Source organism: Sessilibacter sp. MAH3 (assembly GCF_054658275.1).
Genome location: NZ_BAAGIE010000015.1, coordinates 57,672 through 114,733, shown reverse-complemented (window position 1 = coordinate 114,733; position 57,062 = coordinate 57,672). Strand labels below are relative to the sequence as shown.

47 protein-coding genes (1 of these 47 only partly in view) are annotated in these 57,062 nt (G+C 45.1%); 24 read left to right on the top strand and 23 right to left on the bottom strand.

From position 1 onward, the window contains the following. The 3 genes from ACYQ2C_RS11110 to ACYQ2C_RS11100 form a co-directional block, all read left to right on the top strand. On the top strand, window positions 1-73 hold a 73-nt coding region (locus ACYQ2C_RS11110; RefSeq protein WP_202814033.1), incomplete at its 5' end, for an EF-Tu C-terminal domain-related protein. Between the two features lie 493 nt (window positions 74-566). Continuing rightward, the gene (locus ACYQ2C_RS11105; protein ID WP_460102435.1) at window positions 567-1,166 is read left to right on the top strand and encodes a hypothetical protein; all 600 of its coding nucleotides are present in this window, start codon (window positions 567-569) and stop codon (window positions 1,164-1,166) included. A 233-nt stretch (window positions 1,167-1,399) separates the two neighbouring features. After that, a complete protein-coding gene (locus tag ACYQ2C_RS11100; RefSeq protein ID WP_460102437.1) occupies window positions 1,400-2,170 on the top strand; it encodes a hypothetical protein in 771 nt (256 codons plus the stop codon). Here the strand turns inward: ACYQ2C_RS11100 and ACYQ2C_RS11095 are convergent. The 8 genes from ACYQ2C_RS11095 to ACYQ2C_RS11060 all read right to left on the bottom strand — a co-directional run bounded on the left by ACYQ2C_RS11095 (window position 2,151) and on the right by ACYQ2C_RS11060 (window position 15,133). Then, on the bottom strand, window positions 2,151-3,284 hold the full coding sequence (locus ACYQ2C_RS11095; RefSeq protein ID WP_460102440.1) for a tryptophan 7-halogenase: 1,134 nt from the start codon (window positions 3,282-3,284) through the stop codon (window positions 2,151-2,153). The genes ACYQ2C_RS11100 and ACYQ2C_RS11095 overlap by 20 nt on opposite strands. Before the next feature lie 91 nt (window positions 3,285-3,375). Next, entirely contained in the window at window positions 3,376-5,634 is a 2,259-nt protein-coding gene (locus ACYQ2C_RS11090; RefSeq protein ID WP_460102441.1) for a LodA/GoxA family CTQ-dependent oxidase, read from the bottom strand. A 45-nt stretch (window positions 5,635-5,679) separates the two neighbouring features. After that, the gene (locus tag ACYQ2C_RS11085) at window positions 5,680-7,050 is read right to left on the bottom strand and encodes a hypothetical protein (protein WP_460102442.1); all 1,371 of its coding nucleotides are present in this window, start codon (window positions 7,048-7,050) and stop codon (window positions 5,680-5,682) included. A gap of 1,190 nt (window positions 7,051-8,240) precedes the next feature. Continuing rightward, the gene (fusA, locus tag ACYQ2C_RS11080) at window positions 8,241-10,328 is read right to left on the bottom strand and encodes an elongation factor G (protein ID WP_460049513.1); all 2,088 of its coding nucleotides are present in this window, start codon (window positions 10,326-10,328) and stop codon (window positions 8,241-8,243) included. A gap of 342 nt (window positions 10,329-10,670) precedes the next feature. Further along, entirely contained in the window at window positions 10,671-11,984 is a 1,314-nt protein-coding gene (locus tag ACYQ2C_RS11075; protein WP_460102443.1) for a hypothetical protein, read from the bottom strand. Window positions 11,985-12,061: 77 nt separating this feature from the next. Further along, entirely contained in the window at window positions 12,062-12,856 is a 795-nt protein-coding gene (locus tag ACYQ2C_RS11070; protein WP_460049515.1) for a P-loop NTPase family protein, read from the bottom strand. A gap of 9 nt (window positions 12,857-12,865) precedes the next feature. After that, a complete protein-coding gene (locus ACYQ2C_RS11065; RefSeq protein WP_460049516.1) occupies window positions 12,866-14,398 on the bottom strand; it encodes a hypothetical protein in 1,533 nt (510 codons plus the stop codon). A 75-nt stretch (window positions 14,399-14,473) separates the two neighbouring features. Further along, window positions 14,474-15,133, bottom strand: a complete 660-nt coding sequence (locus tag ACYQ2C_RS11060; protein ID WP_460049517.1) for an XrtA/PEP-CTERM system exopolysaccharide export protein — start codon at window positions 15,131-15,133, stop codon at window positions 14,474-14,476. Window positions 15,134-16,179: 1,046 nt separating this feature from the next. On the opposite strand from ACYQ2C_RS11060, the gene ACYQ2C_RS11055 reads away from it, so the two are divergent. The 10 genes from ACYQ2C_RS11055 (at window position 16,180) to ACYQ2C_RS11010 (ending at window position 25,716) form a co-directional block, all read left to right on the top strand. After that, window positions 16,180-16,692: a serine O-acetyltransferase gene (locus ACYQ2C_RS11055; protein ID WP_460049518.1), complete on the top strand. Its 513-nt coding sequence runs from the start codon at window positions 16,180-16,182 to the stop codon at window positions 16,690-16,692. A gap of 224 nt (window positions 16,693-16,916) precedes the next feature. Further along, the gene (locus ACYQ2C_RS11050; protein WP_460102446.1) at window positions 16,917-17,936 is read left to right on the top strand and encodes a Gfo/Idh/MocA family protein; all 1,020 of its coding nucleotides are present in this window, start codon (window positions 16,917-16,919) and stop codon (window positions 17,934-17,936) included. A 56-nt stretch (window positions 17,937-17,992) separates the two neighbouring features. Further along, complete coding sequence (locus ACYQ2C_RS11045; protein ID WP_460049520.1) at window positions 17,993-18,805, top strand: hypothetical protein; 813 nt, start codon at window positions 17,993-17,995, stop codon at window positions 18,803-18,805. 2 nt (window positions 18,806-18,807) lie between these two features. Beyond that, entirely contained in the window at window positions 18,808-19,284 is a 477-nt protein-coding gene (locus ACYQ2C_RS11040; protein ID WP_460049521.1) for a hypothetical protein, read from the top strand. Further along, window positions 19,281-19,754, top strand: coding sequence for a glycosyltransferase (locus ACYQ2C_RS11035; RefSeq protein ID WP_460049522.1), 474 nt, complete (start codon window positions 19,281-19,283; stop codon window positions 19,752-19,754). The genes ACYQ2C_RS11040 and ACYQ2C_RS11035 overlap by 4 nt, the downstream gene beginning before the upstream one ends. 114 nt (window positions 19,755-19,868) lie before the next feature. After that, entirely contained in the window at window positions 19,869-20,879 is a 1,011-nt protein-coding gene (locus ACYQ2C_RS11030) for a glycosyltransferase family 2 protein (RefSeq protein ID WP_460049523.1), read from the top strand. Window positions 20,880-20,989: 110 nt separating this feature from the next. Further along, window positions 20,990-22,345 carry an oligosaccharide flippase family protein gene (locus ACYQ2C_RS11025; protein WP_460049524.1) on the top strand — a complete coding sequence of 452 codons (1,356 nt, stop codon included), beginning with the start codon at window positions 20,990-20,992 and terminating at the stop codon, window positions 22,343-22,345. A 31-nt stretch (window positions 22,346-22,376) separates the two neighbouring features. Next, window positions 22,377-22,586 (top strand): hypothetical protein, encoded by a 210-nt coding sequence (locus ACYQ2C_RS11020; protein ID WP_460049525.1) that lies wholly within the window; start codon window positions 22,377-22,379, stop codon window positions 22,584-22,586. Then, entirely contained in the window at window positions 22,576-24,051 is a 1,476-nt protein-coding gene (locus ACYQ2C_RS11015) for a GMC oxidoreductase (protein WP_460049526.1), read from the top strand. The genes ACYQ2C_RS11020 and ACYQ2C_RS11015 overlap by 11 nt, the downstream gene beginning before the upstream one ends. Before the next feature lie 195 nt (window positions 24,052-24,246). Beyond that, complete coding sequence (locus ACYQ2C_RS11010) at window positions 24,247-25,716, top strand: O-antigen ligase family protein (protein ID WP_460102447.1); 1,470 nt, start codon at window positions 24,247-24,249, stop codon at window positions 25,714-25,716. Between the two features lie 152 nt (window positions 25,717-25,868). Here the strand turns inward: ACYQ2C_RS11010 and ACYQ2C_RS11005 are convergent, their stop codons facing one another. Further along, window positions 25,869-26,174 (bottom strand): antibiotic biosynthesis monooxygenase family protein, encoded by a 306-nt coding sequence (locus ACYQ2C_RS11005; protein WP_460049528.1) that lies wholly within the window; start codon window positions 26,172-26,174, stop codon window positions 25,869-25,871. Between the two features lie 448 nt (window positions 26,175-26,622). Between ACYQ2C_RS11005 and ACYQ2C_RS11000 the strand changes: the two genes are divergently transcribed. The 4 genes from ACYQ2C_RS11000 (at window position 26,623) to ACYQ2C_RS10985 (ending at window position 31,816) form a co-directional block, all read left to right on the top strand. Further along, on the top strand, window positions 26,623-27,774 hold the full coding sequence (locus ACYQ2C_RS11000; RefSeq protein ID WP_460102449.1) for a D-alanine--D-alanine ligase: 1,152 nt from the start codon (window positions 26,623-26,625) through the stop codon (window positions 27,772-27,774). A gap of 239 nt (window positions 27,775-28,013) precedes the next feature. After that, window positions 28,014-29,789: a lysophospholipid acyltransferase family protein gene (locus ACYQ2C_RS10995; protein ID WP_460049530.1), complete on the top strand. Its 1,776-nt coding sequence runs from the start codon at window positions 28,014-28,016 to the stop codon at window positions 29,787-29,789. Next, window positions 29,773-30,282, top strand: coding sequence for a DinB family protein (locus ACYQ2C_RS10990; protein ID WP_460049531.1), 510 nt, complete (start codon window positions 29,773-29,775; stop codon window positions 30,280-30,282). Before ACYQ2C_RS10995 ends, ACYQ2C_RS10990 begins: the two co-directional genes overlap by 17 nt. A 334-nt stretch (window positions 30,283-30,616) precedes the next feature. After that, the gene (locus ACYQ2C_RS10985) at window positions 30,617-31,816 is read left to right on the top strand and encodes a pyridoxal-phosphate-dependent aminotransferase family protein (RefSeq protein WP_460049532.1); all 1,200 of its coding nucleotides are present in this window, start codon (window positions 30,617-30,619) and stop codon (window positions 31,814-31,816) included. A gap of 176 nt (window positions 31,817-31,992) precedes the next feature. Here ACYQ2C_RS10985 and ACYQ2C_RS10980 read toward each other — a convergent pair whose 3' ends face one another. Beyond that, window positions 31,993-32,904 (bottom strand): LysR family transcriptional regulator, encoded by a 912-nt coding sequence (locus tag ACYQ2C_RS10980; protein ID WP_460102453.1) that lies wholly within the window; start codon window positions 32,902-32,904, stop codon window positions 31,993-31,995. Between the two features lie 122 nt (window positions 32,905-33,026). Between ACYQ2C_RS10980 and ACYQ2C_RS10975 the strand changes: the two genes are divergently transcribed. The 5 genes from ACYQ2C_RS10975 to ACYQ2C_RS10955 all read left to right on the top strand — a co-directional run bounded on the left by ACYQ2C_RS10975 (window position 33,027) and on the right by ACYQ2C_RS10955 (window position 39,718). Beyond that, entirely contained in the window at window positions 33,027-34,349 is a 1,323-nt protein-coding gene (locus ACYQ2C_RS10975; RefSeq protein ID WP_460102455.1) for an SGNH/GDSL hydrolase family protein, read from the top strand. Between the two features lie 3 nt (window positions 34,350-34,352). Next, entirely contained in the window at window positions 34,353-35,492 is a 1,140-nt protein-coding gene (locus ACYQ2C_RS10970) for an alkene reductase (RefSeq protein WP_460102457.1), read from the top strand. Window positions 35,493-35,747: 255 nt separating this feature from the next. Beyond that, window positions 35,748-37,367, top strand: coding sequence for a S41 family peptidase (locus tag ACYQ2C_RS10965; RefSeq protein ID WP_460102459.1), 1,620 nt, complete (start codon window positions 35,748-35,750; stop codon window positions 37,365-37,367). Window positions 37,368-37,762: 395 nt separating this feature from the next. Continuing rightward, on the top strand, window positions 37,763-38,530 hold the full coding sequence (locus ACYQ2C_RS10960) for an MbnP family copper-binding protein (RefSeq protein WP_460049537.1): 768 nt from the start codon (window positions 37,763-37,765) through the stop codon (window positions 38,528-38,530). Window positions 38,531-38,536: 6 nt separating this feature from the next. Then, entirely contained in the window at window positions 38,537-39,718 is a 1,182-nt protein-coding gene (locus tag ACYQ2C_RS10955) for an MbnH family di-heme enzyme (protein ID WP_460102463.1), read from the top strand. Window positions 39,719-39,831: 113 nt separating this feature from the next. On the opposite strand, the gene ACYQ2C_RS10950 is transcribed toward ACYQ2C_RS10955, so the two are convergent. Both ACYQ2C_RS10950 and crp read right to left on the bottom strand, forming a co-directional pair. Continuing rightward, entirely contained in the window at window positions 39,832-40,539 is a 708-nt protein-coding gene (locus ACYQ2C_RS10950) for a response regulator transcription factor (protein WP_460102465.1), read from the bottom strand. 420 nt (window positions 40,540-40,959) lie between these two features. Next, window positions 40,960-41,595: a cAMP-activated global transcriptional regulator CRP gene (crp, locus tag ACYQ2C_RS10945; protein ID WP_460049540.1), complete on the bottom strand. Its 636-nt coding sequence runs from the start codon at window positions 41,593-41,595 to the stop codon at window positions 40,960-40,962. 312 nt (window positions 41,596-41,907) lie between these two features. On the opposite strand from crp, the gene ACYQ2C_RS10940 reads away from it, so the two are divergent. Next, window positions 41,908-42,327: an OsmC family protein gene (locus ACYQ2C_RS10940; RefSeq protein WP_460049541.1), complete on the top strand. Its 420-nt coding sequence runs from the start codon at window positions 41,908-41,910 to the stop codon at window positions 42,325-42,327. Between the two features lie 124 nt (window positions 42,328-42,451). Here the strand turns inward: ACYQ2C_RS10940 and coq7 are convergent, their stop codons facing one another. Beyond that, the gene (coq7, locus tag ACYQ2C_RS10935; RefSeq protein ID WP_460102469.1) at window positions 42,452-43,096 is read right to left on the bottom strand and encodes a 2-polyprenyl-3-methyl-6-methoxy-1,4-benzoquinone monooxygenase; all 645 of its coding nucleotides are present in this window, start codon (window positions 43,094-43,096) and stop codon (window positions 42,452-42,454) included. 267 nt (window positions 43,097-43,363) lie between these two features. Between coq7 and ACYQ2C_RS10930 the strand changes: the two genes are divergently transcribed. Continuing rightward, window positions 43,364-44,827 carry an AAA family ATPase gene (locus tag ACYQ2C_RS10930; RefSeq protein WP_460102471.1) on the top strand — a complete coding sequence of 488 codons (1,464 nt, stop codon included), beginning with the start codon at window positions 43,364-43,366 and terminating at the stop codon, window positions 44,825-44,827. A gap of 225 nt (window positions 44,828-45,052) precedes the next feature. On the opposite strand, the gene purD is transcribed toward ACYQ2C_RS10930, so the two are convergent. From purD to ACYQ2C_RS10880, 10 genes are all read right to left on the bottom strand, one after another. Further along, on the bottom strand, window positions 45,053-46,345 hold the full coding sequence (gene purD / locus ACYQ2C_RS10925; RefSeq protein ID WP_460102474.1) for a phosphoribosylamine--glycine ligase: 1,293 nt from the start codon (window positions 46,343-46,345) through the stop codon (window positions 45,053-45,055). Between the two features lie 71 nt (window positions 46,346-46,416). After that, on the bottom strand, window positions 46,417-47,994 hold the full coding sequence (gene purH / locus ACYQ2C_RS10920) for a bifunctional phosphoribosylaminoimidazolecarboxamide formyltransferase/IMP cyclohydrolase (RefSeq protein ID WP_460102476.1): 1,578 nt from the start codon (window positions 47,992-47,994) through the stop codon (window positions 46,417-46,419). Between the two features lie 215 nt (window positions 47,995-48,209). After that, window positions 48,210-48,545, bottom strand: coding sequence for a DNA-binding transcriptional regulator Fis (gene fis, locus ACYQ2C_RS10915; RefSeq protein WP_460049546.1), 336 nt, complete (start codon window positions 48,543-48,545; stop codon window positions 48,210-48,212). Further along, on the bottom strand, window positions 48,542-49,534 hold the full coding sequence (gene dusB, locus ACYQ2C_RS10910; protein ID WP_460102478.1) for a tRNA dihydrouridine synthase DusB: 993 nt from the start codon (window positions 49,532-49,534) through the stop codon (window positions 48,542-48,544). Before dusB ends, fis begins: the two co-directional genes overlap by 4 nt. Window positions 49,535-50,029: 495 nt before the next feature. Continuing rightward, window positions 50,030-51,538, bottom strand: a complete 1,509-nt coding sequence (locus ACYQ2C_RS10905) for a zinc-ribbon and DUF3426 domain-containing protein (protein WP_460102480.1) — start codon at window positions 51,536-51,538, stop codon at window positions 50,030-50,032. Between the two features lie 219 nt (window positions 51,539-51,757). Then, complete coding sequence (prmA, locus tag ACYQ2C_RS10900) at window positions 51,758-52,642, bottom strand: 50S ribosomal protein L11 methyltransferase (RefSeq protein WP_460049549.1); 885 nt, start codon at window positions 52,640-52,642, stop codon at window positions 51,758-51,760. 136 nt (window positions 52,643-52,778) lie between these two features. Beyond that, entirely contained in the window at window positions 52,779-54,119 is a 1,341-nt protein-coding gene (accC, locus tag ACYQ2C_RS10895; RefSeq protein ID WP_460102483.1) for an acetyl-CoA carboxylase biotin carboxylase subunit, read from the bottom strand. Between the two features lie 48 nt (window positions 54,120-54,167). After that, window positions 54,168-54,638: an acetyl-CoA carboxylase biotin carboxyl carrier protein gene (gene accB, locus ACYQ2C_RS10890; RefSeq protein WP_460102485.1), complete on the bottom strand. Its 471-nt coding sequence runs from the start codon at window positions 54,636-54,638 to the stop codon at window positions 54,168-54,170. Between the two features lie 72 nt (window positions 54,639-54,710). Further along, window positions 54,711-55,166 carry a type II 3-dehydroquinate dehydratase gene (gene aroQ, locus ACYQ2C_RS10885; protein ID WP_460049552.1) on the bottom strand — a complete coding sequence of 152 codons (456 nt, stop codon included), beginning with the start codon at window positions 55,164-55,166 and terminating at the stop codon, window positions 54,711-54,713. Between the two features lie 336 nt (window positions 55,167-55,502). Then, window positions 55,503-57,062, bottom strand: the 3' portion of a protein-coding gene (locus tag ACYQ2C_RS10880) for a protein-disulfide reductase DsbD family protein (RefSeq protein ID WP_460102489.1). It continues 252 nt past the right edge of the window; the window shows 1,560 of its 1,812 coding nt (coding positions 253-1,812); the start codon falls outside the window, past its right edge — the gene reads right to left on this strand; it ends in the stop codon at window positions 55,503-55,505.

Genomic DNA, 57,062 nt, shown 5'->3' with positions numbered 1-57,062 from the left:
AGGTCTACGCTTCGCAATCCGCGAAGGTGGCCGTACCGTTGGTGCCGGTGTTGTTGCTAAAATTATCGAGTAATTTGACTGGATCAAATTAGAGCAGCCGGAGGCTGACCCCGAAGGGGTGAAGGGCAGGATGCCCGAAATTGTAATCGATAAAGCTGCTACAGTGTCATTAGTGCGGCCATCTGAGCGGATTGCTCTCCGTGACAAAATTGCAGGAGCAATTTTGAACACCCGTAAGGGTGCCCAAAGGGCGGAGGGCATGGATGCCCGGAGTTAACGTGTCCGTACCGACAGGTTTTTGCTTCTGGCAAAACCTGTACTTCCACCATTCATGGTGGTCGTTAATGCCGGTGTTGTTGCTAAAATTATCGAGTAATAGTTACACCTCCAATGATTCAAAAAGCCCGCATATGCGGGCTTTTTTGCTCTGATTATAAACCTTTTGTCAATTTACTCAGGTTTCCGCTCTCGGTTTATGCATCGATCTTAATAACACTTCTCTGTTAAGCTTATCCACAATCTAATAAACGAAAGCTTCGATTAAAGGCGGTTTAAGAGTTGTGGTTATGTTGAAAAAGATTGTTAGAAAGCTTGCGTTTAAAACCGGAAAACTCCGTTCTTGGTATTTAAAGCTCTGTAAACCCGATAGCTTAGAGTACGCTGAGTTTCTAAAAAAATGGGGTGGTTTTTATCATATTGGTGAAAATTGCTCGATTCCTACCTATGCCAATGTTTCTGACCCTGCCTATGTGAGTATGGGGAATAATGTGCGTTTATCGAATTGTTGTGTATTCGGTCACGATGGTTCGGTCAATATGATTAATCGCGCCTTTGGTTTAAAGCTTGATAAAGTGGGTAAGGTTGAGTTTAAAGATAATGTGTTTGTCGGTCACGGCGCTATTATTTTACCGGGGGTTACCATTGGGCCAAATGCGATTATTGCTGCCGGTGCAGTGGTTTCCAGAGATGTTCCGCCCGATACGATAGTCGCTGGCTCGCCTGCAAAATCTGTTGCTAAACTTTCTGACTATGTAGAGAAATTAAAAGAGAAAAATTCCGAATACCCTTGGCATTATTTAATTGAACAGCGTCAGTCGGATTTTGATCCGGAGATGGAAAAAGAGCTTGTTAAACTTAGAGTAAAATATTTTTACTCTGGCAGGTAATGCTAAATCTTTAAGTAAAGAGCGATAAATAAAGAGTTTTAATTAAAGGAAACTCTGATTAACCCAGAGTTTCCAGCGGCACATGGATGTGTTGCCAATTTCAAGAATGGTAAGTGATTGAAATTGTGAAGAAATTGGAAATCGCATTTTCAATTTCTTCCGTCTGATTAAATCATGGATGAGTTAATCAAGGATTCCTAAAGTATTTCTCCAATTTAATCGAAAGGATATCGATGAAATCATTTCTAAATTTTTGGCTAAAACCTCGATATTTGCCTTTACCTTCCTTTGCGACAATGTTGTTGTCGCTTATCGTACTTACAGTAATTTGTTTTCTTATCGGCAAAAATCTCGCAATATTTTTAAGTCCTAATGATTTAAAAGACGCGCGTATAGCCGTTGTCGAAGGTTGGCTCCAGCCCGCCATGCTAAGCAAGGTTACCGCTGATATTAAGCGAAAAAATTATGAGCTAATTGTCACTACCGGAGGTGGCATAGAAGAAAGCTTTTATAATATCGATGAAAAGTCATTTGCCGAGCGTACTAAGCAGTATTTGATTGCATCCGGAATTGACGCGAAACATGTTGTAGCGCTGCCAGCACCTTATGCGAAGGTTGATCGTACTTATTATTCAGCGGTTTTAGTGCGAGACTGGCTAGTTAGAAATAATTACGATTTTTCCGCAGTTAATGTGTATTCTGGCTACGCTCATGGATATCGAACGCGGTATTTATATCAAACAGCATTTAAATACGCGTCAAATCATACAGGAAAAAATACACAGTTTGGCGTCTATTCGGCACTTGGTGTGCAAAGTAAATTAGAGGGTTGGTGGCAGGAAAGCCAATCGGCGAAGATCGTTGTAGGAGAATTAGCAGGTTTATTAAAAGCGTGGTTATGGTTTGATCCTGAAAAAATAGAAAATAATAAGAGCTTTGAGTTTAATTATTATCGTCACATAAATTCAGATTTTTATAGTAATTCTAACTTGCCAGCTGGTTAGAAAGTTGAGTGTGAATTCGTTCTCTGTTTAACCAAAATGGACTGCTTAACCAGCGCTGTTCGCTACGATATAAGTTCTTACGTAGTTCTATAAAGTTATCAAATGCAACATTCAACGTTGATTCGTAGTGAGAGAAATCGCTGGTTTCGTCGTTAATATTTTTAGTGATTGCCTTCGCTGCTAAACTGCCCGACAACAAACCTTTCGTGATACCTTGCGATGTGATGGTGTCGAAGGTCATCGCCGCGTCGCCAATCGCAAGCCAATTATTGCCCGATATTTTCGCGAGTTTAAAAGACGGTGTGGCGTAAGCTTGTAAAGATTTTAAATCGAACTCAAAGTGTTTTAATTGCTGTGATAAATGTTTGGTTTGATTGAGTTGTTTTATCCAGGTATCTGGATTTTTAAAGTCAGACAGTTTGAGTGTTTCTGCATCGGTTGTCACTGAAGCGATTATTGAGTTATCTGGTAATTTAGCAGCATACCACCAACCTTGAGGTTGCGATTCTAAGAGTGTTAAATGTGAAAATTGACTATTGTTTATAGGTTGAAATCTTCCGGCGATGGTAACTAATCGATCAACATAGTGGGATTTAATGTTGAAGGTTTTGGCTAAGAGTGACCTTTTACCGGAAGCATCAATTGCATAGCGAGTGTTAATCGTCTTTAACTCACCATTTGTGTTTTTGTATTTAATAACAAGGTAATTTTTTTCTTGATAAGCATTGATAAACTGGCTGTCAAGTAAGCACCGAGCGCCTATTTTTTGGGCCTCATTTAACATAAAAGAGTCAAAACGATTTCTATCTAGATGCCAGCCAGTGCCAGAGATGTTAAAAAAGCCATCGTTAAACCCTAGCTGATCACTTCCCCAAGCAGAGCAGTTACCCAAACAGGGTGAGTGATGTTCTTGCAAAAAGTTATTTAAAATTCCCAGCTTTTCAAACACTATTTTAGCTTCAGCCGGTAAGCTTTCGCCCATGCGAATCGTGCCGTAGTTTGTCGATTCTAAGAGTAAAACGTTTTCAACACCCAGCTGTTTTAACTTTATTGCCGCGCTAGTACCTGCCGGTCCGCCGCCAATAATAACAACATCTAATGTTTTATTTTTCATAATAAATAATTTAATGGTGTGCGGTGTTTTAATGTAGGTGCTGTAATTACAGCACCTAAAAAGTTGATCAATTAAAAGCAAAGAGAAAAAATCAATCTTTATCGCTAATAACTTGTACTTGATCAGTGAGTTGCTGCGGCCAAGTTGCGACCTTATTACCGGAGTTATCCAATTGGCTCGCAACTTCTAAGAAAATATCTTTCGGTTTGTCAGATTCATAACCGTTGATATTTTTAGATTGCACAACGGTACCTATTTCTGGCCATTTGCGCACAATATTAACTCTTTCTTGATAACGACCAACGCTTTGTACTGGAGAAATTGATCCATCGGGACCGGCAATGGCTTGTGTACCTTCACCTCTAACGGAATAACGTTGATTAATGCGTGCTAAGTTGTAGCCATTATTTTTGAAGTCGTCGTAATTATAAATAGATACCGGACGCTGTGCGGGCCACGACCAAAATGTGGTGATATTGATGTTAGTCAGCATATCGTCTTCGGTTAAGGTATCGTAATTACTGCCGGGATTGGGTGAGGGTAAATGTGTTGCGCATGAGTTGTAATCGGTATGCCAAGGTAGCGACATAAATTTACAGAGATCGCCGGGTTCCACATTGTGATGGTTTGAATTTAGGGGTACATAACCAATGCTTAAAAATGGATTTGTTTTACTGGCTTGGCTGTAATTTAAGGGTGTGTAATTAATTCGAAATGGGCCTATATCCGCCTGAGTCCAGTTGGTGTTATACAGGTTCACGTCTCGAACAATAAATGTTAAATCGATTCCGGGACTGAATCGGCCACCTAAACAATTGGCAAGAACATTTTTATCGATTTGCTCTCCAGCGGTTAAGGGTTTTTCTGCGTTGGCGCTGTAATTTTTATTAAACCATTGGTTTATAAAAAAGAACTGCGTACGTGTTAGTGTTAAAAAAGAGGCTCCTGTATCGCCTAATGCCAATGGCATTCTTGGTGCACCAATATCCAATTCATCGTCGCTGGCGTAGGGGCTTCTAATAAAGGTTTGTACCTGTAAATAATCCGATGGATTATCGTCTGCACTTACATTATTTAATCGGGCATGAGCACCGATTGCGGTTTGATTTAATGCGCCAATAAACTGTGATAAATGTGCGGCACTAAACAGCGGTAAAATATCGTCATCGAAGGATGGTTTGTAACTGGTGACAAAATTAGTTGGTGCCGATTCGTTTTCTGGGCCGTTGTAGATGTTGGTATCCAGTCCTAATTTTCTGATCCAAGTATCGTAAACTTCGTCCCATACGGTAATTACATTTCTAATTTGCGGCGCGTATGAGGGATCGGTCGATACTGCCCAAGCGGTATTTTCCAAAACAATTTCATCGCCATTTTCAAGCAAAATAATAGCTTGTACCGGACCATCGGCGGTGTCGTCAAACCAACCATCGTTGTCGATATCGTTGCCAAGTGGGTACGGTGTTTTGTCGTCTTTGAATAGTCCGCACGCGGCACCTTGTCCGCCGATGACGATTAAGCGACCTTGTCTGTCGGTTTCTAAGGCGCCCAATTGTGTAACGTCGGTGCCAGAGGGAATATTGAGTTTATTAAAATGCATATTTGGAAAAGAGACCGGATAATTGGGCAGCGCCACAATAGATCCTGCACAAGTACCGGACGCCGGTTGGTAGAACGATGGTGTTGTGCTTGCATCAAAATTTATGCGTGCACTGTCGGTACCTTTAATGGTTCTTGGGCCAGCATCAACAACCAGTTCGGTAAGGCGTTTATTGTCTGATAGAACATTCAAGCATTCTTGAGCGGGAATTGTTGAAGGCCAAGTATTGCTGGATGTGTTATCTGGGCCTTCAGAAGGCTTCTGGCTGCCGAAATCGGGATTGCGAGGATAGGGCATGCCGCCATTGCCATAGGCGTTTAAACCGCTGGTTTCACCGGTGGGTTTACCTTGTTTGGTAGTTGGCCCCTGTTCTGGAATAATGCACCAGTTGGCCTTTTTATTGGCTAAATGCACCTGCCAGACAATGTCTTTTACCACGGAATTGTTCAGTGGGCTGCCAATAACAATTTCAGCAACTTCACCTTGATATGGATAAGATTGAGCGCTCTCGGGTGATAGATACTGATAAATTCGGTAACGTTGAGCTTGTCTTTTTAAAGCACCGTTTGCATCGCGTAGGTCGGTGTCATTAATCAACGCATTGGTTGTGGGATTAATTGCGAGTCCGCCGGTTTGGCCGTTCACATCGGTTACGCCAGCTGCTGTCTCTGGCGATAATATATATTCGTCACTGTTACCAACCCGAGACATACCAATGGCTGGATGAATACGTAATACTGTGTTGGACATAATAGTCTCCTGATTTTTAAATCAAAGTGTCTGTATCGCCATGGATTAATCTTTGGTGGTTTTTGGTTGGTTCGCTATATAGGCTTCTTTAATTAAATGACTAACACTCAATCGACTTGCTTGCATGGGTTTAATGCGTGGATCTTCAGGCTGGAATTGTGTGGTGTTGTGACACGAAAAACAGTTATTTAGGCTCTGTACGTTCTGCGTGAAGGTTTCTATGGTCGCGTTTGATAATAGCGGTGAGCCTAGAATGTTTGTTTGCAAGGTACTGTTCAGCGGTAAAGGGTTTTGATCTAAAAACTCTGAATTTGAAGTTTGCCAAATAGCGCCAACTTCAAAATAATTCTGAACCATGTCGGTGGCTTGAGCTTGCTGCCAAACTGACGTATTTAATGTGTTAATCGCCGTAACATTATCGGAGGTTGATCCTGCTACTTCGCCAGAAGGATATTGTCGGCACACTTGAGTAATGGGCGATAAGATCTGGGTTTTTTCATCTAGCGTTAAGCTGTCTACCGAGTTTTGGTTGCAATCTTGTGGTGTGGTGTTGGCGGTATAAAAGGTGAAGTTTTGATTGCTAACAGCCGATTTGTAACCTTGGTTGACTTGATAATCTGGTGCGTTTTTAACATGTTCAAAGCTTGCCCAGACGGCTTCGGTGTGACCCTCAATCCAACCAACAACGTGCAAGCCTACCAACGCCACTGTTACTTTTTCTGTTCGGTTTGACGTTATTATTTTGCCATTTCTATTTTTTAATTTTTGTATGGTGGCGGGCTGAGTAAAAAATCCAGAAGTGTCTTCTCCAGGAGCAACAATTTTCCAGGCAGCTTTTAATTCTATGTCTCCTTCACGAAAAATATTAATTAATCGACCGTTATGATCGACGGCATTCGGATCAAGACTGTTAAGTTCTTCTGGAGAATTCCAATCTGAGGCAATAATTCTTGCTGTCATTTGCGGGTTGAAATGTTGAGAGAAATAAATCGCTCGACCATTGTGATCGACTAAAACTCCGCCGGTACCTGCTTGATTTATTTCATTTAAAGGTGTTTCAGTTTCAATGCCGGTAGACTTGGCAGTACGAACCTTTAAATTCAAACCTGTGCTATTGCTAAGGTCATCGTTAAATACAGCTTCTTTTGTTGGGAAGTTAACAAATCTCAACAATCCATTTTCTTCTACTTCTGTTAACCATAAAAAAGCCTGCCAAGACCATAAGTGAAAGGCGCAATTGCTATTAAAATTACCTTGGGGGGAAGGTTCGGTCGTTTCTGTTACCGGAAACCAGGAGCTGGGTGCAAAGCAATCAGAGCCTTTAATGCTTTTTTGATTGGTATCGGATAGGCTGGGTGTGGAGAATAATGCACTGATTGCAATGCAAGTTATTGCACTGCTTCGTGATAAATTCATCTTGCTCTCCTGAGAGTATTGTTATTTACCTTGGTTGGTAATGTATTTATTCATTTTTACAGATGTTGTTTAAAATCTGGTTTTGGACGAAGCCTTGCAAGCGGCAACGTGTTTTTAATACGGTGTCTCTGAATTTCTAATTCAGCTGGCGATAATTCTCAGGCCTTAGAAATTAAATAGGTAAGTTCATATTTTTCGAAAATTCAATATATTGTTTTTATTGGGTTAGTGAGTGCTGAATTTTTGAAGCTGTTTAATGAATTAATTTTCTGAAAAATGCGTTGTAAATTTCAAATAGAATTTGGATCAGTAGTTATTGTTATTTTATAAGTTATTGTTGTTTTAGAGTACGGCGTGTTCTGAATTGTGTTTTCAGTATGGTAGTAATTTTGGTATTGGTAAATTACAGTTGATTACATTGCTAAAGGTAAGATTCAGCGAGCGAGCTTGGAAATTTTTCGAATTATTTTTCTACATAAAAACAGTTTTGCTTACTCTGGAAGTGAATAATTTTCTTGATAATAAGTCCTTTTTAAGACAACTTTGATGAAAGTATGAAGTGATAAAGTTGTTTTAGAGTTATTTTTAGAATTAAGTGTTTCCTCGATATTTATAAGCGATCTAGTAACCTGATAGATTTAGTGGGTTGGTCTTTGAAGAATATTTTTCGCTAATCAGAGGTGCCAATAGTCTTTTGAGCTCGTAGGTTTTTGTGACGTTAAATGTTCTTAGTTATTTAAACTTTATAGGAACCTCTGATTAACTCATCCATGATTTAATCAGAGGGAAGAAATTGAAAATGTGATTTCCAATTTCTTCACAATTTCCATCACTTACAGTTCTTGAAATTGGCGACACATCCTTGTGTCGCGAGAAACTCTAGGTTAATCAGAGCTTCTTATAATTTACGAGTTGCTCAAAAGTACGTTGTTTTGATCGCTAGAAATGTTTTAAATGGTGAGATATCGAATCGAATAATCGTCGAGATTTTTTTGTGCGGCAAATAATGCGTATTAATAAATGTTTCGCGACTATTACGCTGTAGAGTTGTTGTTGAAGTGGGATGATATTTATCTATTGGTTGTCATAAACAACGATTAAGTCTGGTTGATAATAAGTTTTTACGTATCCAATAGAGATAAAAAAAGCCACCCGAAGGTGGCTTTTTTTGCGTAAAAGAAAGCAAGTAATTACTTGGCTTCTTTTTTCGCTTTTGCTTCTGCAATGACTTTTTCTGCTACTTGTGAAGGACATGGCAAGTAGTGAGAGAATTCCATTGAGAACTGACCACGACCAGAAGTCATGGTACGTAGCTGGCCGATGTAACCAAACATTTCTGAAAGAGGAACGTCTGCTTTAATACGTACACCGGTAGCGCCAGGCTCTTGGTCTTTAATCATACCGCGACGACGGTTAAGGTCACCAATAACATCACCTACGTGATCTTCTGGGGTAAACACGTCAACCTTCATGATTGGTTCAATCAACTGAGGCGCAGCCTTAGGAATTGATTGACGGAATGCACCTTTCGCTGCAATTTCGAACGCGATTGCTGATGAGTCAACGGCGTGGAAGCCACCGTCAAATAGCTCAACTTCAACGTCTAACACAGGGAAGCCGGCAAGAGTACCTTGACCCATCATGCCTTTGAAACCTTTCTCAATGGCAGGGAAGTATTCTTTAGGTACGTTACCACCAACAACACTGGATATGAACTTGAAGCCGGTACCAACTTCGGCAGGACGAATGCGGTAATCGATCTTACCGTATTGACCAGAACCACCCGATTGTTTCTTATGGGTGTAGCTGTCTTCAACTTCACGAGTGATGGTTTCACGGTAAGCTACCTGAGGTTGACCTACAATAAGCTCAACACCGTAAGTACGCTTCAAGATATCCACTTTAATATCTAAGTGAAGTTCACCCATACCTTTAAGGATGGTTTCACCGGATTCTTCATCGGTTTCAACTTGGAACGATGGATCTTCTGCAACCAGTTTACCAATCGCGATACCCATTTTCTCAGAGCCGCCTTTGTCTTTTGGCTTAACAGCAATAGAAATTACTGGCTCTGGGAAGATCATTGGTTCAAGAGTACATTCATGGTCTGGATCACAAAGAGTGTGACCGGTTTGAACGTTCTTCATACCAACAACCGCGATGATGTCACCCGCTTGCGCGCGATCGATCTCGGTACGCTCGTCTGCGTGCATCTCAACCATACGGCCGATACGCTCGGTTTTACCAGTGTATGAGTTCAATACGGTCATACCTTTTTCCATAACACCTGAGTAGATACGGATAAAGGTTAGTGCACCGAAACGGTCATCCATGATTTTGAACGCAAGCGCGCGTAGCGGCTCTTCGGCAGAAACGGTTGCAACTTGACCCGTTGGCTCACCGGTTTCTTTGTCGGTCAAATCTTGAGGAGTAACTTCGGTTGGTGCTGGTAGGTAATCAACAACCGCATCCAATACTAATTGGATACCTTTGTTTTTGAACGCAGAACCACAGTAAGTTGGGAAGAATACTAGGTCGCGAGTACCTTTACGGATACAACGCTTGATGTCTTCGATAGAAGGTTCTTCGCCTTCCATGTACGCCATCATTAGATCGTCGTCTTGCTCAACCGCACTTTCGATGAGCTTTTCACGGTACTCGGCTGCTTTTTCCACCAAATCTTCTGGAATATCAACGACTTCGTAGTTTTCTGGAAGGCCAGAGTCGTCCCAGATGTAGGCTTTTTGAGTAAGAACATCAACAACGCCTTTAAATTCGTCTTCGATACCGATTGGCAAAGTCATAACCAATGGATTTGCACCAAGTACTTTTTTCACTTGCTCAACAACGCGGTAGAAGTCAGCACCCATGCGGTCTAGCTTGTTGATGAAAATGATGCGGGAAACTTCTGATTCGTTCGCGTAACGCCAGTTGGTTTCTGATTGTGGCTCAACACCACCAGAACCACAGAAAACACCAATACCACCATCAAGTACTTTTAGTGAACGGTATACTTCAACAGTAAAGTCAACGTGCCCAGGGGTGTCAATGATGTTTAAACGGTGGTTGTTCCAAAAGCAAGTAGTAGCAGCTGACTGAATGGTAATACCACGCTCAGCTTCTTGTACCATGAAGTCAGTGGTCGCGGCACCATCGTGTACTTCACCGGTTTTATGAATTTTACCGGTAAGTTTGAGAATACGTTCGGTACTGGTGGTTTTACCCGCGTCCACGTGGGCAAAAATACCAATATTTCGATATAAAGCTAAATCTGTCATTGGGTTACTCATTTCATAATTACAGGGCCACCGGTCTGCGACTACAGACCGGTTTCCGGGTGATCACATTGCTCAATGACTAGAGTGTCGCAGTCAGCGTATGCCGTCTGCGTCCTCCTTCAAGCAAGAGCGAAATTGTGCCGCTAGTTTGTTACACGCCCGTTGTCGCGCGGCTGTTCGATGATTTCCTGAGACTGCAGAGTTCTGAGCCCAGTCAGATGCAGTTCGCCAAGTCGGGAGTGAAAATCGCGCGCAGTATACAGGATTCGCGGGCGGCTGTTGAACAAAATTTTAACAAATACGGCTGTATGCAAACATTCGTTGAATACAACCGCGCTTTGGTCAAAATTCGTAGCGAATATCTAGGGTTAAGCTAGCTTCTTGATACGATCGGGCATCGTCTTCGGCGTCTCTATCTCGGTAGAGAGCGCTCACGCCGGTGCTTAGTTTCTCACTGTGGTAGTACTCGGCCGAGAGGATATAGATATCTTCATCATACTCAAGCGTTGGCTGAGGTATCTCGCGAGACTGAGTTTGGTAGCCAACTTCGAACTCAACCGACAGCTTGGAGGTAAGTTCGTAGCCTAGACTTCCCGAGATATCCAGCTGTTGCAGGCTTTCGGTATCGTCGACACTGTAATCTTCATCGGCAAAGCCAACTTCAAACTCCGCCAAACACCGGCGACACCAGCGGTTGGAGACTTTCAGCTGTCCAGAAAGCAATTCGTAGGAATCGATAATCGAGGTATCACCATTACCGAGCTGTTGATTGTTTGATTCTGAGAGCGAACCGGTAATGCCGTTTTGATTACCGCGTGAGGTGTCGGTAATGAGGTAGTTGGCAAAGAAGTTAATTTGCGTTGGACCAGATTGATAGAGTGCTTGAATTAATGCGCTTGGTGACTCCAAATCTTGTGTCGACGCAGAGCTTGATCGGTTGTAACCAACCAGCACGGTGTAATTCAGTTTGCGTAGCTGCGCCGCATAGCCGAGCTGTATGTTTTGATAATCTAAGGTATCAACGCCGTTTTGGTCGTATTCGGTTTCGCTGTTTTCGATCTGCGCAATAAAGTTATCAACAGAGCTGACTTTGCGAGTCCACCCTAAACGTAATCCTTTGGTCTCACTGCCAATGGAACGTGTTTGCAGAAAATCGTCATCAAAGCGAATTTTGTGGAAAAACCCCGTTAGTGAAAGATTGTCGGCATCGTTACGATAAAAATTTAACGTCGGTTCAAAAACAAAAGTGTCGCGTGCGGTAATGTTATTTTGAACCGAAAGCTCAGCGGGATCGGTAAGTAAGTTTTCGCGACGATAGCTGGTGCGCAGTCCTAATCTTTGACGAAAAAATAAGCCATCAAAACCGGTGGTGCCTTCGTATTCTTCGGTATCTTCTTCGGGAATTTGAGCGTTACTGTCGAAGTTAACCTTTTCAAATTGGTAATCAAAATTGAACAGCCAATTTTGCGCTTGATGGGTATATTCGACTTCTAAACCGGTGCGATCTTCGCGCTCGCTGGGCTCGTCGGTATCGGATAAATCGGCGTTGTTGGTAAATTCACTGGAGTGAAAAACGGCGGCTTTAAATTCGGCGTTAGTATGAATTGCTGTGAAAGCGCATAGACCGATTATCGATCTTACAAGATTGGTGCGCATGATTCTTCCCGGGTGTGAACAATTGACTGGCGATTCAAAGTTTGATGGGCCAGAGGAGTAAAATATTTAGGTATTTTTTACTCTTGAATGATAATGCCTGCAACCTTGTTTTCGCCAAGTAGCTCAATTGACTCGAAGATTTGACTTTGGGTGGTTTGTTTAGATGGCACCACAAGCACAACCATATCAGCGATATCTGCCAAAATCGATGCTTCTGAATAGTGCAGTACCGGTGGTGTATGAATAAAGATAAATACGTGCGGCAGCGAATATTTAATTTCGTTGAAGATTCCACCCAGTCTTGGATGGTTAAAATATTCGGCGGCGGTGTCTTTTTGGCCGCCGGTTGGAATAATTTTTAAATGCTCAACGCCGGAAGGATAGGTCGCGTCAACTAACGAAATTTGTGGATCGTGGAGGTGGTCTGTTAAGCCAAAACCAAATTCGCGAATGGATAGATCTTGTCGGTCATCGGTATAGGGATCGCAATCGACGTAAATCGACGATTTACTGGTGTCCATCGCAAAGCTGGTGGCCAGGTTGAAAGCCACTTCAGAATTATGGTGAGTTTTGTAACCGGCACTTGTTACTAAAATAATGGCACTTGAACCGCCACTTTTACGCAGCAGCTTTGTTCTTAATTCTCTGTAAGCATTGAGCACGTCAACGTTATCCATTCCTTGGTAGATGATATGTTTTTCAGCTCTAGTTTCCGGCGACCATAACAGCGCTCGTTCTTCGTCAGACAACACCATGTCACCAGCGATAAAACGGTTCACAAGGTCGTGACTGTTTGGAGTTTGTTCCTCTAGGGAAACAGTACTCTGAGTTGAAGTGCGTTTCTGAGTGATAATTTGCTTAAGTTTGTCCACGCTGATTCGTTATTTGGCGCTCAGCCACTCCAATGCTAAAAATCCGTAAGCTAAGTAACCATAAAGTACAGCAGACAGCAAAACAACTGCAATTAACACCCAGGTGGTTTTTGATTGCTTTTCCGCTATAGGTTCTGGCGTGTAGGAAGGAATGTTAACAATGATATCGATACCTTCCGGTAATTTGGACTTGGGAACCATTCCGTAACGCAATCTTGGATCCAAGAAAACGTACGCGAAGCTCAGGCCCAGCAAAGTGAAAATACCCAAAAATGGAGCCGCAGCCACGAATATTACCGGCGGTGGGCCTTCCGAAGAAGTTGGGATTGACGGCATTTCTCGAAACTTATAACTCATGCCTTGTCCGGCTTCATCAATAGTTAGCGATATGCTGGCGTTTTCGCGGCGCTGTAATAACTCTTCGTAAATTTGCTTGGTTTTGTCGTAGTCACGGGTTAGCTCGGCCAGTTCGGTTTGATGCACCGCTAAACTGTCTGCTTTCGAATTTTCACGCTCTAAGATTTTTTCTAGCGAAGCCTTGCGGCGTTGCATGCTTTCGGTTTGTAGTTCGATGTTTGACAGATTCGAGCGAAGCTCTTCAAACAAAGAAACTTCATCACCAGACACTTCCGCTGGTAGCGAAGGGTTAGCAGCTTGTACTTCTGCAATTTCTTGGCTGACGATGCTAATTTGATTTTTGGCCGAAACAACATCGGGATAATCATCTTGGAATGCTAACTGAAGACCTTGTAGGCGACTCTCCAGCTCTCGTTTTTGAGTTTGCAGCGTGTTGAGTTTGTTTCTGGCTTGCTGAATTTTACCTTCAACATCGATTTGAGTTTTTAAGCTTGAGGCTTTTGCTAAATTCTCGTCGATGTTTAGCTCTAGGTTTTCAATTTCGCCACGCAATTCTAAGATCCGATCTAGCGCCTCGGTCTCGGTGCCGTCCATATTATTAATTTTATAGTCGGATAATCGCTTTTCGGCATCAGATAACTGTTGCTTGTATTTTTCAACCTGGGTGCTAATGAATTCGTAAGCTTCGCTGCTCTCGTCACGCTGTTGTTGATTGGCATCTTTGCGAAACGCCGAAATTATGGCATTGAGATTAGTGAATGATTCTTCGGCTGAAGATGCGGTGTAAAACAGACGCACCACATTATCGTCGCGAATTTGGTGATACAGTTCACGACTTAATTTGCGAATGGCATTGCCCACAGCTTCGTCGTCAGACGATTCACTAATAATGCCTAACTCTAATGCAGCGTGAACCAGTAAGCGTTCTGAGCGAATGGTTTCTATAACCAAGCTAACCGGTGTGATTTCGGTTACCTGCGCGCGGCCGCGTAATAATAAGGGTTCGATTATGTTTTTACGCTCAGCCTGTATAAGGGCGGTAGCGGTGTAATTTTGTGGCAGGCTTACACCTACCAATAAAACTGCAAAGGCAATAAAAATGAACAACAGGGTAGCTGGAATCCGCCGAGCCATTAGTTCCTTCAACGCGTAGCGAATCATCGCGAAGATTGCTTTTAAATCCATGCGCAATACTCTTCATAAATCTGTTGGCGACGGTTACTGACCATATCACACTAAAAAAGTTACACAGTATAAAGGTTAGAACAGACGTTCTGGTACTGATAATACGTCAGAAGGTTGCAAGAAATAATTAGTTTCAAGCTTACCCTTAAATAATAGGTCATCTAAGTTAACTGGGTAGGTTTGTACGCCTTGTTCTGTTCGTCGATACAACTTAGCTTTTTTCGGTGCGGCAAAGTCATTCAAACCATTAGCTAATAATACAATATCAAGAACTGTCATGCCGTCCCGGTAAGGAATCGACAAGGGTGAGTTCACCGCGCCCGTTATGCGAACACGGCGTTGGAAATCAACCGAACTTGGGTCAGAGACTATGACGGTTACTTGAGGATTTTTCAGATAATTTGTCAATTGATCGGTGATGTCTTGGGCGAGTTGTGACGGAGTTTTATCTGAGGCTACTAAATCCCCTGCCAGTGGAACTGAAATTTTTCCATCTGGACGTACGGGTACCGAAACAGAAAGATCTGGGTTTCGCCATACACTGACAGACAGTTGATCGCCGATACCGATTTGATAATCGACCAGTGTTTTTGTTGTTTCACTGATTGGGGGCGTAGGAAATTCTGATTTACTTGCGCAGGCGCTAATGAGTATCGCAGAGGCAATGACCAAAAAGCTCATTAAACGTGAGTGCAAGGTAGAAATTTTGATGGTTTTAATAGAGCAGGTAAACATAAGTGATTCAACTTCGTTAGGGTTGGCTTCAACATTGGCAATCTGGTTTTTATTACCGAGATCTGGGCAAGCATAAAAACCTTCGATTTTCGGTAAGACTTTTGCAGATCAAAATAAACGATTACAACAATTTGTACGATGTTAGTGAGGTTGTTAGTAAAAACTTCTCATAATCGAGCGTGTTAGGTTGGTGAAAATCGGTTCATGAGATAAACCCTAGCATTCAAGATTTTATCGGCAATCGATCATTATTTGATGAACATAATTAACTCACCGCCGGGTTACAATCAAGTCAAATGCGTGAAAAAGAATGTTAATGTGCATCGGGCGTTATTTCTTGAATAGATAGTGTAGCGGACGTACAAAATGCTTGTAAAAACCGCATCGTTTGAATTGCATTTGAGTAATTCTGGCAAGTAATAATTGGTGTGGGTTTGTGGTAGATTTATAAAATTAACAATGCACAATGTCATTGTTTAACAAAGTAATTAGCTTGTATTAATGTTAATTCATTTATTGGCTTAGCGTTGAATTAATTGCAAAGCACAAGGAAAGCAGGGATGTTGGTGTTTGTCGTTTGACTTGCAAGGTAAAAGTCTTGCTTAATTACGAGTATTCTAAGCCCTCCTCGTTGTCAGTAGCACCAGTGATGTGTGTTGTTTGATATCCTTGATGTCTCGTCACGTTTTTTTAAAATAAGCTCAGTTAAAGATGCGAGTTATTAACGAAACGATAACTAGAATCAGCTGTGTTGGTCTCTAAACCGATGATTTTGCATTTTTCAATTTTTTTACAGTTTATTGATTTGATGAAATATAAATTGAATATTCAATGAAAAACCTGTTTTAGTTAAAAGAAACTCTGATTAATTTAGAGCGTCCCGCGGCACTGAGGATGTGTCGCCAACGTCAAGAACGGTAAGTGATTGAAATTGTGTAGAAATTAGAAATCGCATAGTCAATTTCTATCTTCTGAATAAATCATGGAAGAGTTAATCAGAGACTCCTAAAGTCTTATTAAATATTTTAAACGTTAAGGCGTATCACTTGAGTTTGTTCGAGCAAATCAAAGAAGATTGGCAGGCCCATGGTCGAGATTGGACGAAACCAGGTTTTCGCGCCGTTGCTGTGCACCGTTTTGGTGTTTGGAGAATGACGATCCAACCAAAATTACTGCGTGCTCCCATGACGATTATTTATGGTTTTTTGTACCGTCATTGCCGTAACGTCTATGGAATTGAACTTCCCTATACTGTAAAGCTTGGCCGCCGAGTCATTATTGAGCATCAAGGCGGCATTGTTATTCACGGCTATAGTGAAATTGGCGACGACAGCATCATTCGCCAAGGCGTCACATTGGGGAATCGTCATTTAGCGAAACCCTTTGATGCGCCTTGTTTAGGGCAGCGAGTTAATGTTGGTGCAGGTGCTGCGATCATGGGTAAGGTTCGCCTCGGCGATGACTCATCAGTGGGTGCTAATGCTGTGGTGTTGGCCGATGTCGATGCAGGCGATACCGTGGTCGGTATTCCGGCGAAATCTATTCGTAACACTCATTAATGGTGGGCTAAAACTTTGTAGGTTTGCCGCCTAGTCTAGAAAAGAGATTTCATACAAACAGTAGACGCGCGATCTTTCCGCGTATTGGTCACACAGTATTAACAAGGACAAGCCACGATGTTTGAGAGATAACTTGAATGTCGGGTTGCGAAGCCGACCTTTGGGTGAGCGCTTGCGCATTGGGTAAACAGTAATTCGTGTAGCAAAATAAAGGGAAATCCTGAATGGTTAAATTAGCTTTGATCGGGGCGGGTAAAATGGGGCTTTCCCATTTTGCAATCAGCTCCGCCCACCCAGATGTGGAAATTGTGGGTGTGTGTGATAACGCGACCTATCTCACCTCTGTTATCAGCAAGCATCTTGGTTTCAGCACTTACAGTGACTACAAAAAGATGTTCAAAGAGGCCCGCCCAGATGCGGTAATCATCTCTACTCCCAACTCTACACACTTTGATCTCGCTAAATTTGCGTTGGAGCAGGGCGCTCACGTATTCCTAGAGAAACCATTGTGCTTAGATCCCGCTCAAGGTCGAACCCTATTTGAAATCGCCTCTGCCAAGAATCTGGTAAACCAAGTTGGTTATCACAACCGATTCATTGGTACCTTCCAAGAGATGAAGCGTTTAATCGCCGCTGGCGCCATTGGCGAGGTTTATCACTTAGAAGGTAAGGCTTATGGACAGGTGGTTATTCGTCCTTCAAAAAGTGCGTCAACTTGGCGATCTAAAAAATCCGAAGGTGGCGGCTGCTTACACGATTACGCCTGTCACGTAGTGGATTTAATGAACTACATTGGCGAAACACCAAGCAAGGTTCGCTCTGCACAGTTGCAGTCTATTTTTTCTGCCGATATCGAAGACGCGGTTTTTGCGAATTTTGAATACGCCTCAGGCGCGACTGGTTATTTGGAAGCAAACTGGAGCGATCAATCGGTTCGTAAGATGAGTACCACCATCACCGCTTACGGTAAGCAAGGTAAGATCATTACCGATCGGCAAGAAATGCGTGTGTATTTAACCCCCGGTACCACCTTCGAAGATTACGAAGATGGCTGGAAATCAAAATACATTACCGAGCTTCAAGCGCCGGTAAATTTTTATATGCGTGGCGAAGAGTATTCGGCTCAAATCGATCAATTCATTGACAACATTCTCGGGCTAGACGTGAAGGTCGAATCGACTTTCCAAACCGCCACCGCCACCGACGAAGTTATCGAACAAATTGCAAATTTAGGGAAAGGTTGATTATGAGCTTACAAAGGGTGTTGTTTGGAGATAACCAATTTTTTGGTGTTAACCACATGTCCGAGGATAAAGCTCGTGCGCAATCTATGCGTTTTCGCGATGCTCAATCCATTATGAAAGTGCTTGATGATGCCTACGACGCAGGCATTAAAGTTTTTATGTGTACCACCTACGACCGCGTGGGTGAGATTGCCGAAATTGTAAAAGCGAATCCAACGCGCTATCCCGATTTTGAGTTTTATCCGTGTATGCCTTACGCGCACAAGTACGCAAACTCCGTGGGTGAAGTGGGTATTCTTGAAACCTTAAAACGCTTCTCACCACAAGGTGTCATGAGCACCTTGTTAACCGGTGCTATGTCTGCCATTACCCAAGACGTAAATAAGATGTTACGCATGTTGGTTGATGCCGAAATGAAGCGCTTTGAAGGTGTAAAAACGCCCATCATCTTTTTGCAGAACGTTATTACCGATTTAATTTTGGGTTTAAAAGGCTACAAATTCCTCGGTGAATTCCATAAGTACGTGAAAGAAAAATACAACGCCGAAGCGGGATTTATCACCATGAACCTGCCGTTGTTGATTGATGTGTTACACGAGCAAGGTATCGAAAACCCAATCGTCTGTGCAAACGTAAACAAAATTGGTTTCCGTATGTGTGGTGGCGTTGATAAGTACGTGGAAACCATCGCTCGTAACGATGCTCGCGTTATTGCTATGTCGGTATTGGCTTCTGGCGCAATTCCACCCAAAGAAGCTATCGAGTGGGTTTGTGGATTAGAAGGTTTGGATTCGATCGTTTTTGGCGCGTCTTCCAAAAGCAATATTGTTCAAACCAAAACACTAATCGACGAACTCTGGAATCTGTAATTATGGCGAAGCGGTCGCTAAAACTGTGTGTTGGCGCCTCTTCGGGCGGACACATGACCGAACTCTTGGGTTTGTTGACCACGGTAACTCGCTGGCCGATTCAACCCTCGGTTTATGTCACAACCCGTGAAATTTGGGCGAAAAAACTCGAAGAAAAAGGCCCAACTTACATAGTGGGTGAATGCGACCGCAACAAACCTCTCAAACTGCTGATTACCATTTGGAAGTCGTTCTGGTTTGTTATGAAAGAAAAGCCGGACGTTGTGGTGACTACCGGCAGCTTGCCCATCGCGATTGTTTGCGTGTTGGCTAAAAAACTGTGCAAGGCAAAAATCGTCTGGATCGACAGCGTCGCGCAACTCGAAGATTTATCCATGAGTGGTCGCCTAATGTTGAAATACGCAGATTTATTGCTGACCCAGTGGCCGGAGGTCGCCGCGAAATATCCCAAAGCAGAATACGTTGGAGAGTTGCAATGATCTTTGTAACCTCCGGCAGTATGCTGCCGTTCGATCGATTATTTAAAACCATCGATAAAGCTGTAGCCGATGGCATCATAACCGATACCGTGTTCGGTCAAATTGGCGAAGGCAAGTACACGCCCCAGCATTTTAAATACGAACGTTTTGTCGATAAAAATGATTTCGACCGTTACGTGTTAGAGGCAAACTTAGTGATTGGTCATGCCGGAATTGGTGTTATTACCCAAGCGCTAGATTCAAAAACGCCCTTGTTGGTAATGGCTCGCTTAAGTGAATTTGGTGAGCACGTTAATGATCATCAGGTTTCTACGGCCAATAAATTCGAAGAGCTTGGTCACGTACTCTCGTTTGACGAAAATAACCTCACAGAAAAACTTCAAAAAGTAACCTCGTTCATACCTAAGCCTCGCAATCCTAATGTCGATGGTGTGGGTGATCGTGTTGCTCAATTTCTAGGTTCTCTGTAACACGCAGTAAAAGCCCAGCTGGATAACTCATTATATTTCTCTGAAATGTAATCTTTATTGAAGATTAACGCGCTATTTTCGGTGTATCGATAGGTAAGACAGGCAGTCGCGGATATGAATTTCGACACAGACTTAATAGGTGCCGTGGTAATTGGCAGAAATGAAGGTGAGCGCTTAAAGGCCTGTCTCAATTCACTCAAATCCAAAATTACCAAAATTGTTTATGTAGATTCTGGCTCTACCGACGACAGCGTTGCTTTTTCTAAAAGTATTAACGTTGATGTCGTTGACCTAGATACCAGCATTCCCTTTAGTGCTGCGCGTGCGCGTAATGAAGGTTTGCAACAACTGACGTCTTTGTATCCCGAAATTAAATTCGTGCAGTTTGTTGATGGTGACTGCCAAGTCGCCGACAACTGGATCGAATTCGCTTATCAATCTTTGGTTGAAAATCCCGAGCGAGCCATTGTTTGCGGCCAGCGTATGGAGAAGTTTCCAAACGCGAGTCTTTATAATCTTTTTTGCGATATCGAGTGGAATACTCCCGTCGGTGAAGCCGGTGCTTGTGGCGGTGATTTTTTAGGGCGTGTAGAAGCCTTACAAGCTGTCGGCGGTTTTAATCCTTCAGTCATTGCCGGTGAAGAGCCTGAAATGTGTTTTCGCTTGCGCGAGCAAGGCTGGAAAGTTTTTCGTCTCGACCACGCAATGACACACCACGATGCACAAATGCATCGCTTCAAACAGTGGTGGATGCGTGCTAAACGTTGCGGTCATGCTTATGCACAGGGTGCAGATATGCATGGCGATAGCCCAGAACAGTATTATCGTCGAGAAGTAAAAAGCGCAATTGTTTGGGGCGGCGTTATTCCCGCGCTATTGCTAGTTAGCCTTGTGAGTACTTTGTTGGTACCTTTTTGGTGGGTGTTGGGCGTTTGGCTATTGCCCTGCCTGTTGTTTTTAAAAGTTTTAAAATACGCATGGCGCGGTAAGCGTTTGCCTTTTTCACAGGCTCTGCCTTATGCGGCGTCTCTGGTGATCGCAAAGCTCCCTGAGTTTTCAGGGGTTTTAGAGTATTACTCGCGTAAACGCAAAAAAACCGCGTTCAGTATTATTGAATACAAATAATATCGAGGCCTGCACGACTACTATCTGCATGACTAATCTTCATGACTAATTAAGTAGATCGTGAGCTTTTGAATTAGGCAATTTACTCGTAAAAGGTTGTTAGCTTACCAATGAATTCAGGATTATTTTGGGTAATTGCCACTTACGGAAGCTTGGTTGGAATTCGAGTTATTGGCAACTTGATATTAACCCGTCTTCTTCATCCCGAAATGTTCGGGACCATCGCTTTGGTGAATGCCGTTATTCTCGGCATTAATATGTTCGCCGACGTCGGGGTACGCGACGCGGTAATAAACAGTCATCGCCACCAAGACAAAAACTTTGTTAATACCGCGTGGACGCTCAGCGTTATTCGCGGTTTTATCGTTTTTGCAGTGGTGCTAATTCTTGCTTATCCCTTTGAAATATTACTGGGTGTTGAAGGTATTTGGCCGGTGATTGCCGTGTCGGGCTTATCGCTAATTGCCTATTCGTGCATGAGCACCAAGGTGTTCAGTGCCGAAAGAGACATCGATTTAAAGATGATTTCTCTGCTGGAGATTGGCGCTCAGTTTATCGGCATGATCATTATGATCGGCCTTGCCTGGTGGTGGCAAAGTGTGTGGGCGCTCGCCGTGGGAACCATCATTACAACTTCCATATTAATGAGCTCCTACATGTTTTTGTTGCCGGGGCCGCGCAACAAATTCCATTGGGACAAAGACGCCGTTTGGGAAGTATTTAAGCTTGGTCGTTGGATTTTAATTTCCACTGCGGGCACGTTTTTAGTGTTGCAGGGTGATCGATTTGTTGCCCGGTATTTCACCAGTGTAGAACTGCTCGGTATATACAGCATCGCTATCGCCTTATCATCCATGGTGATAGAGGCGGCTGAAAAAGTCGGTAAAAAGTTGTTGTATCCCAAATATCGGCGAGTGGTAGCAGAAGGCGGCGAGCTGGATGGTGTTACCAAAAAAATGCGCTTTTTCGGTGTGGTTGGCAGCGTATTGATTTGTTTGCCGGTCGTGGGTTTTGGTGATTGGCTGGTACAGCTGCTTTATGATCCCAGATACGACGCAGCCGGTTGGATGCTGCAGTTACTCATTGTTGCTTCTATGTATCGAGCCATGGATTCAACGTTAAAACCGGTGTTTATTGCCAATAATGATTCGTTTACCGGCATGATTTACGAATTTGGCAAGGGTATTACCTATATCATTGCCATGATTATCGGAGGTATTTATGCCGGTTTAGTCGGAATTATTCTGGCGATTGTGGTCTCTCCTATGGTTAATCAAGTTGTGTTGACCTTTTACGTGCGCAAGTATGGAATCAGAACCACGCTCTTTGATATTGCACTGATGATTGGCGCTGGCGCCTGTGTTGCACTTATGTGGTGGGCGGTCGATTTTAATCCGTTTGCGGTGGAAAATCCGGTGTTCGTTCCAGAGTTGTCTGCTCCCGATGCACAGCACCTTGCTCATTAACACAACAAAAAGTTTTCAAGTGGAAATGGATATGAATCGAAGAAGTTTTATTGGTAGAGGCGTTGGCTTAGGTCTTGGCTCTGTGTTTAGTTTAGGCACGGCTTCTGTTCAGGCTGATTCGAAACAATCACCACTTGCTGTAAAAGCAAAATTTGTTCGCAAGGGTTATTACACCGTTGATGGCTGGTTGGTCTCCGAGCAGGAGCTGATTAAGCTCAAGGAGGCTGGACATGTTGATTGATTTATCCGGTCTAAGCTCTTTTCCTTTTGTTGATAAGAACTACGATGTAGCCATTGCTGGTGCAGGTCCGGCGGGAATTACTCTGGCACTGGAATTTGCCAAGGCTGGGAAAAAAGTCGCCCTGTTTGAAGGCGGTGGCTTAACCTACGATCAAAAGTCACAGGGTTTGTATACCCTCGTCGACGATACCGACAATTATTTCTCTTACACGCGCTTACGTTATTTTGGTGGTACCTCAAACCACTGGGCGGGTCGTTGTCGCCTTCCCGAGCCAATTGATTTTGAAGAACGCTCAGAAATCTACGAAGAAAGTGGCTGGCCGATCTCTTTAGAAGAGCTGAATCAATACCTTGATCCTGCCAAGGAGCTTTTAGAGCTAAATGGCACCTTTGCCGGAAAACCCGGCACCCAGGATCTACCCGAAAGTTTTTATCCCGACCCCGAGCAGTTGAGTTCACCGACGCGTTTTGGACAGAAATATCTCGAAACGATCAAGGCATCCGACGCCATCGATTTGTACATCAACGCTAACCTGGTTGATATTCGTCTCGACGACGACTTAAAAACAATTTCGGGGTTTGTCATTCGCAATTACGAAGGTGTGCAAGCAAATGCTTCGGCCCAGCAATTTATTGTTGCCCTTGGTGCCGTAGAAAATGCACGTGTCTTACTCAATTGCGATTCACAGGTTAGCGGTGGTTTGGGCAACGGTGGTGATATGCTTGGCCGATGTTTTATGGAGCACTTTAATGTGCGTCTGGGCAAGTTTATCCCGCTGGGTGATGCATGGGATGGCGTTGATTCCATGGCGTTTTATACGTCTGAAGAGTTCGTGCGCGAATCTAAAATTGGCTCCTCAAATGTCACCATGCATTTTTCTGCATCGGCAGAGGTTGATGGCCGAGGTAAAGCCGTTAAAAATTTCTTGGTTGAGCGAGCTTGTTCTTGGGGTATGGAAGATCAATTGTCGAAGTTGTTTCAATTTAAATGTCCCGATGAAGGCCGTTTAAGTTCGCTAACTGAGCAAGATCCTGCCAAGCGTAATCGTATTTATTTGTCCCAAGAAGTTGACGATATTGGTCTTCGCAAAGCACAGATCGACTGGTATTTATCAGACTTTGATAAGAAAACCATCAAGGCCGTGGCCGAAGAGTTTGCTGTGCAATGTTTAGATGGCGACCTTGCCCGAGTAAAAGTGCCTGATTTTCTCTTTGAAGAAAGTGTTAAGTTACCGTTTTATGGCAATGGCTACCAAGTGCACGGGCACGCTCACCACATGGGTGGTACTCGTATGGCTCTTACTGAAAAAGACGGCGTTGTCGATACCAATTGCAAAGTGTTTGGTACCGAAAATTTATTCGTTGCGGGCTCTAGTATTTTTCCACGAGGCGGAGCTCACAATCCAACCTTGCCATTGTTGCAACTTGCGTTGCGTTTATCAGAGCATATGCTTAACAAGGTTTAAGAGTCTCTGCCACTAAACTCTTGTCGTGATGCAAGGGTAAGGTGGTAAGTACCTAAGGCTTGTGTTGCTTTAAGTAGGCTCTGAGAACATGATCAAAACATTCGCTAGGGTTGGCGATTAATTTGTAACCTTTAGCAGTCGCGCTGCTGGCGTATTCTTTTTGTGGTGTATAGGTTGTTGGGCAATAAATAAAGCATGATCTACTTTATCAAGATATTTATTGTCCTCGGTGCCACTATCATTGCTGGCTCTTATTTATTTCATGCCATCGTCCGTGATCCGCGAGCCATTACTTGGGGAAAATGTTCCCTAATTTTAATTGGTGTTATTGCCGTCTTCGGCAATATTTGGATTATTTATCTCGCCACAGCTTTTGTTTGTATAAAGCTCGTTGAACAAGAGCGCGAAGACCGTATTTTGGCGTTTTTTGCCTTATTTTCAGCGCTTCCGTTACTCGAATTTTGGGTGCCTTTTCCGGGTATTAATAACCTAATTCGCCTCGATCAGCCGACAGTCTTGGCAATTTTCTTATTGCTGCCCATTTATATTGCCCAGCGAAAAAACAAACCCAAGACAATTCTGTTAGATCGTCTGGTCATCACCTACTGCATTATTTCCACCGTACTCGGCTTCCGTTACGACATATCAGTTACCTTTTGGGGTAAGTCGGTTCTTCAAACCTTACTGTACGTGTGGCTGCCTTATTACGTGGTGAGCAACTCACCGGGCAACATAAAGAATTACCTGATTGCGTTGTCGTTTGGCGGAATTATTCTGGCCCTCGGTGGTATCGCTGAATGGTTTTTCAGTTGGAAAATGTACGGCCCGTTGGCGCGCCATACGGACGGCATTTATGTTTCGCCCATTGCTACGGCGTACTATTTTCGCGGATTAGGATTGCGTATTTCTACCTCCTGGTTTGACCCAATCGCCTTCGGTTCCTTTATGGCGCTGAATCTGTTTATTGTCAGCCAAATTGGCCGTCTGGGGGTGAAAGCTGGCTGGCGCAGTTATCTGATTTGTGCGTGTTTATTTGCAGCATTATTGTTCACTGATTCTCGCGGTGCTTACTTAGTATTTATTGTCGGCATGATGGTGGTTGTGTATTACTGGATAAAACCCGGTGGCATGCGTTCATTTTATAAATACACAACACTAACTGCGGTCGTTATTTTGTTTTTAAATTTAGGCACCTTGGTTCAGCACGATACTTCTGGCTCTTGGCTTTATCGCTACAATTTGGTGATTAATTCCGAACATGCGTTTAAGGCTAACCCCTTATTGGGGTCGCCGTTTTTCCGCGATGATCCCGTTTTGCGAGCCACCATGCTGCAAGGACAAGGTATCGTTGATATCGTCAACTCTTATCTGGCCGTGGTGTTGCGGTATGGGTTGGTCGGTTTTGTTATTTACTTATGGATTTGGTGGGAAGCTATTAACGGTATTGCTAAGCGAGTTAGCGAACTTGAGCGCCGTAAAGATCCAAGGTATGAAGCCGGTATTGTTTTACTAGGGTCGGTTTTGGGCATGGCAGTCTTTATCATTACCACCAGCTCTTTTAGCTTTTTAGGCAAGCTGTTGTGGTTATTGGTTGCCTTGGCTTCGGCGTATATCAAAAATACCGAAATTCCCAAAAAGACCCGAACCGGTGTATCGACAGCATAAGTATATTGATGGTAGCCATCGAATGAATGTTCGAAAGAATAGGATTCGGCGATTAACAAAATACTCAAGCGACCTTTTAAAATTTCAGTGAATGGTTATTGTGATTAATGTCACATCCTTGTGCGCAAGCATTTTCTGTCACTGAAACGCTTTTATAAAACAGAGGAAAAACCTTCAAATTTGGGTGGGCCTAAATACAGGTCTCGGTTTCCTGCACCTGCATTGGCGTGTGCCTTACGAAAGGCTTCCGATTTCGTCCAGTCGATAAAAGCTTGCTCGTCTTCCCAAATCGAATGTGATGCAAATAAAGTGTGATCCAGTTGAGTGATACCTTGCAGCAGGTTAAACGATTTAAATCCCGGCACCGTTTCTAAAAAAGTTTCTCGGGATTTCCATACATCTATAAATTCCTGCTCTTTGCCCAGCGCAATTTTAAAACGGTTCATGGCAACGTACATGGTTGGTCTCCTATTAAATTCGAATTTTGTGATAATTCAGCAACAATCTTTCTCTAGAATGATTCGTTTTGCGAGTATATCTTTGCTCAAACTACCATTTTAGGATGGTTGATTGTTTATTCTAGGCGAGCCTTATCGAAGTGAATGAACAAATAACCAGAGAGTTTGTCCATAGGCATCGTCTTTGAATTGGCTCTAGCGCGCGAATTGATTGCTCGTTTTCTGAGCTTTTTTCAGTGTTGTGCGTCAATTCGCATGAGTTTTCACCAATCTCGCCAGTCGCGCATAACTCAGGTAAGATTACCGGTTTGTATGTGACATTGAAAAATCCTGAATTGCCCAACATCTAGAACTTGCATTAAGTTTGTCAGCTGTCGGTTATATTGTTGGTATTCGACAAGATTTTCAGTGCGTTATTTTTATTGTTAGGTTTTAGTTGAATCGCCAAATGAGTACAGACACTTCAGGTTCCAATCCGATTAGCGCTGCAGACCAAGGCAACCAGCCTTTTGTATCGCCAGGCATGCCACCATTAACTTTTTCTAAGAATAAGGTTTCTTTTTTTGAGTTTTGGCCAACTTGGTTAATGTATTTGCCGGTTGTGTGCCAGTGGCTGTTGTTGAGCATCCGCCACAGATCATTAACACTGCCTTTGGTTGCAAATCCTAATTTAAAACTTTCCGGTATGGTTGGCGTTCCTAAAAGTGAATTGCTAGCCCAGGCTACCGGCCAATGTGCACAATCCATACTGACGTGGTTTGTTCATAAAATTGATACTCGTCCACTGTCGGAACAAGCCGAAGATATTCTGAAAGAAATGTCACAATTAGGTTTGGATTTTCCGGTTGTGTGCAAGCCAGATATTGGCTGTAGAGGCTCTGGCGTTAAATTGGTTAAATCCCCAGAACAGTTAATTAACTATTTGTCGGCTTATCCAAAAGATGCCGGTGTTATGGTGCAAAAACTTGCCAGTCATGAGGCAGAAGCTGGGGTGTTTTTCGTTCGTGAACCAAAAGACCAGCACGGCAAAATAGTTTCGCTTGCACTTAAATACATGCCCTATGTGGTTGGTAATGGCAAAGATTCTTTGGCAACGTTAATTGCTCAAGACGAGCGCGCTAATCAACTACAACATTTATACCTTGAACGGCACAAAGATCGTTTAAATGACATTATTCCAAACGGCGAACCTTATCGTTTGGTATTTTCGGCCAGCCACTGCCGCGGCGCAGTGTTTAAAGATGCTAACAAATACGTTACGCCAGAATTAAATGCACGTATTAACGAAATCATGTCTGATTTGCCCGAATTTTATTACGGACGTCTTGATATTAAATTCCCTTCCTTAGAAGAGCTGCAAGCCGGTAAAGGCATTGAAATTGTAGAAATTAACACGGCAAGCTCCGAGTCACTCCATATTTGGGACAGTGATACTTCCTTTTCGTATGCGTTAAAATCTCTGCTTTATCAATACAAAACATTGTTCACGCTGGGTAGCCAAAATCGTAAGCGTGGTTACCGAACACCGGGTGTTGGCGAATTCTATAAGCATTGGTTGAAAGAGCGTCGTTTGAAGGAATTCTATCCAGAAACTGACTAATGTTGACGCTTTCTGTTCTTGACGGCTTTTGGGCTAAAGCATTATTTCTAGCTTAAAAGTCAGATAAATATTCATAGAACTTTGATCGAGATTTTAAAGTTCACAAAACTATAGAATTTCCATGACAAGTTTTGATTTGTACATGGTTTCGCACGCCTTCAAATGGTAAGGTTGCACCCGCTAAAAAGCTGATGACTGATTTTTGTTCAGCTAGGGAAGTAAGTTCAAAGGTTTATCGTATGAAATCCGAATTCAATCCATTCAGGGTGCCTGTAAAAAACCGTTTTTTAGCGGGCTCGGTGGAAAGCATGCTCGGCCTGAAAAAATTGATTCGCGGGTACGATAATCGCCCCAGCGACGCGACCGGCGCCGAAAATTACGAACGTTTTTTAAAGTACACACTTGAAGTTCTAGGAATGGGGTTAACCCCGGTTGGCGGTGATCACCTCAACGAAATTCCAAAAGAAGGTCCGGTAATTTTTGTTGCTAACCATCCCTTAGGTGGGCTGGAAGGTGTTGCCATGACGGATCTTTTGCTGAAGGTTCGTCCCGACTTAAAAGTGTTAACAAATCAATTGCTCACTCGAATTCCTGAGTTGAGTGGGCTATTTATTGGTGTTGATGTACTTTCAAAAAATGCGGCTGCAGCAAATGCAAAAGGTATTCGTGCCGCCTGTAAACAGCTCAGCCAGGGCGGTGCCTTGCTGATTTATCCAGCCGGTACCGTATCTGCCATTGATACCGGCACTTGGCAGATTCGTGATTCAGAATGGGACAATTTGGTTGGGCGTTTGGCGAAAAAATATAAAGCGACCTGTGTGCCGTTCTTTGTTGATGGCAAAAATAGTAAGGCGTTTTATACCGCAGGTTTAATCCATAAACGTCTGCGAACACTGATGCTGCCCCGTGAGCTGGCTAACAAAGAAGGCAAGAACTTTGACCTTTATGTGGGTAAGCCAATTTCCCCGGATGAACTAACAAGTCTTGAAACCGAACAGGCGATTACGAATTATTTACGAATTGCGACGGATTTGTTACCAAATTCACGAAACCAAAGTAGTAAAGAATCCGTCATTATCTCAGGTGCAACAATCGCTGAGTCATCTAAGAGTGACGAGATCGAGGAACAGCTCGAAAAGATCCAAGATTGTTTGATGGTCGAGAGTGGCGAGTTTGAAGTTTATTGTGCTCCCTATGATCGCCTCGGCAAAATCATGGATGCCATCGCGACTTCTAGAGAGGTAACTTTTAGGGCTGCGGGCGAAGGTACTGGTCGCGAGAAAGACTTCGATCACTATGATCCGCACTACCTACATTTATTTTTGTGGGATCGTGATGCCAAAGCGCTAGTGGGTGGTTACAGAATTGGTCGAACCGACGAAATCGTTGCCAAGCACGGTCTTAAGGGTTTGTACAGCCGCTCGCATTATCATTACGATGAACGTTACTTGCAGCGAGTGGGTAGTGCGCTAGAAATGGGTCGATCCTTTGTGACACCGGCTTATCAGCGTCATCCTCGTGCACTGGATTTACTTTGGAAGGGTATAGGCGCCTACATCGCTCGCCACCCGGAGTATCACACGCTATTTGGCTGTGTAAGTATTTCCAAAGAACATTCGATTTTAGCGCGGGCGTTTTTATCGGATTCTATGTTGGCCGGTTTTCGTGCTGAACAAGAGTTTTTAATGGATATTCGTCCGGTTGTGCCACTTAAAGTGCGCGGAAAAGTGTGGACTTTAGAAGCTCTTGCGTCTATTTCCAATATTTCTGCCATCAATAAGCTTTTGGGGCGCTGCGATCCGGGTAAGTCGGTACCAATCCTGCTTCGACATTATTTGGCGTTAAACGGTAAGTTTGTATGTTTCTCTGTAAACACCGGATTTAACGATTCTCTCGATGGTTTGATCTTGGTTGACTTACGAAAATCTCCAGACAAGTACATTAAGCGCTACCTCGGTAAAGATGGTGCTGAGAAATTTTTGCAATTATGGAATCAACATGAAACAGCTGCTTGACGCAACTATTGAAACTTTAGAACAGCTAAAGTCCCTGGTATTGATCTGTCAGGGTGAGTCTTACAACATTCCTTGTGAACATTCGCTTTCTGGTGTTGGTCGTCACGTAAGACATATTTTGGATCATTTTGTAACCGTTCGCGAAGGTATGGAAGCGCGTACGATCAATTACAACAAACGCTCTCGCAACAGTCGTTTAGAAGACGAGCCAGCCGAAGCGGTTGCTTTAATTGATGACTTGATCGATTGGATGAATAACTCAAATATTCAAAACGAGAAGGTTTGGGTAGAAACAGAAGTGTCTGTGAGCCATACCCAAAATATGGTGGTTACATCTTCGCTAAGCCGTGAGTTCTGTTACTTAATTAATCACACGGTTCACCATTTGGCATACGCTAAAATGGTCGCCGGTCAACTTGGTTTTGACGTTGACAGAACCGTTGGTCTTGCGCCAAGTACGGCAACCTACCTTCGACAAACCGCTTACAGTTAATTGCGATGCGGCTCGGTCTTAGCGATTAGAGCCGCTTCTCCTTATCTCTTCCAATTACACTCCCATCTTCAATAATTCTTTTGATAAATTCGCGCTCTATTTTGACTATGGCGTTCTTCTAAGCTGCAATTTACCCAGTTAACAATAGTTTTGCTGAGCAGTTTCAATCGCTTTCTGGAGTTATTCCACCGCGAAATTTCCTGTTATTTCTGTGATTAGAGTGCTCATTTAATTTCATTATTTTCAGTTCAATTATTGTTTAAATGCTATTTTTGTTGTGTTCAAGCTAAAGATTTTTGAAAATAAAAAACCCGTAATTTAAGATTTTGCAAACATGATTGTAAAACCCCCCAGTATCAACCAACTTCACCAAATTCTTCCCGATGAACCTTTGCTGATGATGGGCGCAGGCCCTGTACCTATTCCTGAAGCGGTTTCTGCGGCAAACGGTATCGTTATTAACCATCTTGGTTCGACCATGGCGAAAGTTGTCGAACAGGTTAAATCGATGGCCGGTTATATTTTTCAAACTCAGTCACCATGGATACTTGGGGTCGCGGGGCCAGGTTCTGCGGCAATGGAAATGGCTGTAGTTAATTTGATTTGGCCGGGCACTCGTGTTCTAAACATTTGCAATGGTTTCTTTTCTGCTCGACTTGCTGAGATGTCACTAAGAACTTCTGCCGAATGTGAACGTTTATATGTTCCAGACGGACAGAGCGTTGATCCCGATGCGGTTCGTGAGGTTATGGCTCGGTTCAAACCGCAAGTGGTCACGATGGTTCAGGGGGAAACCTCAAACACCACCTTTAACCGACAGCTTCCCGAAGTTGCAAAGATTGCCCGCGAGCACGACTGTTTGGTGATCGTTGATGCCGTTTGCACCTTGAGTACCATGGCGCTGCCGATGGATGAGTGGGGCGTTGATGCGGTGATCACTGGCGGTCAGAAGGGATTAAGCTCTATTCCTGGCGTATCGTTAATTGCTTTTTCGGAAAAGGCCTGGGCTCGGGTGCAAAACCGTAAGGCTCCGATGAGTCATTGGACGTTAGACGCTAATCTAGCCACTAACTTTTGGCACAAAGCTTCTTATCACTACACAGCTCCTGTTTCTGGGCTGCTCGCCCTTCACGAAGCCATGCGCTTGGTTATTGACGAAACTTTAGAAAAGCGTTTTCACCGCCACGAGGTTTGCTCCAAGGCGTTGCAAGCGGGTATTGAGACAATGGGGCTAGAGCTTTTCGTAGAACCTGATAGCCGACTAAACTCGGTAATTGGCATCCGACTGCCTGCCCAGCTTACTTCCTCGCAGATTTGCGCCCACATCTCTGCTCATTATCGCGTCGAAATTGCTGGCTCTTTTGGCCCACCAATCGTAAGGATTGGTCAGATGGGCGAACAGTGTCGTACTCATAACCTATTCAGAGCGCTACACGCCTTCGGCTCTACCTTTAAAGATTTGGGTGTCGCTGTTGACGTTCCGGGGGCCATGGCCGAGCTGGAAAATCAACTGCAAAAATCTCGTAACGTCTAGTTGCTGCTGTGATCAAGGAAGATCCAGTCAAGCAAGCGATTACAAAACAGACTTTTCCCGGAAAGTCGGAGCTTTTTATTCCACTGTGATTCTAGCGTTTAACTAGACTGCATGCAGGGCTGGGGCTGATAACGGATTGTTCAACAGTTTAGGCGAGCTCAATGTTAGACGCCTACTTAACCCTGACTTATATCCACTCGTTCGGCTAGAAAATCCAGAAAAACCCGTACTCGCAGCGGCAGGTGGCCACCTTGACCCACGTAGACTGCGTGGATCTCCTCGATGTCACCGGGATTAGCGTCTTCGAGTACCGGCTGCAGCCGTCCGTCCGCGATGTCTTCACGAGCCTGAAAGGCAGCTAACCGCGCCAACCCAAGACCGGCCAGAGCCAGTCGGCGCAACGCTTCGCCATCGCTGGTTTGGGCGTTGCCAGTCACTGGAAGCACCATATCTTCCCCAGCATATCGTAATGGCCATCCGGGTTGTGCACGCACATAGTTAGCGCCCAGACGATTGTGAGCCAACAGTTCTTCCGGTGTAGTCGGTATGCCACAGCGAGCCAAATAGTTGGGTGCGCCAACGATCACCATCCGTGTACCTCCGAGTCTGCGCGCGACCAGATTCGAGCTTTTCAATGGGCCGGTACGTACGGCAACATCGGTACGTTGCTCTAGGATGTCGATGACGTCATCGGTCAGAGTTATGTCTAGTGTCACATCGGGGTAACGATCGAGAAACTCTGAGGCCAGTGGTAACAGAAAGTGGTGCCCGAATGGCACATTGGCATTCACCCGCAATCGACCGCGCGGTGCGGTGTGCTCGCTGGCACAGCGTTCGGCTTCTTCTAGATCGGCCAAAATCCTCACACCGCGTTCGTAAAAGACGCAGCCCTCGGCAGTGAGCTGCAGTTGGCGGGTGGAGCGGTTGATCAGCCGCGTACCAAGACGCTGTTCTAGACGAGCGACCAGTTTGCTGACGGCCGAGGGAGTCATACCGCAGGCACGAGCAGCCGCAGAGAATCCACCCAGTTCGATGACTCGGACAAAAACTTCCAGTTCGCCGGATCGATTGACTTCCAGACGGGCCATGATCACCTCTTTGGTGAGTTCAACTCACAAATGATATTCCTTTGGGCAGTCTATTTCAAAATAGTCTTTTAACTCATAATTATTTCATCAAAAGACTTTGAAATCATCGAGAGGAGCAACCTATGAAATCACTCCACAAAACATTGGCTTCGGCCATGCTGACCTTGTTGCTTGCCGTTGGAGGTGTTGTCGCTATCGGAACTACGGTGGCGGCTGCGCCAACCTGGGTGGCGACTTGGCAGGCCAGTCCGCAACCCGTTTGGAGTTCAGACTTTCTGTTCCCTACCAACGTACCACCGGTAATGCATGATCAGACAGTGCGCCAGGTAGCGCGTATCAGTTTGGGTGGCCAGCGTTTACGCATCGTGCTGTCTAACACCTATGGCCTTGAGCCAGTCGTTGTGGGTAAGGCCACTCTTGCACGGCCGGCCGCTGACGGCATGCTGGTCGCCGACAGCCTGCGTCCGGTGACGTTTGGAGGGCTGGCAATGGCGACAATTCTTCCCGGAGCTTCGTTAGTCAGTGACCCGGTTGAACTGATGGCGCCGGATCTTTCGCAGGTAGTTGTTAGCTTCCATTTACCGGAGGTCACTCCTATGAGCACGTTTCATTGGGATGGACGCCAGACCGCCTGGATTGCTCCGGGTGATCAGACGGTGAGCGTAACACTGAGCAATGCCGATCGCGCCATGCAAAGCACCACGGCCCGACCGCTGTTGACCGGAATCCAAGTCGAAACAGAACAGTCTGCGCGTACGGTAGTGGTGATGGGAGATTCGATTACCGACGGTGCCAGTGCCAGTTTGGATGCAGACAGTCGCTGGCCCGATTTCTTGGCTGCCCGATTGGCACACCAGGGTGTTGCTGTCGTTAATGCCGGTATTTCTGGCGCCCGTCTGTTGACGAGTGGCATGGGTGTCAATGCGCTCGCACGGCTGGAGCGTGATGTGTTAGCTCAGCCCGGTGTGCAGAGTGTCATCGTGATGTTGGGTATCAACGATATCGCCTGGCCGGGTACAGCGTTCGCACCAGAGGCACAGCGGCCGACATTAGACTCGCTGATAGCAGGTTATCGGCAGTTAGTTACTCAGGCCCACAGTCGTGGTATTCGTGTGATCGGCACTACGCTGACGCCGTTCGAGGACGCCTTGCCCGGCACGCCGCTAGACGACTACTACCAACCCTATAAAGATGACCTGCGTCGACAAGTGAATGGCTGGATTCGCAACAGCGACGTGTTCGACGCGGTGATCGATTTCGATGCTGTCCTGCGCGATCCGGCGCATCCGTCCAAAATAGCTGAACGCTACGACTCCGGTGACCATCTGCACCCCGGTGATGAAGGCAATCGCGCGATGGCTGAAGCCGTCGATCTCGATGCTCTGCTATCGGGGCTGGGTACCGTTTCGGATGATGTTGCAGCTAAGACCCTACAGGAGCGTTGAATCATGCTTTTTACACCGTACCGGTTAGGAAGCTTGGAGCTACCTAATCGCATCATCATGCCGCCGATGACCCGTGCACGCGCTGGAGCTGGCAATGTGCCCACGACTTTGATGGCCGAATATTACGCCCAACGTGCTTCGGCGGGTCTGATCGTCAGCGAAGGTACGCAGGTCAGCCAGCAAGGCCAAGGTTACGCTTGGACACCCGGCATCCACACACCCGAGCAAGTCTCAGGTTGGCGTGGTGTCACCAACGCCGTGCATGCGGCAGGGGGACGCATTTTTGCGCAGCTCTGGCATGTAGGGCGCGTCTCTCATGTCTCTTTGCAACCCGGTGGTGCTGCACCGGTTTCGTCATCGCCGCTTATTGCTGACGGCGTCAAGGTCTTCATTGATCCCGAAGGGAAAGGGCCGAGATTGGGAGTCGGTGAGATGGTGCAGCACTCGGCGCCACGAGCCCTGACCAAAGCAGAAATCGCTCGGGTGGTGCAAGATTTTGCTGCGGCCGCTCGCAATGCGCTGGAGGCAGGTTTTGATGGTGTAGAGCTGCATGGCGCTAACGGCTACCTAATCAACCAATTCATCGACTCACAAGCCAATACGCGGACTGATGCTTATGGTGGCTCGTTACACAACCGACTGCGCTTGCTGCGCGAAGTGGTCGAGGCAGTTATTAACGTCACCGGGTCGCAACGCTTGGGTGTACGATTGGCACCTCTCACGACACTTCAGGGAGCTGTAGATGACACCCCCCAGGCGAGCTATCTCGGCGCAGCCAAGGTGCTCGACGACCTGGATGTGGCCTACATTCACATCGCCGAGGCCGACTGGGAGGATGCTCCCACCATGCCCGTCGCCTTCAAGGAGGCGTTGCGGATGATTTACGGGGGTACGCTGATCTATGCTGGAAAATACACGCTGGAGCGTGCAGAGGCCGCGCTGCGTGACGGCTGGGCCGATTTGATTGGTTTTGGTCGTCCGTTTGTCGCCAACCCCGATCTGCCCGCGCGTCTACTCCACGATTGGCCACTCGCAGTGCCCGATTCGGCCCGTTTCTTTGGTGGTGCAGCGGCAGGTTACATCGATTATCCGAAAGCAGTACATCGTGGCAATACTGCCGAAGAGGCCGAGAAAAAGGGATGAGCGAGCGAGAGCTCGTTTTGCTGGAATTGGTTGTGCTGGGCGGTCTATCAAAACTCCGGCAGCAGATATTTTTCAAGACTAACCCTATAACCGTCGCCTAAATGATGTGATCAGAAGCTTAATTGAGCTCATCTTCGGGAACAGCAACAAAAATTTCTGATGCGTTCAAGTATTGCCCGATGTACGCTAAGCGAGATGTCATATTAGTAATAATGATGGCGTGAATGTACTTTTTGTATCGGGCAAATTGATGCTATGAAAAAGCAAAGTTTGAATTCCAGGCTGACCTTAAAACACAGTTTACGCGCCGGTTTGGGAATATTGACTCTAACCATTGCGGCATGCGGCGGCGGAGGTTCTAGCTCCTCAAGTGCAAACAATACTGTGGCCAGCGCTTCAACACCTATGTTTGAAGCCGGTGTTTTTCCAAATTCAGACAATTTTAAATCCCAGTGCGAAAATCCCCGCTCTGGCTCCAGTGCTGTGACCGGTATTGTGTTTGATGACCGTGACGGCTCGACTCTGGATGAGAATTTTTGGCTGCGCTCTTGGACCAATGAGACCTATTACTGGTATGAAGAGGTAGTCGATCTTGATCCCGGATTATTCACTACGCCAGAATATTTTGAATTACTGAGAACCGAAGAGATAACCGCCTCCGGTAAAGACAAAGATGAGTTCCATTTCACGGTTCCCACCGATGAGTGGGAGGCCCTGTCTCAAACGGGAATTTCCGTCAGCTACGGCGCACAATTGGCGGTTTTGTCGCCACGAGTACCCAGAGAAATCGTTGTTGCTTTTACTGACCCCCAGACTCCTGCCAGTTTTGCGGGATTAGCGCGAGGTGATCGCGTCTTATCCATTGATGGTGTTGATATCAACACGAACAGCAGTGCGGGCATTGCTACCTTGAATGCAGGATTAGCTCCCAATGATATTGGTGAGCAGCATGTTTTTGTGTTGCAATCACTCGATGGTCGACAATACACCGCAGAACTAACGGCCGAGACCATCAATAATGTTTCGGTACAGAATGTGTCGGTTCATCAAACCGAGCAGGGTGCTGTAGGTTATTTCTTATTTAACGATCACATAGCCACCTCCGAGGCGGAGCTGGTGGCCGCTTTTAATCAGCTTAGCAGTCAAAATGTCGATGATCTGGTTCTTGATCTTAGATACAACGGCGGTGGTTTCTTGGCCATTGCCAGTCAGGTGGCTTACATGATTGCGGGCCCGAGAACGACCACAAACAGAACATTCGAGCGACTTCAATTTAACGATAAGCATCCGACGTTTAACCCAGTCACCGGGGAGCTTAATGAGCCGCTGCCGTTCTTTGATGAAACCGTAGGTTTTTCGCTCTCACCTGGGCAGCCTTTGCCGTCTTTGAATTTGTCACGAGTGTTTGTGTTAACAACCGATAGCACTTGTTCTGCTAGTGAATCCATTTTGAACAGCTTGCGCGGAATAGGCGTTGAAGTTATTCAAATCGGCACCACAACCTGTGGTAAACCCTATGGGTTTTATGCAACGGATAACTGCGGCACTACCTATTTTTCAGTGCAATTTCAGTCGGTCAATGCTTTAGGGTTTGGCGACTATGCCGACGGCTTTGCCCCGCTAGATTCACAAACCCTTGGTGCAGTGTTATTGCCGGGGTGTGTGGTAAATGATGACTTTAATCATGCTCTTGGCGATCCAGAAGAAGCGATGTTTGCTCAAGCACTTCAATATCAGCAGTTTGGTCGCTGTGCGACTGTCGCTGCCGGAGCCAGCTCTAAAAGCACCGATAAGATCGAAAAAAGTACGCCTCTGGTTAAAAATCCTTGGCAGGAAAATCGCATACTTAATAATCCGAATAGGCTGTCTTTTTAAGATGCGCGGCGGTATATACGGTCATATCATTGCAATCTAATTGCAGCAAATATCCGTTATAAAAGGGCGCAGATTGGCGCCCTTTTCATTAATCTGGCTGGTCTAATTACTAGGTTAAAACTTCCAAGATCTCAGGCTAAATGTTGAATTATTTGACGAAGTTATGTCTATATTATGTTTGGTTTGACCGTTCAATAAGATGTTATTCCTGTAAAGCTTAACTCTTAGCTAACAAAAGTTTGTAATCTTTTGTGGCACTGCGCGTCGATGCAGTGCACTTAGTTGTTTAGGCTCATAATTCAAAAGTTTTAAAAATCCATTTTTGTATAAAACTATTGATTTGATAAATTATACGTATAGTTACGATTCTCAGTTCGATTAATGGAGTAGGTGGAATGAACAAGTTGTTTAAGCTGAGTAGTGCTGGTGTCTTTTCAGCGGTTTTAGCGTCTTGCGGCTCCTCTGAGAAAGTATCGACCGTAGAGTTTCAATTGATCTATGGATCACAACCGCTTGATTGCAGTAGAGCGTTCGAGATGGATGGCCGGGAGTGGGTTCTTGATGCTCTGCAAATGTACGTATCCCAGATTCGCTTTGCCGATAAAGAGGCGAGTTTGATTAACCAATCCGACAAAGAAACCCAAGCGGCAATGTTAGGTACTCGCTGCAAAGGATCAGGTCGTTGGGTGGTTAATATGAAGCCAGTTAGCTTAGAAAGTGAAACTAACTTGAGCTTTCTTCTAGGGCTTCCATTTGAGTTGAATCACGGAAATCCTTTGTTGGCCGAAGAACCTTTGAACCATTCCGACATGTTTTGGACTTGGCAGCTAGGCCACAAATTTATTCGAATGGATGTTCGGTCGGAAGTTAGCGAAGAAAAAACCGAACATTGGGCCTTCCATTTAGGCTCTATTGGTTGTGACTCTGCGTCTTCGATGCGTGCCCCAGCCGAGAGCTGCGCACATGCAAATACGTTTGAGGTCATGATCAATGACTTTAAACCCAATGCGCCTGTGTATATTCATGTAGATCGGTTAATCGAGAACGCTCAGTTAACCAAAGATAATTGTATGGGTAATCCCGACGATGAGGCCTGTATTCCATTGCTCAAGAATTTGGCTGCGGAATCACAGGGAGGTCGTATTTTTTCTCAAACGATGTAAATCATCATGCGCAAGATATTTTTAACCGCTGTTGCAGTGTTAGTCGCTGGCTGTGGAGAAAAGCAGCCTAAAAGTGATTTTGTTTGGGATTTGCCTAAGGGTTATCCGGCACCCACAGTTCCACATGATAACCCTATGACCAATGCGCGCGTGGAGCTGGGCCGACATTTATTTTACGACGTCAAACTGTCGGCAAATCAGACACAAAGTTGCGCATCATGCCATATTCAAGCGCTTGCGTTTGCAGAGCCTGTGTCCGTTTCTATTGGCTCTACCGGCCATTCGTTGCGCAGAAATGCCTCTTCATTGGTGAATGTTGGTTATAACCGCAGTTTGACGTGGGCTCATCCGTACATTCGCTCAATAGAGCGTCAAGTTTTGATTCCCATGTTCAATGAAGACCCAGAGGAACTGGGTATCACCGGTCGCGAACAAGAAATTATGCAGCGTTTTAATTCTGAGCTGTATAACCCGCTGTTCACTGATGCGTTTGGTGATTCCGAAGTCACTATGGATCGTATCGCCAAGTCGTTATCGGCGTTTGTGCGAAGTTTGGTTTCTTTCAACAGTCGCTTTGATCGTTATACCAATGCCGGTGATGACTCTGCGTTAAATGAAAGCGAAATTCGCGGTATGGATTTGTTTTTCTCAGAAGAGGTTGATTGCCACCATTGCCATGGCGGTTTTAACTTTACACAGTCAATTAACGAAGATGAGGAAATCGACGAACATTTACCTTTCCATAATATTGGTATGTTCAATATTGATGGCAAGGGTGGATATCCCGAGGAAGACATGGGTGTTTATGAAATCACCCGCAAAAAACAAGATATGGGTGCATTCCGAGCACCAACCCTACGTAACGTAGCTGTTTCGGCGCCCTACATGCACGACGGCAGCATGAAAACCTTGGAAGAGGTCGTTGATTTTTACGCCGAAGGCGGTCGAGACATTAAAGAAGGTCCGCATAAGGGCGATGGAAGAGAAAACCCCTTCAAGAGTCAATTTGTGAAGCAAGTAGAGTTGTCTGAGCAAGATCGAAAAGACTTGGTGGCTTTTCTTAAGGCTTTAACCGATGAAGAATTTTTAACCAACCCTAAGTTCGGTAATCCATTCTTTCAACAAAAAGTACCCGAAAATGGAGACGCTTTAGAGCCTGAAGAGATCATTGAGTCGGCCGAACAGTAATAAATTTTTAGGCGTGCAGTAAGTGGTAGTGTTTCTATATAAAAAAAGCGAGGTTATTACCTCGCTTTTTTATTGTTTATTGAGAATGACTTTAACAAAAAGGCTTCGGGCATCTATGTCCAAGCTTCTCTTTCAAACAGATAACCGCCTTCGACCGTACGAATCTTTTTGGGAGCTTTTTTATCGTCACGTAAAATTTTACGTAATCGAGCGATATGCCAATCAATAGCGTCTTTATCTAATTTGGATTCTTTAAAGTAATTAACCAGTTCATCGGTATTCATTACACAATTAGCGTTAATTACCAAGTAAATAAGTAGATTATATTCTTGCTCGTTTAAAGCAATGGACTTGTCGCCCAGCCAAACTTCTTTGGTGTATCGATTGATCTTCAAGCTGCCGACGGAAATGTTTCTCAGATAACTTTTCACTACCTTAGGCTTTGGCAGAGGGAATCGAGTAATCAGATCCTGTATGTGTTGGCCAAGCTTGTCAAAATCTGACACGGAGATAATGAGATCTGACTGAATACCCAGTTTATCGTTTGAGGTAGATGGTGCAGATTCTGAAGGACGAATTTCTAGAATAGGTGCCGGATGTACGGATTTCAGCCGATGAAAAACCGAATAATCCGAAGCTTTCGAAAATTCCTCGTCACAGATAATAATTTCGGGCCTGAATGATAGCACCGCGCCAAGTGCTTGAGCGTGGTCAGTTTGTTGAAATAAGTGTATGTTTAAGGTCGCAAGCTGAGCGTTAACCGCCGCAATAATATGCGGGTTAGAAATCAACAGTAAAACGTTTGGTAAAGCAAAACTCACTTCCGATTCTCCAATACTCTGCTTTTTTCTAAACGTTTAGATAGCAATGATGGTATACAAGCAGGATGTCATTTTCTCATAGGTTTACATGGAAAAAGAAATGATTTGAACGCCAATTACATGGATCGCTGAATAATATAAGAAAATTTCTTATGAGCTTAAAACTATAGTTTATCTTAGCTCTTAAATTGCTCTCATTTTTATTAGAACAATTTTTTATTTCGCCGATCGGCTAAATATCTTTAGTGTAGATTAGGTTGGTGAAATCGCACCGATTAATAAGATATTTACTCAATTTGTTTTCAGATTCGTTGAGTCGAGTCAAATTTCGAACACGAATGACAAAAAAGATGTAAATTTTTAGAGAGGGGTGTTTAAAAAGCAGAGTCAGAAGATATCTGCTTTAAAAGTAATGGCACCTTAACGGGTGCCAAATACAACCATGGTCTTACCTTTGACGGAAACTAAACCCTGATCTTCTAGAGTTTTGAGTACTCGTCCGACCATTTCTCGCGAGCAACCAACAATTCTGCCGATTTCTTGACGGGTGATTTTAATCTGCATGCCATCTGGATGGGTCATGGCGTCGGGTTCATTGCACAAGTCCAACAGAGTTCTAGCAACCCGACCGGTTACGTCTAAGAATGCCAAGTCACCCACTTTTCGGGTGGTATTGCGCAGACGTTTTGCCATTTGGGTTCCCAAAGCGAATAGGAACTCCGGATGGCTTGCTGTTAATTCTTGAAATTTCGCGTAACTAATTTCAGCAACTTCACACTCGGTTTTTGCTCTGACCCACGCACTTCGGGAATCATGCTGGTCGAATAAACCCATTTCACCGAAGAAGTCGCCGTCGTTTAGGTAAGCAACAATCATTTCATGGCCTTCGTCGTCCTCAATAACGACGGTTACAGAGCCTTGAATGATGTAGTAAAGAGAATCGCTCTTATCACCTGCGTAGATAAGCGTACTTTTGGCAGGATAACGTCTGCGATGACAATGACTTAAAAATTGCTCTACATTATTAATATGTGGAGTGAGAGATACGGCTACCAAACTTTCCCCCTGGCTTTCGGCCTTTAGATCCTGAACTTCCCAGGCCCTTTTTGATCAGCGCCCCAAGACGTCAATCCACTTAATTCAACAAATTGATGACACCAATAACTCGCGCACCCAAATTGACATTATGGCTCTCCAATTGCGATTGCACCAGCATTTCGCAAAAGCTTGGCCGATTTTGTGAAGTGCTTATCTGACAATTAGATTCTATTAAAAGGTTTTGTTATTTTGCGTCGTTTTTCAGAAGCTTAGACGCATGTGTTAAGCTATCTCGCAGATATATTTCGCAATCATTCAGGAGTCTTTTCGATGCAAGCCACGGTCAAATGGGTAGACGGTGTTCAGTTTTTGGGCGAAGCAGGTAGCGGCCACAGTGTCGTTATGGATGGAGCTGCCGACCACGGTGGAAGAAACTCTGGTTTTCGACCCATGGAAATGATTTTGGTGGGTATTGGCGGTTGCGCTTCTTTTGATGTGATTACCATTTTGAATAAAGCTCGCCAGCCGGTGCAAGATTGTCGATGTGAATTAACCGCTGAGCGCGCCGATACAGTTCCTTCGGTATTTACTAAAATTCATATGCATTTCGTTGTTACAGGTTCTGGTCTTAAAGAAGCTCAGGTTGCACGTGCGGTGGAGTTATCTGCGACGAAATATTGTTCGGCATCTAAGATGATGACCAATGCAGGTGTTGAAGTGTCTCACGACTACGAAGTAGTAGAATCGTAGATAAATTGTTGTAAGTGGTTTTTGTAAGTTCGGAAAAGCGAAAACTGGTTTGCCAATTTTGGAATATGAGCAAACCAGTTATGTGTTAATAAATTTACCAGTCATGAGTGGATAAATTTAAAAATCAGATGCGGTAAGTTGTTTTGGTCATGACCTTACTGACGGCAGTCATGGCAAGTTTGACCGGCATTGGAAATTTTGAGCCCCCCGCATCGATCGCTCGATCGGCGTGTTCTTGCTCGTCTTCTATCATTTGCTCAACGATCTTGCGGCTTTTAGTATCTTCTAACGGTAACTTTTTAAGATGATCGTTGAGATGTTTGCAAACTTGATCTTCTGTGGCTGCCACAAATCCTAACGATATTTTATCGCTGACCAGTCCTGCCGCGGCGCCTAAGCCAAACGACATAGCGTACCAAACCGGATTAAGCGCACTGGTTCTACCACCTAATTCTTTAATGCGTTCCTCGCACCAAGCTAAGTGATCGAGTTCTTCCAAAGCGGCCTTGTCCATTTCTTCGCGGACGTTCGGCAGTTTTGCGGTTGTCGCCTGGCCCTGATACAAACCCTGCGCGCAAACTTCGCCACAATGATTAATTCGCATTAAGGCTGCGGCATGCTTGCGGTCGCGCTCGTTCATTTCAACATCTTCGGTTGTACTGGCCGGTGAAGCATGAAAAACCGGCTTATTACCGGGAGTTAGGGTGCGAATTGCACGATCTGCTTGAGTTATTAAGTGATCGATTGGGTTAAGTCTACGAAACGGCATAGTATTTCTCTAATGCTAAAATCTAAAGGAAACACGGATTAGCCTAGAGCTTCCCGCGACACAAGGATGTGTTGCCAATTTCAAGAACGGTAAGTAATTGAAATTGTGAAGAAATTGGAAATCGCATTGTCAATTTCCGTCCACTGATTAAATCATGGGAAAGCTAATCGGGGTTACCAAAGCTAAATGCTACGACAAACAGCCGTAATGTTGTAGTTTTACATCAAAACTCTACGGCGTGACTTCATATTTGGATGGGAGATAAACATGGATGATCTAATGGCGGTGCTTACGGCAAACATTCCGCTGGCGGTGATCGAAACCGATGACGAAAAGCGAGCGTGTGAGCAATTGCAGGATATTGCCCGAGGTTTGCGTAGACCTTGCTACAAATGGACCTTCAGCGACGGATTGAAAGAGTTTGATCATAAATTTCAGATCGTTAAGGCGCCTGAGTACACCAAGCCCAATCATGTGCTGGAGAAGATTAAACAAGAACCGACGCCTTCGGTTTTTATTCTGTGTGATTTTCATCCGTTTATCGACGGTGAACCATTGCACATTCGCCTGATTAAAGACATCGCTCTCAATTACGATTTAACGGCTCATACGTTGGTATTTATCAGCCATAAATTTGAAATTCCCCCCGAGTTAAGATCCTTTTCGCAGCGTGTTCGTCTGGCCATGCCCACCGAAAATGACATCACCAAAATCGTCCGCGAAGAGGCCAACCGCTGGACCTCACAGCGTGGTGGCAGAATTAGTGTTGATCGTGAAGCTCTGCGGATGTTGGTTAACACCGTCAAAGGTGTTGGGCATCAAGATGTTCGCCATCTGGTTAGAACCGCTATTTTCGACGACGGCGTTATAGACCACAGCGATGTTCCTGCCATTAACAAAGCGAAATTTGAACTGCTCGCGATGGATGGCATCTTGAGTTACGAATTCGGCGTTGAGCAAATGGATAAGGTTGGCGGCCTCGACAATTTAAAATCGTGGCTTGGGCAGCGAAAAGCCGCGTTTTTAAATCCTGAAGAAATCGATGCACCGAAAGGTGTGTTGATGGTGGGTGTGCAGGGTGCTGGTAAAAGTTTAGCGGCAAAAGCCGTTGCGGGGCTGTGGAATCTGCCATTATTACGCTTGGACTTTGGTGCTTTGTACAACAAATTCTTTGGTGAAACCGAGCGCAATTTGCGCCAGTCGTTGAATCAAGCCGAAGTGATGGAACCATGCGTACTGTGGATCGACGAGATTGAAAAAGGTCTCGCCACCGGCGACAGTGACAACGGCACCTCGAAGCGAGTTTTAGGAACCCTGCTTACTTGGATGGCAGAACGTAAACAAAAAGTCTTCTTGGTGGCAACCAGCAACGATATCTCGCAATTACCGCCGGAATTGTTACGAAAAGGCCGGTTTGATGAGATCTTTTTCGTTGATCTTCCCGATTCTGCGGCACGAAGAGCCATTTTTGTCATTCATTTAAACCGACGTAACATCGCTGCTATCGATTTCGATCTCGATCTTTTGGTGCAAACCAGTGCTGGCTTTAGTGGAGCCGAAATCGAACAGGCGATTATCTCCGCCATCTTTGCTGCAAACGCCCAAGAAACCCAAGTGGATGATCAGCTCATTTTGCAGCAGTTACACGCAACCAAGCCTTTATCCGTGGTTATGGCCGAAAAAATAGCCAGTCTGAGAATTTGGGCAAGCGAAAGAACGATAAAAGCCTAAAAAGGCGGCACTTACGGTTTGTTGTTGAAGGATTTTTGATCTGAAAACGAACGGAAAAAGCAGTTTTTTTAGGTGTGCAGTTTAGCGAGAAGGTTATCAAGAACCTCCATCTAAATCTTTTAGGATGTAGGCAGAGGTTCTTGATAGGCAAAGTTTCTTAACAGACAGAGTTTCTTAACAGACAGAGCTTTTTGATAGGTACGAGTTTATCAACAGATGAATTCGTTACTTACCTGATTCACGTGCAATAGCGCGATAGCCGATGTCTTTACGGAAAAATCGACCGGTCCAATCGATGGCTTCGGCAGCTTGATAAGCATTTTCGCAGGCTTCTTTTACGGTGTTACCCAAAGCGGTTGCACACAATACGCGGCCACCGGAGGTAACCACATCGCCGTTATCATTGAATGTGGTTCCCGCATGAAAGACTTTGCTGTTCTCGTTAAACTCAATATCAAGCCCAGAAATTACGTCGCCTTTAGCATAATCAGAAGGATAACCACCGGCCGCTAAAACAACGCCAACGGATGGGCGGTCATCCCATTTTGCTTCGGTTTTATCCAAGTCACCGGCCAGTGCTGCGTTACACAACTCAACCAAATCAGACTGTAATCGCATCATGATCGGTTGGGTTTCTGGATCACCGAATCGACAGTTGTACTCGATAACTTTGGGTTCGCCTTGCGGAGAAATCATCAAGCCTGCGTACAAGAAACCGGTGTAGGTATTGCCTTCGGCGGCCATGCCGGCAACGGTTGGTTCGATGACTTCTGCCATGATTCGCTCGAAAACTTCGGCCGTTACCACGGGTGCTGGCGAATAGGCACCCATACCGCCGGTGTTTGGCCCTGTATCGCCTTCGCCGACGCGTTTATGATCTTGGCTGGTTGCCATAGGCAAAATGTTTTTACCGTCAACCATAACGATAAAGCTGGCTTCTTCGCCTTCGAGGAAGTCTTCGATAACTACACGGGCACCAGCTTCGCCAAAGGCATTACCAGAAAGCATGTCTTCGACTGCTTCGATAGCTTCATCAAGAGTCAGCGCAACAATAACACCTTTACCTGCGGCTAGGCCGTCAGCCTTAACAACAATCGGTGCACCGCGTTCTTTTAGATAAGCGATGGCCGGTTCTACTTCGGTGAAGGTTTGGTATTGCGCGGTTGGAATTTGGTGTCTGGCTAAAAAGTCTTTGGTAAAAGATTTAGAGCCTTCTAACTGTGCGGCACCTTTGCTCGGGCCAAAGCAGGCAAGGCCTTGCTCGCGGAAATAATCGACAATGCCGTCAACCAGCGGCGCTTCTGGGCCAACAATGGTTAAACCAACGTTGTTGTTTTTGGCAAACTGAGCGAGCTTTTCGAATTCAGAAACACCAATAGCGATATTTTCGAGCTTTGCTTCGCGAGCGGTGCCTGCGTTGCCGGGGGCAACAAAAACGATGTCTACTTGGTTGGATTGAGCGGCTTTCCAAGCTAAAGCGTGTTCACGACCGCCACTGCCAATGACTAAAACATTCATGAATTAGTTTCTCCTGAGACATTGGGCAGTTCGAGACCGCCCAATGAGAGTTTGGAATTAAACGGTGTTATTTAGTGGCGGAAGTGACGCATGCCGGTAAACACCATGGCGATGTTGTGCTCATCGGCTGCGGCGATAACTTCGTCGTCACGAATTGAGCCACCCGGCTGAATAACACAGCTAATACCTACGGAGGCAGCATTATCAAGACCATCACGGAATGGAAAGAACGCGTCGCTGGCCATGCAACTGCCAGAAACCTCAAGGCCTGCATGCTCCGCTTTGATAGCAGCAATGCGTGCCGAGTTAACACGGCTCATTTGGCCTGCGCCAACGCCGATGGTGCGCTGATCTTTAGCGTAAACAATGGCGTTTGATTTAACCATTTTGGCGACTTTCCATGTAAATAGAAGATCGCGAATTTCAGCGTCTGTTGGTTGACGTTGGGTAACCACTTTCAGGTCAGCGGCGGTAATTAAGCCAAGATCACGTTCTTGCACCAAAAGACCGCCGTTCACGCGTTTGAAGTCGAAGCTTGGTTGATCGGCACTTAGATCGCCACACACGAGCAAGCGAACGTTTTTCTTAGCGGCGATAATTTCAGAAACACCCGCAGCGACACTCGGCGCGATAATGACTTCAACGAATTGTTTATCAACAATGGCTTGTGCCGTGGCTGCGTCTAACTCGCGGTTAAAGGCGATGATGCCGCCGAAGGCGGATTCTGGGTCGGTAGCAAAGGCTTTGTTGTAGGCTTCAAGAAGGTTGTCGCTAGACGCTACACCGCAAGGGTTGGCGTGCTTGACGATAACGCAGGTCGGTGCATCGAAGAGTTTTACGGTCTCAAGTGCTGCATCGGTATCGGCGATATTATTGTAAGAAAGCTCTTTACCTTGCAGTTGTTTGGCAGAGCTTATTGAACCTTCAACGGCAGTGCCTTCTACGTAAAAAGCGCTCTTTTGATGAGGATTTTCACCGTAACGCATGTCTTGCTGCTTGTTGAATTGCAAGTTAAAGGTACGTGGGAAGTCTTTGTTGCCGCCTTCGACTAAGCGACCAAAATAGTTGGCAATAGCGCCGTCGTATTTTGCGGTATGTTCGTAGGCTTTGATGGCAAGGTTAAAACGCGTTGCTTTACTGGTTGAGCCATTGTTTGCTTTCATTTCAGCAAGTACTGATTCGTAATCGCTGGCGTTAACCACGATGTTTACGAAGGCGTGGTTCTTCGCCGCAGCGCGTACCATAGTCGGGCCGCCGATATCGATGTTCTCGATTGCGTCTTCTAGTGAGCAATCTGGATTGGCGACGGTCTTTTCGAACGGATAGAGGTTGACTACAACCATATCAATGGCGGCAATGTCATGTTCAGCCATGACTTGATCGTCTTGACCGCGACGAGCGAGGATGCCACCGTGGATTTTGGGATGCAGAGTTTTCACTCGACCGTCCATCATTTCAGGGAATCCGGTGTGATCGGAAACCTCGATTACATCCAAGCCTGATTCTTTCAATAGCTTAAACGTACCACCTGTGGATAGTAGCTCAATGCCGTAAGTCCGTAATTCGCGAGCGAACTCCACGATTCCGGATTTATCGGAGACACTGATTAAGGCACGTTTAATCGGTAGGAAATCCTCTGATGATGACATTCGGTGTTCTCTCCCAAAAGATATGTTGCAGAAATACTTGTCCATCAACAAAGTTGATCGAACTAGAAAAAGAATAGAATAACTACCGCCTCTTCTCGTGCGTTTGTTGGTTTAATTATCGATATGAGAAGTAAGGGTAGGGTGTGTTCGAAAACAAAAATTACGGAGTCTGTTGGTACAGAAAATAACGCCCGGATTTAAACCGGGCGTCATGATTAAAGCTGGCCGTACTGCTTAAGCTTTTTACGTAGGGTGCCACGATTTAAACCCAAAAGCTCGGCGGCTTTGGTTTGGTTGTGGCGAGTGTATTTCATAACTACTTCAAGTAGCGGGGCTTCTACTTCAGCCATCACAAGCTCATAAACGTTAGAAACGTTTTGACCGTCTAAGTGCTGGAAGTAGTTATCGATCGATTGCTTAACACAGTCACGTAGTGAGCTGCTGGTAGCTTCGATGTTGGTGGTACGGAAACGATCACCGGTAACTTCTGGTGCAGTCGCTGTGTTTGTGTTGTTGGTCAGTTCAGCTAGTGCTGTTTCAATTTGACTCATGCCGCTTTTTCCCCATCACGTATCAAGGCACTAAAATTTTCTTCAATGCACTCAATTTGTTTTTGCGCACTTACTAATTGGTTGAATGTTGTTCGAAGGTTTTCGCCGTTGGTGAAACCTTTCAGGTACCACCCCGCATGTTTACGAGCGATGCGTACCCCTAAGTAGTCCCCATAAAATGAATGCAGCTCTTTTAGGTGACTAATTAAAATGGTTTTGATCTCATCACTACTGGGTTCAGAAACGGCATTGCCGGTTTTGAGGTAGTGATCGATCTCCCTGAAAATCCAGGGTCGACCCTGAGCTGCTCGACCAATCATGATCGCGGCTGCTCCGGTATGGTCTAGTACTTCTTTAGCTTTAACGGCATTGGTAATATCGCCGTTAGCAATAACCGGAATCGATACTGCTTGGCATACTTCAGCTATGGTGTCGTATTCGGCTTCGCCATTGAACCGGCAGGCACGGGTTCTACCGTGAATGGTTAGAGCCTGTACACCGATGCTTTCGGCCATTTGTGCAATGGTTAATGCGTTCCTTTGGGTTTTATCCCAACCGGTACGAATCTTCAAAGTCACAGGAATCTTGACCGAACCGACCACTGCTGTGAGTATTTTTTCAACTAAGGGTTCATCGCGTAAGAGCGCAGAACCCGCCGCCTTGTTGCAGACCTTCTTAGCCGGACAACCCATGTTGATATCAATAATATCAGCGCCGAGTTGTTCGTTGGCCACTGCTGCTTCAGCCAAAGCAATTGGGCAGGTGCCCGCTATTTGCACTGACTTAACACCTGTTTCGCCATTGTGATTCAGTCGAGAGGCTGATTTCCTGCTATTCCATAATTTGGTGTCGCTGGTAACCATCTCGGAAACTGCCAGTGCCGCTCCATAAGCTTTGCATAACCGTCGAAATGGCAAATCACTGATCCCGGCCATAGGTGCCAGAACCGTGCGACCATCGATGTAATGATTACCTATGTTAAACGCCAAAATTCTGATCCGTCGCTTGTGAAATTAAAGTTCGCTCAAAATCGAAAGATTCACGATAAGTCTAAAGTGAAGCCTTACGACCCGAATTACAGTAAATTCTTCAATTGATCACAAATGCATCGCTGGTCAAAAAAGGGCGCCCATCATACCCGCATCTTGAGAAAATGGGAAAGCAGAAATTAACCGTATTGTGGAAATTTTGCGCCTGATTAAATATCTAGCTTGGCGCCTGATTTCGCTTCATTTTCAAAGCCTCTAACGAGGCGCCGGATTATAGGGATTTCGACGTGATTGGCAATCGATAGCGTTAATTTGATCAGTCTTTGAGTTTGAATAAATGCCGCAAAAATTTTCAGGTGTACTTTCCCATAGAATCAGTTCGGCCCTTTTAACGAGCACGGCAATACTCACCGTTCAAGCGAGCTCGATCGGTGAGTAGAGGTAAATGTTTTTAGAATAAAAAAAGTGTCTTTAAAGCGGTTTTTATTATCTACCTTAAAGATTCAGATTAGAGTCGGGTATGAATGCTCGATAATTCACCGCGGCTTCACCCGGATCAGCGATCTCTAGGCTGATGTGAATGGGTTGTTTAACCGGCATGATGGTTTCCCCAGCAAGCTCGCCGCGAAGATACTCTCTGGGATTAAATACGCGCTCAGCAAGAGGATTGTCGTTGAGGTCACTAAAACGCAGGGCAAGGCTCGGATAAGGTTGTTCAAAGCCTGCGGTATTTAGCAAGACCGCGTCGGCAATCAGGGCGTTGGTGAGTGTAGGATGGGTTCTTACCACCAAAGTAATTCGGATTTTGTTGTAGTCGTATCGCGTTGGTAAGGTGCAGCCAAACACTGGACAGGCCATTGAATACCATTGGCGGTAGGGCTCAACACGACTCCATGTATCAAACTTCAGGTAACCAATTTGAATGATTACAGCAAGCAAAAGAACTACATTGCCCAAAATTAACGTACTTTTAATCCAAATTCGATTACTCTTTTTGGGCTTAACCGTCATTTCTACAGGTTCGCGAGCTAGCGCGTGTAAAAACTCTTGGCGGTCGCCGGGCTCCGGAACCATCTGATCTTCATCTGGATCGTCAAATCCTTCTAACTCACGCTTAAGCTTGGCCAGTTCGTCGTCTTCGATGGCAAAACTGTCGCTGGTTTTGGAAGATTTTTGCGGCGGCTCATCAAAGTCAGAAAAATTATCGTAGTTATCTAGATCGTCGAAATCGTCGCCAACTGCGTCAAAACTGCCGGTTCTGCTGCCATCAAAGCGGCTGGTGTCTTCCTCTAAATCATCTTCAAGAGGATTATCAAAACGCAGAGTTTTTAACTCATCGTCCTCAGATGGTTGCGATTCATCAACATCGAAACGAAAGACTTCGTCGTCATCATCTTCGCTACTTTCGGTCGAAAAATCTTGCGTCGTGTCTTTTTTAAACGCGGCCGATGGAGTTTGTTTGACGGGCTTGCTAGGCGTATGGCTTTCTTCTTCAAGCATTTTAAGCGCCCAGCTCTCGTCGGCTTGGTCCTCATCTTCGTCTTCATCGACGAGGTGAAAAGACGATTGCTTGGGTGATGCGTCAAACAATGAACTGCCGTCATCTAACCAATTCTGCTTGGTCGGATTGAGCTGAAACTCGGCGAGATCGTCCATGGTGCCTTGATACTTGGCACTGTCCGATTCTCCGCTTTCCATATCGTCGCTGATGAGTATGTCATCGAGCTCCGATTCGGCATCAATTGCACTTTGATCGAAGGCGAGCTGCTGTGGCGCGGGCGCCGTGTTTACTTTAGGTTTCGGTTTTGCGGGCGCAGTCTGACTCTGTGCTTTGGGTGTCGCTGCTTTCTGTGCTGCAGGTTTTACCGTTACGAAGTTTTCTTCAGCATTAAAGATGTGTAGACAAGATCCGCAACGCACGGCACCTTTGGCGGATTTGAGCTGCAAGGGCGTAACTCGAAACGAGGTGCTGCACTTTGGACAGCGCGTTATTGAGCTTGTCATAGTTTAGGGACCTGTTTGGACCAAACTGAAGGGTAGTCGGTAACGACGTTACGCCGAGCTTGGGAATATTTCCAGGCTCGGTGTCCGAAAGTCAGCTTCTAGATTAACCTGTTTTGTTAAGCTTTGTATGTAAGCTGCTGTAATGACAAGAATTTTAGTGGTTTCGAGATTGTTCGTAAATTATTCTGTGCGTTTTTATCAAGACTTAGGCCACAAAATTTAAGGGTTCAAGGCTTTTTGGCCGGTAAGTCTTACCCACTGTTCTTTCTCACAGACCGGATCGAAGGTTATTTCAGGGTAGGCAGCCATTACAGCTTCTGCTTGTGTGGCCAGTATTCCTGACAAACACAATAAGCCGCCGGGCTTGACCAGCGCGTTAATTTGGCCAGCCAGCTCCACTAAAGGTCCGGCTAAAATATTGGCGATAGTGATATCAACTTGCTGAGGCTTGAAGTCTTTAGGCAGGTATACCGGAAAAGATTCTTTCGGGAGTCCATTTTTTTCAGTGTTATCTGCCGTGGCAATTAATGCTTGCGGATCTATATCGATACCTTGGGCTGAATTTGCACCAAGCAATAAAGCGGCGATACCTAAAATGCCAGACCCACAGCCAAAATCTATGACGCTTTTGTCGGTACAATCCACCTGATCGAGCCACTGGACACATAAGAATGTGGTTGGATGTGTGCCCGTACCGAATGCTAAACCTGGGTCTAGCTTTAAATTAATGGCATTAGGTTCCGGCGGTTCACACCAGCTTGGACAAATCCAGAGGCGATCACCACAGCGAATGGGCTTGAAGTCTTCCATCCAACTTCTTATCCAATCTTTATCTTCTAGTTGTTCCCACTTTGCAGAACTTCCGGTGCTTGCGACGAACTTGTCGATTGCTTCACTGATCGCAACTGTATCGACATCGGCTTCATAAAGAGCCATAAGCTGAGTTTTATTCCACAGCGGAGTCTCGCCTAAGGCTGGCTCTAAAATTGGCTGGTCGGCGTTATCGCGTAACGTAATACTTAACGCTCCGTGATCTAGAAGTGCATCTTCGAAGGATTCAACGTGTTCTTTTTCGGTGGCAATTAACAATTGAAGCCAAGGCATGATGGGCGCTCAGTAAAATAAGATGGGCGGATATCAAAAATGTTTTAGACAAGCCATACATCCGTGGTAATCACCGATGTATGGCAAGTGTGATCAGATTTCTGTTCGTTCTATTTAGATTAACGAATCATCAATCTTACGAGCTCAGCTTTTTCTCTAGGTAATGAATATTGACACAACCCTTACGGAAGCCTTGGTCTCTCACTAGATCTTGCTGAAGTGCGATATTGGTGCGAATTCCTTCGACAACCAATTCATCAAGTGCAACACGCATCTTGTTCAAAGCGGATTCACGATCTTCGGCGTGAGTAATTACCTTGGCGATCATGGAATCATAGTTGGCGGGAACTGTGTAGCCACTGTAAAGATGAGAGTCAACACGCACACCCAAACCACCCGGAGAATGGAAGTTAACCACTTTACCTGGGCTTGGTAAGAAGGTTCTGGCGTCTTCAGCGTTAATGCGACACTCAAAAGCATGGCCGTTGAGCTTTACGTCTTCCTGTTTAATAGAAAGCTTCTCGCCAGCACAAACTCGGATTTGTTCTTTGATTAGATCGATACCCGTTACCATTTCAGAAACAGGATGCTCAACCTGAATACGAGTGTTCATTTCAATGAAATAGAAATTACCGTCTTCGTATAAGAATTCAAAGGTACCTGCGCCGCGGTAGCCAATCTCAACACAGGCGCGAGTACATGCATCGTAAACGGCTTGGCGGGCTTCATCGGGAATTCCTGGAGCTGGCGCCTCTTCAAGTACTTTTTGATGGCGGCGTTGCAAGGAGCAGTCGCGGTCGAATAAGTGAATAGCACTACCTTGACCATCGGCCAGAATTTGTACTTCTACGTGACGTGGGTTTTCAAGGAATTTCTCCATGTACACCGTATCGTCACCAAAGGCGGCACCTGCTTCACTTTTAGTTACATGAATAGAGTTGAGCAAGGCAGACTCAGTGTGAACTACACGCATACCGCGTCCACCACCACCAGCCGCAGCTTTGATGATAACCGGGTAACCAATATCGCGAGCGATTTTTAGGCAGCCTTCTTTGTCTTCCGGTAACGGGCCGTCAGAGCCGGGTACAGTTGGTACGCCTGCTTTTTTCATGGCCTGAATAGCGGAAACCTTGTCGCCCATTAGACGAATCACATCAGCACTTGGGCCGATAAAAACGAAGCCGCTTTTTTGTACTTGTTCTGCAAAGTCAGCGTTTTCTGCCAGAAATCCGTAGCCTGGATGAACACCGGTTGCATCGGTGATTTCCATCGCTGCAATAATTGATGGAATGTTTAAATAACTTTGGTTCGACGGATTTGGACCGATGCACACAGACTCGTCTGCCAAGCGAACGTGTTTGAGGTCTTTGTCGACGGTAGAATGCACGGCGACCGTGTGGATGCCCAATTCTTTACAGGCGCGCAAGATGCGCAGGGCAATTTCACCGCGATTTGCGATAAGAATTTTATTGATCATGTGTCTTTAGCTCCCGTTGGGCTGTAGTACAGAACGCGTATGCGGGGCTTATTCAATAATTATCAAAGGTTGATCAAATTCGACCGCTTGACCATCGTCAACAAGAATAGCTTTGATGACGCCGGATTTATCGGTTTCGATTTGATTCATCATTTTCATCGCTTCAACGATACAAATGGTATCGCCGGCAGAAACAGATTGACCAACAGCTATGAAGGGTGATGATCCTGGGCTTGGTGCTGCGTAGAAGGTGCCTACCATCGGGGACTTAATAACATGGCCACTGATTTCTGGGGCTGATGGTAGCGCAGCTTCAGGGGCAGGTGCATAGGTTGGCTGAGGTGCAGACATTGGCGCATGTTGAACGGGCATAGGCGCGTTAACAAAAACCGGTTGCGCATGAGCGCCACTGCTACCACGGCTGATTCGAACCGACTCTTCGCCTTCCTTAATTTCGATCTCGCCGATATCAGATTCTTCTAGGATTTCTATAAGCTTTTTAATTTTGCGAATATCCATTAACTTTTCTCTATTTTTGGCGGTATTTTCCGCTAAAAGTGTAGTTGGTGTAAGGTTGCGGGTAGTTTTGGTTTAGGCTGTCTTGCTGGCTAAATGTTCCACAGCATAGTGCAGCGCTAGAGAGTAACCTTTAGCTCCTAAACCGCAGATAACCCCTACGGCGATATCCGAAAAGTACGAGTGTTTTCGGAAGGGCTCGCGGCTATATACGTTCGATAAATGAACTTCAATAAATGGTAGGCCTACACCGAGTATGGCATCGCGAAGCGCAACGCTGGTGTGAGTAAAGGCGCCCGGATTAAAGATCAAAAATTCAACGCCATTGTGTTTTGATTGATGTATGCAGTTGATCAACTCGAATTCAGCGTTCGATTGAAAGTGCATCAAATCAATGTCGCAAGCGCTCGCTTTTTCGACGAGGTCTTGGTTGATGGCGTCTAACGTCAAGCTGCCGTAGATTTCTGGTTCGCGGGTACCTAACAAATTTAGGTTCGGGCCGTGTAAAACCAGAATTTTGGGTTGAGGCATGTCTCTAAAAAACCTGCTTTTTGATGATCGAGTGTTAAAAACGTCGATATATGTATGTAAACGGTGCAGGAGTTTGCCTGAATCTAATACCTATGTCTATGGCTTGGTTTTGTTTTTAGTTATTTCACGGAAGATCGCTACAAGATAGGCGAAATTTGGCCGAGTTTTCGCGTTTTAAATACTGTTAAAGAATCGTGATCGGATATTTTCGTGCTATATAAAGAAAAATAGCCGCACATTTGAGGTCAATGGCGGCTATTTAGCGAAAAAAGCAAGAAATTGTTGGTAACTTGCTTTATAAGTGCAGTAACTTCGGCGAAATGTTGTTAACTTTTATTACAGCTCCGCTACTTCTGATTCTTGGCTTGATGTAATGGCCTGTAAAACAATATCTGTTGTTAGTAACTGCGGAAGAATAATGGCTTCTGCTTGTTTATCTGCTGGGTAATACAAGTAGAGCGGAACACCAGAACGACCGTACTGTTTTAGCAAATCCGTAATTTGTGGATCAGCATTAGTCCAATCACCCTTTAAGCCCTGTACGCCATTTTCAGCCATTGCACCGCGAACCGCGTCGGTTCCAAGTGCAACACGCTCATTCGCCAAACAAGTAATACACCATGATGCCGTCAAGTTCACAAATACAGGTTTGTCTTGATCACGAAGTTCGCTTAGGCGCTCTGGAGAATAGGCTAACCAAAGCTCATCTTGTTTTGCCGGGGTGAAGTTCAAGCCAACAAATATGGCAAAGGCGACGCTTGCTACGGCAGTAAATCGATTAAACCACTTGGCAAAACCTTTTGATGGCGTAAGTTTCGCCAGCCAAAGTGCGAATGCGATCGCTACCAAGCCGCAAATTACCAACGCTAAGTGGTTATTGTTCGTTTGATTGGCTAAAACCCACAGTAACCAAACGCAAGACAGATAAAGAGGGAATGCTAAGAATTGCTTAAGCGTATCCATCCAGGCGCCAGGGCGCGGCAACAAAGACGCGGCTTTTGGCAGATAGGTTAGTAGTAGGAAGGGTAATGCCATACCAAAACCTAGGGCAGCAAAAATTGAAAGTGCCACGTACGCCGGTTGAGTGATGGCGTAACCAAGGGCGGCTCCCATCATGGGCGCGGTACAAGGACTTGCCACTACAGAGGCGAGCGCCCCAGTCATCCATGAATGATGTAGTTTGTTTCCTTGAGTGGAGTTTTGACCCACACCCATTAAGCTACTGCCAAGATTGATAACGCCAGAGAAGCTCAGGCCCATCAAGAAGAATACGTATAAAAGTGCAGTGATAACTGCTGGAGACTGAAGCTGGAAGCCCCAGCCTACCGCTTCGCCACTGGCACGCAAAGCCAGCATAATAGAAGCAATGACTACGAATGTGAAAACACAACCCACGCTGTAGGCCCAGCCATGCAAATGCATTTTGTGTTGGCTTTCTTTGGAGTTGGCAAGACTGAGGACTTTGATCGACAAAACCGGGAATACGCAAGGCATTAGGTTTAGAATCATGCCACCAATTAAGGCAAAGATAATACTGGTTAGCCAGGTTGTTATGTTAAAAGGCGTTTGTTGGTCAAAGCTGGTATTTAGGCTTTCGGTCTCGTCAGCAACAGAAAGAGAGCCATCAGTCGGTGGGCCTACTTCTGTGGCGGTCTTGTTGATTGGGTCAATTTCGAAATACTGGTGATAGGGCGGATAACAAAGTCCGGCATCAGCACAGCCTTGAGAGGTAACTTTTAGGTTATACGGTTTGTCGGCAGCATTATTAACTTTTACAAGCGTAGAGTCGTAGAAAACCTCGACATCTTCTTGAAAGTATTCATCGTACTTAACCTTACCTTTTTCAAATTCCGCCGGTAATGTTTGTCCATCGGTTCTGAATTTGAACTTTGATTG

Coding starts and splice junctions, on each gene's coding strand:
- ACYQ2C_RS11105 (WP_460102435.1), top strand. CDS start 567: ATGTTGAAAAAGATTGTTAGAAAGCTTGCGTTTAAAACCGGAAAACTC.
- ACYQ2C_RS11100 (WP_460102437.1), top strand. CDS start 1,400: ATGAAATCATTTCTAAATTTTTGGCTAAAACCTCGATATTTGCCTTTA.
- ACYQ2C_RS11095 (WP_460102440.1), bottom strand. CDS start 3,284: ATGAAAAATAAAACATTAGATGTTGTTATTATTGGCGGCGGACCGGCA.
- ACYQ2C_RS11090 (WP_460102441.1), bottom strand. CDS start 5,634: ATGTCCAACACAGTATTACGTATTCATCCAGCCATTGGTATGTCTCGG.
- ACYQ2C_RS11085 (WP_460102442.1), bottom strand. CDS start 7,050: ATGAATTTATCACGAAGCAGTGCAATAACTTGCATTGCAATCAGTGCA.
- fusA (WP_460049513.1), bottom strand. CDS start 10,328: ATGACAGATTTAGCTTTATATCGAAATATTGGTATTTTTGCCCACGTG.
- ACYQ2C_RS11075 (WP_460102443.1), bottom strand. CDS start 11,984: ATGCGCACCAATCTTGTAAGATCGATAATCGGTCTATGCGCTTTCACA.
- ACYQ2C_RS11065 (WP_460049516.1), bottom strand. CDS start 14,398: ATGGATTTAAAAGCAATCTTCGCGATGATTCGCTACGCGTTGAAGGAA.
- ACYQ2C_RS11060 (WP_460049517.1), bottom strand. CDS start 15,133: ATGTTTACCTGCTCTATTAAAACCATCAAAATTTCTACCTTGCACTCA.
- ACYQ2C_RS11050 (WP_460102446.1), top strand. CDS start 16,917: ATGGTTAAATTAGCTTTGATCGGGGCGGGTAAAATGGGGCTTTCCCAT.
- ACYQ2C_RS11045 (WP_460049520.1), top strand. CDS start 17,993: ATGTCCGAGGATAAAGCTCGTGCGCAATCTATGCGTTTTCGCGATGCT.
- ACYQ2C_RS11040 (WP_460049521.1), top strand. CDS start 18,808: ATGGCGAAGCGGTCGCTAAAACTGTGTGTTGGCGCCTCTTCGGGCGGA.
- ACYQ2C_RS11035 (WP_460049522.1), top strand. CDS start 19,281: ATGATCTTTGTAACCTCCGGCAGTATGCTGCCGTTCGATCGATTATTT.
- ACYQ2C_RS11030 (WP_460049523.1), top strand. CDS start 19,869: ATGAATTTCGACACAGACTTAATAGGTGCCGTGGTAATTGGCAGAAAT.
- ACYQ2C_RS11025 (WP_460049524.1), top strand. CDS start 20,990: ATGAATTCAGGATTATTTTGGGTAATTGCCACTTACGGAAGCTTGGTT.
- ACYQ2C_RS11020 (WP_460049525.1), top strand. CDS start 22,377: ATGAATCGAAGAAGTTTTATTGGTAGAGGCGTTGGCTTAGGTCTTGGC.
- ACYQ2C_RS11015 (WP_460049526.1), top strand. CDS start 22,576: ATGTTGATTGATTTATCCGGTCTAAGCTCTTTTCCTTTTGTTGATAAG.
- ACYQ2C_RS11010 (WP_460102447.1), top strand. CDS start 24,247: ATGATCTACTTTATCAAGATATTTATTGTCCTCGGTGCCACTATCATT.
- ACYQ2C_RS11005 (WP_460049528.1), bottom strand. CDS start 26,174: ATGTACGTTGCCATGAACCGTTTTAAAATTGCGCTGGGCAAAGAGCAG.
- ACYQ2C_RS11000 (WP_460102449.1), top strand. CDS start 26,623: ATGAGTACAGACACTTCAGGTTCCAATCCGATTAGCGCTGCAGACCAA.
- ACYQ2C_RS10995 (WP_460049530.1), top strand. CDS start 28,014: ATGAAATCCGAATTCAATCCATTCAGGGTGCCTGTAAAAAACCGTTTT.
- ACYQ2C_RS10990 (WP_460049531.1), top strand. CDS start 29,773: ATGAAACAGCTGCTTGACGCAACTATTGAAACTTTAGAACAGCTAAAG.
- ACYQ2C_RS10985 (WP_460049532.1), top strand. CDS start 30,617: ATGATTGTAAAACCCCCCAGTATCAACCAACTTCACCAAATTCTTCCC.
- ACYQ2C_RS10980 (WP_460102453.1), bottom strand. CDS start 32,904: ATGGCCCGTCTGGAAGTCAATCGATCCGGCGAACTGGAAGTTTTTGTC.
- ACYQ2C_RS10975 (WP_460102455.1), top strand. CDS start 33,027: ATGAAATCACTCCACAAAACATTGGCTTCGGCCATGCTGACCTTGTTG.
- ACYQ2C_RS10970 (WP_460102457.1), top strand. CDS start 34,353: ATGCTTTTTACACCGTACCGGTTAGGAAGCTTGGAGCTACCTAATCGC.
- ACYQ2C_RS10965 (WP_460102459.1), top strand. CDS start 35,748: ATGAAAAAGCAAAGTTTGAATTCCAGGCTGACCTTAAAACACAGTTTA.
- ACYQ2C_RS10960 (WP_460049537.1), top strand. CDS start 37,763: ATGAACAAGTTGTTTAAGCTGAGTAGTGCTGGTGTCTTTTCAGCGGTT.
- ACYQ2C_RS10955 (WP_460102463.1), top strand. CDS start 38,537: ATGCGCAAGATATTTTTAACCGCTGTTGCAGTGTTAGTCGCTGGCTGT.
- ACYQ2C_RS10940 (WP_460049541.1), top strand. CDS start 41,908: ATGCAAGCCACGGTCAAATGGGTAGACGGTGTTCAGTTTTTGGGCGAA.
- coq7 (WP_460102469.1), bottom strand. CDS start 43,096: ATGCCGTTTCGTAGACTTAACCCAATCGATCACTTAATAACTCAAGCA.
- ACYQ2C_RS10930 (WP_460102471.1), top strand. CDS start 43,364: ATGGATGATCTAATGGCGGTGCTTACGGCAAACATTCCGCTGGCGGTG.
- purD (WP_460102474.1), bottom strand. CDS start 46,345: ATGAATGTTTTAGTCATTGGCAGTGGCGGTCGTGAACACGCTTTAGCT.
- purH (WP_460102476.1), bottom strand. CDS start 47,994: ATGTCATCATCAGAGGATTTCCTACCGATTAAACGTGCCTTAATCAGT.
- fis (WP_460049546.1), bottom strand. CDS start 48,545: ATGAGTCAAATTGAAACAGCACTAGCTGAACTGACCAACAACACAAAC.
- ACYQ2C_RS10905 (WP_460102480.1), bottom strand. CDS start 51,538: ATGACAAGCTCAATAACGCGCTGTCCAAAGTGCAGCACCTCGTTTCGA.
- prmA (WP_460049549.1), bottom strand. CDS start 52,642: ATGCCTTGGCTTCAATTGTTAATTGCCACCGAAAAAGAACACGTTGAA.
- accC (WP_460102483.1), bottom strand. CDS start 54,119: ATGATCAATAAAATTCTTATCGCAAATCGCGGTGAAATTGCCCTGCGC.
- accB (WP_460102485.1), bottom strand. CDS start 54,638: ATGGATATTCGCAAAATTAAAAAGCTTATAGAAATCCTAGAAGAATCT.
- aroQ (WP_460049552.1), bottom strand. CDS start 55,166: ATGCCTCAACCCAAAATTCTGGTTTTACACGGCCCGAACCTAAATTTG.